The organism is Tropicibacter sp. Alg240-R139 (genome assembly GCF_900537075.1).
Lineage (GTDB): Bacteria > Pseudomonadota > Alphaproteobacteria > Rhodobacterales > Rhodobacteraceae > Falsiruegeria.
The window spans coordinates 1-56,998 of record NZ_UNRA01000001.1; the positions used below are offsets into that span (position 1 = coordinate 1).

Sequence of the window (56,998 nt, forward strand, 5' to 3'; positions counted from 1 at the left end):
GGCATCGACACCAAAGCTGTGACCACCGACCAGCCCTTCATCCATGCAGCGCTGCGAAACCGTCTCGAACAGATGCCGGAACAGGCCACTTTCACGGAAACGGCCGTGACGGTTCTTCGAGAAGGTAGCATGATCCGGCACTGGATCGACCAGGTCCAGCCTACAAAACCAGCGGTAGGCCAGATTGACATGCACCTCTTCGCAAAGCCGCCGCTCGAACCGGATGCCCATGCAATAGCCAAGCAACAACATCCGGATCATCAGCTCAGGATCAATCAAAGGGCGGCCATGCAAACTGTAAAACGGCGAAAGCAACGGACGCACATCTAATAGGTCAAGAAACCGATCAATCCCCCGCATCGGGTGGTCCCGCGGCACAAACGATTCAATTGAGAACTCATAAAACAGCGCGCCTTGAGCCATCTGCCTTGGTCCCATCATCGCCGAACCCTCCACTTTCAAAACAAGTGAATCAGAGCAACAACAACCAATCAACGGACTTTTTCAACAGGATCCGGACAAAGCGGAAATTGGCGGAAAACTGTTGACGGATCTAGTTTGGAGGCTCCCTATAGGGAAACCTGAGGGAAATTTGGACATGAAGAAATCGCTTTTCATCATTGCTTTAGCATGCGTCGCCTTTACGGCCAACGCACAGGACGGACCACGCCAAGTACTGTTTACCAACGTTAACATTTACAACGGAGTAGACAGCGTACTTGTCGAAAATGGATCGGTCCTCGTGGAAGGTAATTTGATAACGCAGGTTTCGGAAGGAACTCTCAGCGCGCCAGATGCCTTCTTGGTAGACGGTGAGGGCCGCACGATGATGCCCGGTCTCATAGACATGCATTCCCATCTTTGCTTCCGCAACGGGATGCTCGAGTTCAGAGACGACTATGACCAGATGGCCAATGGCGCATATACAGCGCGCGCCATGTTGGACTATCTGGATCAGGGCTTCACGACTGTTCGAGACGCAGGCTGCAATATTCTTGGTGTCGCGAAGGCAGTGAACAACGGTATTGTTCCCGGCCCAAGAATTTTCCCAAGCGGGGGCTTTCTCAGCCAGACCGGCGGACACGCAGACACGGGCAGCTTTAATGACCGCATCGGAGACCAAGACAAACTTGAGCAAGGTCGAGTTGGTTACATCGTCGATGGTGCCGATGAAGCTATCCGCGCGGCGAGACACAACCTGCGCGCAGGTGCCACTCAAATCAAGATAATGGCCGGAGGCGGTGTAGCCAGCGAGTTTGATCCGCTTCATATGACGCAGTTCACGGCCGAAGAGATGAAGGCCATTGTCGGGATTGCAGAAGACTACGGCACGTACGTTTTAGCACATGCTTATCACGATAGGTCGGTGAACCGGGCTATTGACGCGGGCGTCAAGGTAATTGAGCACAACTTTCTGGTTTCGGAAGAAACCATCGTTCGGATGAAGCAAGAAGGCGTCGCACTGTCCGTTCAAGCTGTTGTCGCGTTAGTTCAATTCGGCGATCCGGACAGCATCACATTTTTCTCAGAAGATCAGAAAAACAAGGCAAAGCAAGTCAATAGCGGTGCACTTCAGATGATGAAATGGGCGATCAAGCATGAGTTGCTGATGGTCACCGGTGGTGACATGTTTGGGCCTGATCTTCCAAATCAAGCCGACAACGTCATCAAGTTTCAGGAAGTCGCGGAAAACTCGCATCTTGTACTGAAAACTGCGACCAGCAACGCGGCGGAGGTACTAACTTGGAGCGGTGGAATGAACCCCTACAAAGAAGGAACACTGGGGACGATTGCCGAGGGCGGTTATGCAGACATTATACTGGTGGACGGCAATCCGCTCGAGGACATCACGGTAATCAAGCGCGACACAGTCGATTTCGTCATGAAGGACGGGCTGGTCTACAAAAACTGGCTGCCGAATGAAAAAGCTCCAGCTTTCCAACCCGCTGGACCAGAACGTGATGCATACTTTGGTCTCCACTAGCTGCGAAAGCGAGCAGCAAAGGAACCATTGACGATCGCCATGATGCTCGTTGAGTTTGACAAGACGTCACAATCAAAATGATCGGCAGCTTTGGGCTCATACCGGACATTCGGAGTTCCATCACAAACCTCTTATCCACGACGCTCGGGTCAGGCTTTGACGCAAAATTCAAGACCGTTCGACATTCGACCCCGGCGAGGGGTCGCAACGCGCGGGTTGACGGCTTTGGGATCAGTTCCCCTGATTGCGAAACAGTCGCGTGGACGAGAACATCGACTCCAGCTCTTCGATCCGCTCCTTGCTCTCTTCCCAACGCGCGCCCTGAACTTCGGCAATGAGCGCCTCGACAATCAGCAGGATCGCCATTGTGCTGTCCCAGCTTGACGGCGCCTCGACCAGCCCGTTGAACGTGTAGTCTGCACAGCGCCCGATGGGAGACCCCCATTGATCGGTGAACAGCACCACCGTCACCCCGCGCTCGCTGGCGATCTGGGCGAGTTTTTCCAGATGTGTCTCGTACCGGCGGATGTCAAAGATCACCAGGACCGAGTTTTCGTCCATATCCAGCAGGTACTGCGGCCAGACGTTGGCGGAATTGCCCAGCATCGTCACATTGGGGCGGATGATCTGCATATGGTTGAACAGGTAATCCGCATTGGACCGGGTGATGCGCCCGCCCACCACATAAAGCGGTCGGGATTTGTCTGCCAGCAGGCGCGCGACAGCGTCGAACATCTCGGTGTCGACCCGTTCCAATGTGTGACGCATGTTGGTCCAGACCACCTGTGCAAACCGCATCAGGGGATGTTCGGCGCTGTCATCCACCATCCAGGCGTCGCGTTTGGACAGCGGTTGCTTGATCTGGGCCGCGACCTCTTCGCGCAAGGCATCTTGCAGAGCGGGAAAACCATCAAACCCCAACTTGCGCGCCATACGGATCACTGTGGGGGTCGATACCCCGGCCGATGACGCCAGCTTGGTGATCGATTGCAACCCGCCCATCGGATAGTCCTGTAACAGGACCGAGGCCAGCTGCCGCTCCGATGGTGTCAGCTCGGCGGTATGGTCCTGTAGCAATTGCTTCACAAGCTTGGTGGTCGGGGTCACGGGATGCCCTCTTGTCTCGCATCGGCTATAGGCGACGCCTATGGGCACCGTCCAGTTAGCATTTACTACAGCCTAACCAGCTTTGTAGCGATGTCTACAGAAATAATATTGACAGACGATGGCCGCCTGTAACTAATGCTACACATGTCTGCCAACACCGAGTCATTTCTGCTGTCCGATCTGGAACGCCCTGCGGCGTGTGCCCTGAATGTGCGTGGCCAAGGTCAGGCCATTCTGGTCTGTGAGCACGCCAGCCGATTTGTCCCTGACAGCCTGAATGGCCTCGGCCTAAGTGATGAGGCCGCGCGCTCCCATGCCGCCTGGGACATCGGCGCGCTGGAGCTGTCGGTTGAGTTGATGCGCGCGCTGGATGCACCGCTCGTGCATTCGCGCGTTAGCCGTCTGGCCTATGACTGCAACCGCCCCCCAAGCGCCCCTGACGCCATACCGCCCAAAAGCGAACGCTTTGACGTACCCGGCAATAATGACCTGTCCAACGCCCAGCGCACTGCCCGCGTGATCGAAGTCTATGAGCCGTTCCGCGATCTGCTAAGCCAGACGCTGGACACCCGCCCCGCCCCACCGGTGTTGATCACCATTCACAGCTTCACACCGATCTACCGCGGCGAGCGACGTACCGTTGAACTGGGCATCCTTCACGACACAGATGACCGCGCTGCGCAGCTGCTGCTGAAGGCGGCTCAAAGCAGTGGCTTAAACACCGCACTAAACGAGCCCTACTCCGCAACCGACGGTGTCACACACACGTTACGTGAGCATGGCCTAAAACGCGGATTGCCCAACGTAATGATCGAAGTGCGCAATGATCTGATCGACACGCCCGCAGGTGTGAACCGCATCTCGGGCCTTTTGGCACCGATGCTGGCACAGATGGTCAAACAACTGACGACGGAGGCCGCGGAATGAACTTCGCACGGCGTTACATCGCCTGGATTGACGGGATGAACCGACTGATCGGCCGGGTGGTGATGTACGGCATCTTTGTGATGATGGGCATTCTGCTGTGGTCTTCGATTTCCAAAACTTTTTTCCTGCCATCGCTCTGGACGCTGGAAATGGCGCAGTTTGCCATGGTCTCCTACTACATCCTGGGCGGGCCTTATTCGATCCAGATGGGGTCGAACGTGCGGATGGACCTGCTCTATGGCGAATGGTCGGTCCGAAGACAGGCCTGGACCGACGCCTTTACGGTGTTTTTCCTGATCGTCTACCTCTGCGTCATGCTCTATGGCGGCTATGACTCCTTAAGCTACTCGCTGCAGTACGGCGAGCGCAGCCCCACCGCCTGGCGCCCCTACCTGTGGCCGATCAAGACCATCATGTGCGTTGGTCTGTTCCTGATGCTGCTGCAGGCGATTTCCGAGCTTTTAAAAGACATCCTGCGTATCCGCGGAGAAGACATTCCGAAGGAGACCATCTGATGTCATATGAGCTGATCGCAATCCTCATGTTCTCGACCATGATGCTGATGCTGATGACCGGCCAGCGTGTGTTCGGGGCCATCGGGTTTGTGGCGGTCATGGCCTCGCTCCTGCTCTGGGGGGATCGGGGCGGCTATGACCTGGGCTTTTCGGCCGCGATGAAGCTGATGAAGTGGTACCCGCTGCTGACGCTGCCGATGTTCATTTTCATGGGCTATGTGCTGTCCGAGAGCAAGATCGCCGACGACCTTTATAAGATGTTCCACGTCTGGATGGGTGGACTGAATGGCGGGTTGGCGATTGGCACCATCGGGTTGATGGTTCTGATCTCTGCCATGAACGGGCTTTCGGTTGCAGGCATGGCCATCGGATCGACGATCGCCCTGCCCGAGCTGCTCAAACGCGGCTACGACAAGAAAATGGTGACGGGGGTTATCCAGGCGGGATCGAGTCTGGGCATCCTTGTGCCGCCCTCAGTGGTTCTAGTGCTCTATGCGATGATCGCGCGCCAACCGGTGGGCCAGCTCTGGCTTGCTGGCGTCGTTCCCGGTTTAATGATGGCGTCGATGTTCATCCTGTATATCGTGATCCGCTGCCGGATGAACCCGGCGCTTGGCCCTGCCCTGCCAAAAGAAGAGCGCGACGTCCCGATGGATGAAAAGCTCCGGCTGTTGCGCTCTGGCCTGCTGCCACTTGGCATTTTTGCTGCGATGATGGTGCCCTTCGTGAACGGTTGGACGTCGCTGGTGGAAAGCTCGGCCATCGGCGCGCTGACCGCCTTTGCCGCTGCTGTGCTCAAGGGCCGGATGACGCGCGAGGTATTTGAGAAGTCTGTACGCTCCACCCTTGGAATTTCGTGCATGTTCATGTGGATCATCCTCGCCGCGCTCGCGTTCGGCGCCGTGTTCGACGGTCTGGGCGCGGTCAAAGCCATCGAGAATGTCTTCACTGAACGCCTTGGCTTAAGCCCTTGGATGATCCTGATCCTGATGCAGCTCAGCTTTATCCTGATGGGCACGTTCCTGGATGACACGGCCATGCTGGTCATCGTGGCCCCGCTTTATGTGCCACTGGTGGGTGAGTTGGGTTTTGATCTAATCTGGTACGGCGTGCTCTACACGATCACCACCCAGATCGCCTATATGACCCCGCCGTTTGGCTACAACCTGTTCCTGATGCGGGCCATGGCCCCGCCCGAGATCACATTGCGCGACATCTACGGCTCAATCCTGCCTTTTGTTCTGGTGATGGCGCTTGCGTTGGCAACGATCATGACCTTCCCGCAGATTGCGCTGTGGCTGCCGGACTACGTCTACAGCAAATGACCACAACAACTGATCCCGGGCACACCGGGGCATCCGAACCGACCAATAACAACCATGGGAGAGAACCAATGACGACAAGACGCAAGTTTATCACCACCGCCGCCCTCGGCACTGCCGCGGCCCCGCTGGCCACACCGGCACTGGCGCAGTCCACCATCAAATGGCGGATGCAGACTTATGCGGGCGCAGCCCTCGCCGAGCATGTGATTGATCCCGCAATCAAGATGTTCAACACCATCGCAGGCGACCGCATGCAGATCGAGCTGTTCTACGCCGATCAGCTGGTTCCAACGGGCGAGCTGTTCCGCGCCATGCAACGTGGCACCATTGATGCCGTGCAATCCGATGATGACTCGATGGCATCGCCCACCGAAGTCACGGTGTTCGGCGGCTACTTTCCCTTCGCCTCGCGCTATTCTCTGGACGTGCCGGTGCTATTCAACCAGTACGGGTTGAACGAGATCTGGGATGCGGAGTATTCCAAGGTTGGCGTAAAGCACATCAGCGCGGGCTCGTGGGATCCGTGCCACTTTGCCACCAAAGACCCAATCCGCTCGCTGGCTGACCTCAAGGGCAAACGTGTCTTCACCTTCCCAACGGCGGGCCGCTTCCTGGCACAGTTCGGCGTCGTGCCGGTCACCCTGCCATGGGAAGACATCGAAGTTGCAGTGCAAACTGGCGAGTTGGACGGCATCGCCTGGTCCGGCATCACCGAGGACTACACTGTTGGCTGGGCTGACGTGACCAATTACTTCCTGACCAACAACATCTCGGGCGCTTGGGCCGGGTCGTTCTTTGCCAACATGGACCGCTGGAACGAGCTGCCGGAAGATCTGCAAACCCTGTTCCGCGTCTGCTGTGACCAGTCGCACTACTACCGTCAGTGGTGGTACTGGGGGGGTGAGGCCAATCTGCGGGTCAACGGCCCCAAGATGGAGCTGACTTCGATCCCCGACGAAGAATGGGCCACGGTCGAAGCGGCTGCGCGCGTTTTCTGGGATGAAATCGCAGCCGAGTCCGAGACCAAGGCGAAGGTTGTCGAGATCTTCAAGCAGTATAATGCGGACATGGAAAAGGCCGGTCGCCCCTACCGCTACGGCTGATATGAACAGATTTGGCCCGCTGCTTGGCGGGTCAAATTTCTTACGTAAGAAATTTGGTCAGATTTTTTGGAAAAAATCTGACATCGCAGAAAAGGTGCGTCATGCTGACATTCGAAACCCTTAAGGAACAAGCCATCTCTGGCGAGGTGGATACGGTTCTGGTGTGTCTTGTGGATATGCAGGGCCGCCTGATGGGCAAACGCTTTCACGTACAGAACTTCCTCGACAGTGCTTACGAGGAAACCCATTGCTGCAACTACCTCCTGGCCACCGACCTCGAAATGGCAACGCCGGACGGCTACAAGGCCACCAGTTGGGAAGCGGGCTATGGCGACTATGTCATGAAACCCGACCTTTCCACCCTGCGCCCGATGCCATGGCTTGAAGGGACCGTGATGGTGCTCTGTGACGTGTTGGATCACCACACGCACGAACCTGTCCCGCATTCCCCGCGCCAGATCCTGCAGGCGCAGATTGCCCGCGCCGAAGCCATGGGCCTGACCCCGATGATGGCGACCGAGTTGGAATTTTTCCTGTTCGACCGCACCTTTGACGAAATCCGCGGAGGTGATTTTCGCGATCTGACACCGATTTCGGGCTACAACGAAGACTATCACATCCTGCAAACCAGCAAAGAAGAGCACGTGATGCGGCCGATCCGCAATCACCTCTATGCCGCTGGAATTCCTGTGGAAAACACCAAAGGCGAAGCCGAGGCAGGGCAAGAAGAGCTCAACATCCGCTACGCTGACGCTTTGGCTTGCGCCGACAACCACACCATCGCCAAACACGCCACCAAAGAGATCGCGCATTTCCACGGCCACGCCGCGTCTTTCCTGCCGAAATGGCACCACGACAGGGTTGGCTCGGCCAGTCACGTGCACCTGTCGCTGTGGCGCGACGGCAATCCCGAATTCTATGACGCCGACGCCCCCCATGGCCTAAGCACCTTGGGCCGTCACTTCTGCGCCGGCATGATCAAATACGCGCCCGATTACACCTTCTTCCTTGCGCCTTACGTGAACAGCTACAAACGCTTCATGAAAGGCACCTTTGCCCCCACCAAGACCGTCTGGTCAGTGGACAACCGCACCGCCGGTTTCCGCATGTGCGGCGAAGGCACCAAGGGCGTGCGCATGGAATGCCGCATCGGCGGGTCTGACCTTAACCCCTACTTGGCACAGGCCGCACTTCTGGCCGCTGGATTGAAAGGGATCGAGGACAAGTTAGAGCTTGCCCAGCCCACGGCTGGCGATCTCTACGAGGACAGTGATGCACGTGAAATCCCGCGCACGCTGCGCGACGCCGTAGAAACCCTGCGCGAGTCATCCATGTTGCGCGACGCCATGGGCGATTGGGCCATGGACCACTACACCCGTTGCGCTGAATGGGAGCAGGAAGAGTTTGACCGCGTGGTAACCGATTGGGAAATCGCGCGCGGGTTCGAAAAAGCTTGACATGTCGGACTGGGGCACTGCCCCAGACCCCGGAGTATTTTTGAAAAGATGAAGTCAGGGACGATGTTGTCCTTTAGTTGGAGTTCAGTGATGACTGGAACCGTTCAGTGTTTCTCGCCGATTGACGGATCGGTTTATCTGGAGCGGCCCTTGGCCAGCTCGAACGAAGCCAAGGCCGCCGCCGCACGAGCCAAGGCCGCGCAAAAGGCATGGGCCGCGCGTCCCTTGGCCGAGCGTATCGCTCTGGTGCAGGCCGCCGTGGCCGAGGTGGGCAAGACCACCGACCGCATGGCTGTGGAACTGGCTCATCAGATGGGCCGCCCGGTGCGCTACGGTGGAGAGTTCGGCGGCTTCAACGAACGCGCCAGCCATATGGCAGACATCGCACAAAGCGCGCTTGCGCCAATCGTGGTTGAAGACAGCCCAGCCTTCCTGCGCAAGATCGAACACGAAGCGCATGGTGTGGTGTTGGTCGTCGCGCCCTGGAACTACCCTTACATGACTGCGATCAACACCGTGGCCCCTGCCCTGATCGCGGGCAACACCGTGCTGCTGAAACACGCCGCCCAAACCTTGCAAGTGGGTGAGCGGATGGCCGAGGCGTTCCACGCTGTCGGCGTGCCCGAAGATGTATTCCAGAACCTGTTCCTGAGCCACGACACCGCGGCCGAGTTGATTTCGGGCCGTCACGTAAATTTCGTCAACTTCACCGGCTCGGTTCGCGGCGGTCAGGCGATGGAACGCGCGGCTGCGGGCACGTTCACCCCGGTCTCGACAGAACTGGGCGGCAAGGACCCCGGCTATGTCCGCGCCGACGCCGATCTGGAAGCCGCGGTTGATACGCTGATCGACGGGGCCTTGTTCAATTCCGGCCAATGCTGTTGCGGGATCGAGCGGATTTATGTGCATGAGAGCCTTTATGACGCTTTTGTCGAAAAAGCGGTGACGTTGGTCAACACCTACAAGCTAGGCAACCCGCTAGAGGCCGAAACCACCCTGGGCCCGATGGCGCATGTGCGGTTCGCGCAAGAGGTCCGCGCCCAGATCGCCGAGGCCGTGGACGCAGGCGCCGTGGCCCATATCGAGACGATGGAGGCCGACGATGGCGGCGCTTATCTGACGCCGCAGATTCTGACCAATGTCTCCCACGACATGCGCGTCATGCGCGACGAGAGCTTTGGCCCGGTTGTGGGCATCATGAGGGTCTCGAACGACGACGAAGCCATCGCGCTGATGAACGACAGTCCGTTTGGCCTTACCGCCTCGATCTGGACCGCCGACACAGACACGGCAAACGCGATCGGCGCACAGCTGGAAACCGGCACCGTCTTCATGAACCGCTGTGATTACCTGGATCCGGCCTTGTGTTGGACCGGCTGCAAAGACACCGGGCGCGGTGCAGGCTTGTCCGCCTTGGGCTTTCATGCTCTGACGCGGCCCAAATCCTACCACCTGAAAAAGGGCTGAACTGATGAAACTTGTTGGCAACTGGTCCTACCCCACCGCCATGCGCTTTGGCGCGGGCCGCATTTCTGAAATCGCCGACGCCTGCGGCGCGGCTGGCATCACCAAGCCGCTGCTGGTGACCGACAAAGGCCTGGCTGATCTGCCGATCACGCAAGCCACGCTGGACCTGCTCGAGGCGGCAGGCCTGGGCCGGGCGATTTTCTCGGACGTTGACCCGAATCCGAACGAGAAAAACGTCGAGGCCGGGCTGGCCGTCTACCGCGAAGGCGGCTTTGACGGGGTCATCGCTTTTGGCGGCGGCTCTGGCCTGGACCTGGGCAAGACGCTGGCCTTCATGGCCGGCCAGACGCGCCCCCTGTGGGATTTCGAGGATGTTGGCGATTGGTGGACCCGCGCCGACCCCGCAGGCATCCACCCCATCGTGGCCGTGCCCACCACTGCTGGCACTGGATCTGAGGTGGGGCGTGCTGGTGTCATCACCAACTCGCTCAGCCACGAGAAAAAGATCATCTTCCACCCGCTGATGTTGCCCAAGGTGGTGATCTGCGACCCGGAACTGACCGTGGGGATGCCGAAATTCATCACCGCGGGCACCGGTCTGGATGCGTTCGCGCATTGTGTCGAAGCCTTCTGCTCGCCGCATTATCACCCGATGAGCCAAGGCATGGCGCTGGAAGGTATGCGCCTGGTCAAAGACTATCTGCCGCGCGCTTATGCAGACGGCACCGACCTAAAGGCGCGCGCGCATATGATGTCAGCGGCGGCCATGGGCGCGACCGCGTTCCAAAAGGGTCTGGGCGCGATCCACGCCCTGTCGCACCCCATCGGCGCGCATCACCACACGCACCACGGCACCACAAATGCGGTCTGTATGCCCGCTGTTCTGCAGTTCAACCGCCCCGCAGCCGAAGGCGTGCTGACACAAGCCGCCGCCTATCTGGGTATTGAGGGCGGGTTTGAAGGGTTTGCAGCTTATGTCGACAACCTGAACGAGAGCCTTGGCATTCCCAAGACACTGACCGGGTTGGGCGTCACCAATCCCGACTTGGACATATTGGTGCGCGATGCGCTCAACGACCCGTCAACCGGCGGCAACCCGGTAGAAATGACGCCCGAGAACACCCGTGCCCTGTTCGAAGCGATCCTCTGACCAACGCTGAATTCACCTGTGTTAATTGAAGTTCCCGCTTGCGGCCCCAACCAGCACCGGTTGGGGCAGCATTTTCTATGCACGCCCACGCAACGGTCCCCCACGCCGGGTGGCTGTGTTCGCGCCGCAACAACATCACCATTTTCAACCCTGGGGTATTTCGCCCTTGGATCAATGTGATAGTTGGTAAGAAAACGCACTAAAGTGCTAATAAACAAAAGCATAATTGGAGCAGGTCCATGAGAAATTCGATCCTGGCAGCCCTCGGGCTGACCGTTGCGCTCGCGCAATCCACCGCAGCCGCAGAATTGGTTGGTGGCTATGTCGATCTTGGCTATTCCGCCTTCACAGACAACACACGCCTATCCAAACGCTCGCTGACCGGTTCGGGCGAGGTTGCCTTTACCCGCACCTTTGGCCTGCAAGCCGATCTGGGTCTGTATGACCTGAACGTGGTCAGCGAGGTCGGAACCAATGTGACCCTGCACGGCAATTTCCACGTGGGTGATTTCACCTCGCTTGGTGTTTTTGCTGGGCGCGACAACCTCAACAACCAGGGCGTGAACTTTTACGGCGTCGAGGCGGGCCACGAAACAGGCCGCGTTGAATTCGAAGGCTACGCATCCGTCGCCGACGCGGCAGGAAACAACGGCAGCAATGGTACCCTGGCTGGCCTGCAAATTCGGGGCAACATCAACGAATCCTGGCGCCTAAAAGCCAACGTCGACTACATCGACGCGCGCAATGGCGTTGACGCAACCCGTTACAGCATCGGCGCGGATTACGACTTTGGTCAGGGCGGTGCGTTCTACGCCGAAGCGGGCGGATTTGACGCCAACGCAGGCACCGCGGGCGCAAACGAGGCTTTTGTCGGCTTTGGCCTGCGCTACAATCTGGGCACCAAGCGCGGCACCACATTTGGCCGTCGCGGGTTCTTGGACAAGCTGCCCGGCCTCTGATCCATCTGTGGCGTCGGCGCCTCGGGTGGCGTCGACGATTCCCCCATAACCTTTAACACTTTACCTGATTCGCTCCGTGCATTAGATTGTGCCTATCAGAGCGCGCAAAGCGCCGTGCAGAGATGCACAACACAATCCCGTGCGGATATGCACGAGGCAAAGGAGCAGAACATATGAAACCCCATGCGGTGGCGGCGGTGCTTGCCATGGGGCTCGTCCCGATCAGCGCGAACGCTCAGGCAATCAGCGGCGCAAATGTTGACGTGTCCCACTATCAGTTCACCAACAACTCCAAAGGCACGCGCCAGGCGCTGCGCGGGTCCTTTGAACTTGGTCTCAGCGATACATTCTCGACCCAGATCGATTTGGGCTATTACCGGTTTGGCCAAAGCAACACATCTGGCCACAGCGCCACTTTGCACGGCGTCTATCAGTTTGACTACGGCGGTGCCGTGGGCGCCTTTTGGGGCACCGAGGACGAGAACACCATCGACCGAAATTTCTATGGGCTCGAAGCCATCTACGACTTCACCGGCATGACGGTCGAAGGGTATTTTTCGCGCGGGCGAGTGCAGGGCCAGAACGCCACTCTGCTGGGTGCTAAGATCAGCAGTGATGTGGGCACAAATCTGAACCTAAACGCGCAGGTCGACTATATGAACAACAAAACCGGCTCGGACCTGACCCGTCTGGCCATTGGCGCTGACTATGAACTGGGCAGCGGCGTGGCGCTCTATGGCGAGCTGGGCAACGGCAACGCCCGCGTCGCCAATTTCAGCTCCAGCGACGCCTTCATCGGATTTGGCATGAAGTTCAACCTGGGCGACCGCCCCGGCACCACTTTTGGCCGACGCGCTATTCTGGATCGCCTGCCAGGCATGTAAATCCGACGCACTGCCAATCAAACAATTTCAGGTCGCCGCGGCTCCCCGCAGCGGCCATTTTTGCCGTTCGGTTTTGACAATGCCAAGAAAATCTTCAATTCAAGTCGTCTAATTCGAAAAATGATGCCCCCATTTCACAAACGACAACCCCCATTTGGTTGATCAAAACAAGCCAGTCAAACGACCCGCATGGACTTGTATTTTCGCCACCAACCCTCCCCGGGTGTTGACATTTTGTTCTCTATCTCGCGATAGTCGGTGAAAATCAAAACAGGGGCATCTTATGCAGGGGAAACTGACATCACTGGAGCTGTGCGCGGGCGCCGGTGGTCAGGCCTTGGGCATCGAACGAGCCGGGTTTGGGCATGAAGCCATGGTCGAGGTCGACAAGTGGTGTCGCCAGACCCTGTCGCTGAACCGCCCCCAATGGAATGTTATCGAGGGCGAGCAGGCCGATCTGACCAATTTTGACGCGCGCCCCTTTGCCGGGGTTGATCTGGTGGCCGGTGGCGTACCCTGCCCCCCATTTTCCAAGGCAGGCAAACAACTGGGCGCTGCCGATGAACGAGACCTGTTCCCCGAAGCTTTGCGTGTCGTGGACGAGGTACGTCCCAAAGCTGTGATGCTGGAAAATGTACGTGGCTTCATGGATGCGGTGTTCCACGACTATCGGCAAAAGCTGAAGTCGCAGCTCAAAAAGATGGGATACAGCTTTGTTGACTGGCATCTCTACAACGCCAGTGATTTTGGCGTGTCGCAATTGCGCCCTCGGGTGGTGATCGTTGCAGTGCGGGATGAGTTTGCAGACAAGTTCGAATGGCCCAAAGGCGGTGATATGCAGCCGCCCAGCGTGGGCCACCTGCTGCATGACCTGATGGGCGCGCGGGGCTGGACCGGCGTGGACCGCTGGCGCGATGGCGCCGATGAAATTGCGCCGACCATCGTCGGTGGGTCAAAAAAGCATGGCGGCCCGGATCTGGGCCCAACCCGCGCCCGGCGCGCGTGGGAGGTTTTGGGCGTCAACGGCAAATCTATCGCCGAAGAAGCACCTGATCCCGATTTTGAGGGTCTGCCACGGCTGACCGTCCGTATGGTGGCTCGCATTCAGGGGTTCCCGGATGACTGGCAATTTGCCGGGCGCAAGACCAATGCCTATCGACAGGTGGGCAACGCCTTTCCGCCGCCCGTGGCCGAAGCTGTAGCGCGCAACGTCAAAGCGGCGATCACCGCGCGGCGCCTGTACGCGGTTGCCTGAACATGACCTGGCTGCGCGATGCGCGGGCGCGGTTTCATGCCAACTGCCTGTCCGGTCCGATCACTGAAACACGCGGTGTTCCGTCCGTGGCGGATGTCTCCAACGCGTCGAGCCGGGCAATCGCTACGGCCATGGTGGCCAAGATCGGCCCACTGATCAGCCACGCCGAGAAACCGGCCGGGCAAACCGCCGGCAGCCTGTTCGAGGCGGCATGTCAGGTTTTTTTGGCCGAATGCTTCGAGCAGTTCGCGCATCTGCGGCCCGGACGGTTTTCGGTCGAACGCGGGCAGCCGATCTCGCGCTACGCGCAGTATGCCCACCTGGACGAACTGCGCGCGTTGGCCGATGCGAGCCGGACGCTTAAGACGCATCTGGGCACAGATTACCTGATCAAACCGGATGTGGTCGTCGTGCGCGGCGCCGAAACGGATGCAGTAATCAACCAGTCTGAAACGCTGGTGGATGGAAGCATTGCCGAGAACACAGGCCTGCGTCAGACCAATGGGGCACGGGCGACGTTGCATGCCTCGGTCAGTTGCAAACTGACGATCCGATCGGATCGGGTACAGAACACGCGATCCGAGGCATTGAACCTGATCCGTAACCGCAAAGGTCGACTGCCGCATATCGTGGCGGTCACGGCCGAACCAGTGCCCTCGCGGATCGCGGCGATTGCCCTGGGAACCGGGGATATGGACTGCGTCTATCATTTTGCACTGCCTGAATTGGTGGCGACCCTGCGCGAGCAGGAGCGAAACACGCTGGAACTGGTCGAAACGATGATCGACGGGCAGCGCCTCAGGGACATTTCGGATCTGCCTCTGGACTTGGTGGTTTAGCGATCAGGGGGGCGCTCCCGCCCGTCGTCGATGTTTCTGACGAAACACCTCCTCCCGTTGGGCCGGGCACTGCGCTTTGCGCAGTGCCCGGCCCAAAGCCGCTAGCGGTGCCGACGCAGTCGAGATCGCTCGGGTGCGGGAGTTCCTCGACAATTGAATCCCGACGCTGCATTCAGTCGCGAAAGGGGTCTGCCAGTACTTCCTCGGGCTGTGGGACCACACGGCGTACGGCGCGTAAAAGACGCGGGCGTTGACGGTGCCCCGCCTCGATATGAGAGCGCACGGCGGCCTGGGCTGCGGCCAAATTTCGGTCGTGCAAGGCGCGCAAAAATGCCGCGTGCTCGCCAACGGAATCGGTGGCGCGGGTGCGGCGACGCGGGTGGGGTCGGATAGGATGATAGGGCCCAGGATCAGCAGCGTTTTCTGCAACCCTGCGATGGCCTTGATCAGAAGGCGGTTCTTGGCCGCATTCAACAGCGTCAGCTGTGAAATTGCCAGTTCATTTGAAAGGCTAACGTCTTATCCCCACATTCCGCTATATCGACGTTCAATGCCTCCAGTTCAGCCAGCTCGACGTCCGAGACCGTGCGCAGCCATTCGCGGCGCCGTGCCTTCGCGTACGGGCCTGCGGCTGTGCTCAAGCCGGGCGCCCAGTTCGGTTTCAGTCACCCGGCCCCCGGCTCGCAAGGTGCCGTTGCGGATGTCATCCGGCATCCCAGACTAAGCAATGGCGGCTGACGAGTTTTCTTTTCGCACCATGTTGCTCATAAAGTGCTGCTCAAACCGTGTTGCTCATGTGCGGTGACCTTGGATTGACACAATTGCATCCAATTGCATACGACTGAATACACAATTGCCAGAGTCTGAGACCCGCCCATGTCCCTGCCCCCACGATTGGCAACCATAGCAATCGCTGCCATAGGTGCGGCGGTGTTTTGGGCGCTAAAGCTGCCACTGCCATTTCTGTTTGGCCCGATGTGCACGTGCCTGATTGCCGCCCTGACCGGTGTACCGCTCAAGGGTATCAACGTCGTCTCGACTTCGGCCCGTACAGTTCTGGGGATCGCAGTGGGCAGCGCCATCACGGTGGATCTGATGATGAAGCTGCCGGATATGTCTGTCACCTTGGGCATCATGGTTGCCTACATCGTTTTAATCGCAATCATCGGCGTGCCGTTCTTTACGCGGGTCTGCGGTTTTGACCGGGTCACGGCCTATTTCAGCGCCATGCCGGGCGGGCTGCAGGACATGATCCTGTTCGGACAAGAGGCTGGTGGCAACGTGCGCGCCCTATCGCTGATCCATGTGACCCGTGTCCTGGTGATCGTCTCGATCGCACCCTTCGTCCTGACCGAGTTCTACGGCGTTTCGCTCACAGGAGCCGTGGGTGCGCCAGTGGGAGACATCCCGCCAGCACAGCTGGTGCTGATGGTGGTCATCGCAATAGCAGGCTGGCAAGGGGGCGAGCGGCTCGGCCTGTTTGGAGCGGCGATCTTAGGGCCCTTGATCCTTGGAGCAGTGGCTACGCTTTTGGGGATACTGACCTTTCGCCCCCCGGCCGAGGCGATCTTTGTGGCTCAATTTGTGATCGGCATGGGGCTGGGCGTATCGTACACCGGCATCACCGCGAGTGAACTGCGCCATATCGTGCTGTCCGGCATCGCATTTGTCATTGTGCTGGCGGTAATGGCGGCAGGGATCACCCAAGGTGTCGTTGCGATGGGGCTAGCGGACCCTGTCGAAGCTTTCCTGGCCTTTTCACCAGGCGGACAAGCCGAGATGACAGTTCTGGCGCTAGCCGTGGGCGCAGATCTGGGATTTGTGGTTTTACACCACCTCGTGCGGATGGTGGTCGTCATAGCAGGGGCTCCCGTCGCCGCGCGGATTTACCTGGACGAAAAAGAATGAAAAACTGTGCCTTTCCCTCTTGCGTCTACCTTTCAGCTTGGGTAAATCCGCGCCTACGGGTGATTAGCTCAGTTGGTAGAGCGCTTCGTTTACACCGAAGATGTCGGGAGTTCGAGCCTCTCATCACCCACCATTTTCCCTTAAGAATTCAAATTGTTTACAGGGAAATTTGGCTCAACTTAAATGAGTGGTTCCCAAAATCAGGCAGCAGAACAACCGAGTCTGCATTCATATGTTCCTGTTTTGCCCGACGCCCATAGTGAACTGACATAGCCTTGGAATGGTGCCCCAAGATGCTCTAAACGCGGTCGATCCCTCCGAACATTCTGGGCTTTGAGCGATCGCCGATGCGATGAATGTTGCGATCGTGGTTCGTATCCCATGATAGGTCAGTGTCAGCGCCTTTTGTTCGGTGCTGAAACCATGTGCGTTTTTGAGCTTCTGGAAGGCCATGTGTTCCGCTGTGGATTGTGAGTGTGGCAAAAATAATACACTCAAATTCACGGCGAGAGCAGAAATGTAACGTTGTCGCAGTACCCCGAAGTGAGCGCACAAAAAAAACCCCACAAAGTGAGGCCGTTCTGCTAGACATCGGATCACACGGCTTGCTACGCAGTACGCCGTGCGCGATTTACTAAGTTACTGTTATCAAAAGAAAACATGGTGGGTGATAAGAGATTTGAACTCCTGACATCTTCGATGTGAACGAAGCGCTCTACCACTGAGCTAATCACCCGATGGGCGGGGGTTTATCCTTACTCCGCCGCCTCTGCAAGAGGTTCTTTTTCGTCCGGACCAGTCGAATTGCTCTGACGCAGTTTGCACACAATAACGCGGCCATTTTCCTTGTCCTCGACACGGTTGATGCGCAGTTTTCCAAGCGGTTGCAGATTTAATTCTCGCCCCGAAGCAATCGCTTCGCCCAGGATCGCCAGAGCCGCTTCGATCGCGGGTTTTGCATCCTTTTTCTTGACGCCTGCACGATCCACTACCAGATCGATCAACTCACGCTTTTTCATCTCGGGCCCATCGTTCGATGGAACCACCACATCAGCTGCGGCAGCGGGTTTAACAACTTTGGGGAGTTCGGCCTTGGCCTCTTCTGCGACCATCGTCTTTTGGGCGGCAGGGGCTTTGGCCACGGCGGTCTTGGGAGCCGCGGATTTGGAGGTTGCGGTCTTGGTCGGGGTACGGCGCGCGGGCGTCTTGCGCGGCGTTGTTGTGGTGCTCTTAGCCATGGGATGCCTCATACCTGCTTTTTTATTGTCTGTTGCCATCATAGCGACAAAAACCCTTTAAAACCAGAAAACTTGCCTGAAAGTTTCCAATCCGTCACATATCGGCCCCAGAGTGCCTCGCAATGAGGCACCAATGAAAAGGGCGGAACCCCACTGGCCCCGCCCCTTTGTTTTCAATTGTCACAGAGATCAGTGCGCCGTTGCAGACGCCCCGTCCCCGCCGATGATCGACGCTTTGGCGGCGGCGGCCTCTTCGGCGGCCTCGTCCCATTCGATGGGCTCAGGCCTGGACACCAGCGCGTGTTTCAGCACCTCAGACACATGGCTGACCGGAATGATCTCCAGCCCTTCTTTGACGTTGTCCGGGATCTCGGGCAGATCCTTTTCGTTTTCTTGCGGGATCAGCACGGTCTTGACGCCACCGCGCAGGGCCGCCAGCAGCTTTTCTTTCAGCCCGCCAATGGCCGACGCATTGCCCCGCAGCGTGACCTCGCCCGTCATCGCGATGTCCTTGCGCACCGGGATGCCGGTCAACACCGAGACGATGGCCGTGACCATGGCCAGACCGGCGCTTGGGCCATCCTTGGGCGTCGCGCCATCGGGCACGTGAACATGGATGTCCAGCTTGTCGAACTTTGGTGGTTTAACGCCGATTTGCGGGCTGATCGAACGCACGTAACTTGACGCCGCCTCGATCGACTCTTTCATCACGTCGCCCAGCTTGCCGGTGGTCTTCATCCGACCCTTGCCCGGCAGGCGCAGCGCCTCGATGCTCAGCAGTTCGCCGCCCACGGATGTATAGGCCAGACCGGTGACAACACCCACCTGATCCTCTTTCTCGGCCAGACCATAGCGGAACTTTTTCACGCCCAGGAAATCATCAAGGTTATCGGCAGTTACAGTGACTTCTTCAGCCTCTTTCTTGACGATCTTGGTTAGCGATTTCCGCGCCACCTTGGCGATTTCCCGCTCCAGGTTCCGCACGCCCGCCTCGCGGGTATAGGTGCGGATGATCTCTGTCAGCGCCTCGTCAGTCAGTTCAAACTCCTTGGCCTTCAGACCATGGTTCTTGACCTGCTTTTCGATCAGATGCTGTTTGGCAATCTCGCGCTTTTCATCTTCGGTGTAGCCCGACAGCGGGATGATCTCCATCCGGTCAAGCAAAGGCCCAGGCATGTTGTAGCTGTTCGACGTGGTCAGGAACATCACGTTCGAAAGGTCATATTCGACCTCAAGATAGTGATCCATGAACGTGTTGTTCTGCTCCGGATCCAGCACTTCAAGCATGGCCGACGCCGGATCGCCCCGGAAATCCTGCCCCATTTTGTCGATTTCATCCAGCAGGATCAGCGGGTTCGTGGTCTTCGCCTTCTTCAGCGCCTGAATGATCTTGCCGGGCATCGAGCCGATATAAGTCCGACGGTGACCGCGGATCTCGCTCTCATCCCGTACCCCACCAAGCGAGATACGAATGAACTCACGCCCCGTCGCCCGCGCAACGGACTTACCAAGCGAGGTCTTACCAACACCCGGAGGCCCCACAAGGCACAGGATCGGCCCTTTGAGCTTCTTCGAGCGCTGTTGCACCGCCAGATACTCGACGATCCGCTCCTTGACCTTCTCCAGACCATAGTGATCGTCGTCCAGGATTTCCTGCGCCCGTCCCAAATCCTTTTTCACGCGAGATTTGGTGCCCCACGGGATCGAAAGCATCCAGTCCAGATAGTTGCGCACCACAGTGGCCTCGGCCGACATGGGCGACATGTTCTTGAGCTTCTTCAGCTCGGCATCGGCCTTTTCACGGGCCTCTTTGCTCAGCTTGGTCTCGGCGATCTTGGCTTCCAGCTCGGCAACCTCATTGCCGCCATCCTCGCCATCGCCCAGCTCCTTCTGAATGGCCTTCATCTGCTCATTCAGATAATACTCGCGCTGCGTCTTCTCCATCTGGGATTTGACGCGGGTCTTGATCTTCTTCTCGACCTGCAGAACACTCATCTCGCCCTGCATCAGGCCGTAAACTTTCTCCAGTCGCTCGCTGACGGACAAAGTCTCCAGCAATTCCTGCTTTTGCTCAACTTCCAAACCCAGATGCCCCGAAACCAGATCGGCCAGCTTGGCCGGTTCCGTGGCCTCGCCTACGGCCGCAAGCGCCTCCTCTGGGATGTTTTTGCGCACCTTTGCATAACGCTCAAATTCATCGCCAACCGAACGCAACAGCGCCTCGGTGGTGGTCACATCGCCGGGCATCTCGGTCAAATACTCGGCGCGTGCCTCAAAAAAGTTGTCGTTTTCCAGGAAATCGGTGATCCGCACCCGCGCCTGACCTTCGACCAGCACCTTCACGGTGCCATCGGGCAGCTTCAGCAGTTGCAAAACATTGGCCAGAACCCCGGCCTTGAAAATCCCGTCCTGATCCGGGTCGTCGACTGACGGGTCAATTTGGCTCGACAGCAGTATCTGCTTGTCGTCCTGCATCACCTCTTCCAGCGCGCGCACCGATTTCTCGCGACCCACAAACAGGGGCACGATCATATGCGGGAACACGACTATGTCGCGCAGCGGCAGTACGGGGTAAGAGGAGTTGAGAGGCTCTTGCATGCTCTTTCCTTATCGTTGGCAAGACGGCACCGGTCCCTGATGCAGGCAACGCTCGGCCATCTCCGGTCATGGATTGATTAGGTGGGGCAACCTGCCCTCCATTTCAACCTCACGGCTCAATTCGTGACCAAGACAATGACCCGCCACGAAACGGGCTGCAAGGCGCGAATGACCCAAAGGTGAATTTTCGATGACCAAGCCTCTCGCCAAGATAGAAACGGGACGGTGGGCGGGGCGACGTGCTTGCACGAGCGACGTCCCGCCGTTCGCAAATCACAAAGGCTCAATATCCCCCTGCGCCCGCTGCGCATGGAACTCCACCTGCCAGACCTCGAATGTCCCAGCAGCGATCGCGTCCCGCATTCCCGCCATGATCTCCTGGAAATAATGCAGGTTGTGCCAAGTCAGCAGCATGCCCGAGATCATCTCGTTCGAGCGGTACACATGATGCAGATAGGCGCGTGAAAAATTCGAACAAGCCGGACACGAACATGCCTCATCCAATGGGCGCGGATCATCCGCATGACGCGCATTCTTGATGTTCACAACGCCGTGCCGGGTGAATACCTGCCCTGTGCGCCCCGAACGCGACGGCAACACACAGTCCATCATATCGATGCCTCGCGCCACCGCACCCACGATGTCGTCGGGCTTGCCGACACCCATCAGATAGCGCGGCTTGTCCTGGGGCAGATGATCCGGTGCATGGTCAAGACAGCCAAACATCGCCTCCTGCCCCTCGCCCACAGCCAGACCGCCAACCGCATAGCCATCAAAGCCGATCTCCTTCAGCGCCTCAGCGCTTTCTTCGCGAAAATCAGGCTCTAACCCACCTTGCTGAATACCAAACAGAGCATGACCGGGTCGATCACCAAACGCCTCTTTCGACCGCTCGGCCCAGCGCATGGACAGACGCATGCTTTCGGCAATCCGATCCCGATCCGCGGGCAAAGCGGGGCATTCGTCGAAACACATCACGATGTCGCTGCCCAACAGCTTCTGGATCTCCATCGAGCGTTCCGGTGTCAATTCATGCTTGGACCCGTCGATGTGGCTCTTGAAGGTCACGCCCTTCTCGGTCAGTTTGCGCAGTCCCGCCAAAGACATCACCTGAAACCCGCCTGAATCCGTCAAAATAGGCCGATCCCAGTTCATGAACTTGTGCAAGCCGCCAAGGCGGTCAATGCGCTCGGCTGTGGGCCGCAGCATCAGATGATAGGTGTTGCCCAGCAGTATGTCTGCCCCCGTCGCGCGCACGCTTTCCGGCATCATCGCCTTGACCGTCGCTGCCGTCCCCACCGGCATGAAGGCCGGCGTGCGGATCTCGCCGCGCGGTGTGTTGATCACACCCGTGCGGGCCTTGCCATCAGTGGCTTTCAAATCGAATGAAAAACGCTCGGTCATCATCATATGTCCTTGGAGTTTTCAGTGCTGCGCAAAGCCCGCAGGGTTTGCCCCATCGCCCCAGCCAATGCAAGCGCTCAGGGCAAGCTCGCCACCTGCCCGGTAAACAGGTCCACAACAGCTTGACCGTCAATATCCCGGCACACCCGCACTTTGACGCCTGTATCCACAGCCCGTGTCGCGCCCAGAGCCTCGCCCGCCACATCGACCTTTACGGCCGTCTCAACCATCTGGAACAGATGCGGGTGGGTGCACGCAATCACAGCGGTGGAATCATGCAAGCCACAGCCGTCTTCCCCGGCAACGTTCTGATAGAACTCCAGATAAAACCGGGAAATGTCCTGCAAGAACCCGCCCGTGGCCTTGGACGCCTGCGCCAAATCCTCAAAATCGCACGCCCGATAGAGCGTCTGCAAGGTCACATCGAGCCCAACCAGAACCATGTTCCCCTCAGAACTCAGCACTTCGGCTGCGGCTTGCGCGTCGTGATAGATGTTCGCTTCGGCGTGTTTGGTGATATTGCCCGGGCAGAACACCGCCCCACCCATGATCACCAACTGCGCCAAGTTGCTCAGGAACCCAGGGTCCATCCGGATTGCATCGGCAATGTTCGTCAGAGGCCCTATGGCACAGACTGACAACTCGCCACGATGCACGCGCGCCATTTCGACCAGATACTCGGCAGCGGGCAAGGGATGATCCGAACCGATCTGCGGCACATCCGTGAAATGCCCGAACCCCTCGTCCCCATGCACATAGGCTGACGGCTGGTAGGTATCCGACCCATAGGGCAACGCCGCCCCGGTCGCCACGGGCAGGTCAGCTCCCAAAAGGTCCAACAGATAGCGCGCATTCCGGCTCGATTGCGCCACATGGGTGTTGCCAAATACCGTGGTCAGCCCCAGCAGATCGATGTCGGGGGACGCATGGGCATAGGCTATCGCCATCGCATCGTCGATGCCTGGGTCTGTGTCGATAATCAGTTTCATTCCAGCCTGATACGCCCATCTGCAACGCCGCGCCAGCCCCTCAGATGGCGCCACCCCAAGTCCAATTCCCCTTGCCAGACACGCCATTCTCCTCATACCTGACTTGAAAACGGGCGACTCAACCCCCAACTGTATACCATTGTACACCAATCACTTCAGGAGCAGCATATGACCGAAGATCAGATCCTAGGCCTAATTACCCAGAACATCGTATTTGTCCTGGCTGCCATTTTCATCGTGGTCATCATCCTCAAAGGGATCAAGATCGTGCCACAGTCCGAAAAATACGTGGTTGAACGCTTTGGCCGCCTGCACTCGGTGCTTGGCCCCGGCATCAACTTTATCGTGCCGTTTCTGGACGTCGCCCGCCACAAGATCTCTATCCTGGAACGCCAGCTGCCCAATGCCACACAGGACGCCATCACCAAGGACAACGTGCTGGTGCAGATCGACACCTCTGTGTTCTACCGCATTCTTGAACCGGAAAAGACCGTCTACCGCATCCGCGACGTCGATGGTGCCATCGCCACCACCGTGGCCGGCATCGTGCGCGCCGAGATCGGCAAGATGGACCTGGACGAGGTGCAATCCAACCGTGCCCAGCTGATCGGGCAGATCCAGCACTCGGTCGAGACCGCCGTTGACGACTGGGGCATAGAAGTGACCCGCGCCGAAATCCTGGATGTGAACCTGGATCAGGCCACCCGCGACGCCATGCTGCAACAGCTGAATGCCGAGCGCGCCCGCCGTGCCCAGGTTACCGAGGCCGAAGGCATGAAACGCTCGGTTGAGCTGCAGGCCGACGCCGAATTGTATGCCGCCGAGCAAACCGCCAAAGCCCGCCGTATCCAGGCCGAGGCCGAAGCCTATGCAACCGAGGTTGTCGCCAAGGCCATCGCCGAAAACGGCATCGAGGCGGCGCAGTATCAGGTCGCCCTGAAACAGGTGGAATCGCTCAACGCCCTTGGCAATGGGACCGGCAAACAGACCATCGTCCTGCCCGCCAACGCGATCGAAGCCTTTGGCGACGCCTTCAAGATGCTGAAAGGAGGCAAATGATGGCCGACCTCTGGTCCGTCTGGTGGGTCTGGATGGCCGCAGCGCTGGTGCTGGCGATCATCGAGGTGCTGGCGCCTGGCTTCATCTTCCTGGGCTTCGCCATCGGCGCGGCCCTCACGGGCCTGCTGCTGCTCTTGCCCATCACCTGGACGCTGCCCGTACTGGCCTTGATCTTCGCCGCGCTGTCGCTCGCCGCTTGGCTGATCCTGCGCCGCAGCTTTGCCCTGCGCACCGGCCAGGTGAAACACTTCGAGGATGACATCAACCACTGACACTGTCTCTTCAACTCGGTTCACAGATCGGGTTGAAGACGCCAACGCCTTGGCCGGGCACTCCCGCGCTTCCTCTCTGAGCAATAACTCATCCGTCACCGCTTCGGTAACGACGACACAAAGACGACGCGGACACCCGGCAAACGAAATGTGATGCTAAGCGTTGCGACCGCCCCCCCAATTGAGTGTCATCATCTGCCGGAACCCGGCGTCATGACCGCGTCGAGCTTGGTCTGAACAGCATAGTATCCGCGTATTTCCTCTGGGGTGAAACACGAAGCAAATTCACCGATCCGCGCCATCTCTGTCGCGCGGATCCCTTCAATCAGATCTCTGCTCTCTTTGGTCAAAACATAGAAATGCGAGGTCCGGTGCTTGGGGTTGGGAATGGTTTTCAAAAGCCCCCGCTCGATCAGCTCTTTGAGCAGACGTCCAACCAGCTGTCGTTTCACTTGCAGTATCTGCGTGATCTCAGGTCCGGTGGCCTGCGGGACCGAGATCAGAACCTCCAGAATAGCCCGTTCGCCGACACCAATACCAGTCCCGTTCAGATCCGCCTCCAGGCGCGACGTAATGTTGCGAAGCAATATGCGAGTCATTTGAATTCCCGCATACAGCATCTCAGCAGGCGACATATCCTCTTTGTCGTCGGACATTCGAATGCCTCTCCGATTATTTCGTCAACTCAGTTGACATATCTTTATCTGCATCATAATTACCCCATGCAAGATCATGTTTCCAGACGCGGAGTGGCCCCATGGCTGACGACACCCGGATACCTTTACCAAACCCAAGAACGCGGAATCCTTTGGTTTTCCCTGATGGGTCACATGATCCGGCCACTGTCTTTCTGTCTGAAACCATCGACCATCCGAACATCGAAGTGGGGGATTGGACTTACTACAACGATCGCAATTTGCCTGACGACTATGCCGGCACCTTGGCCCCCTACCTGTATCCCGGCGCCCCCGAGCAGTTGCGCATCGGCAGATTCTGCCAGATCGCGCAGGGGGTGCAATTCATAACCGCCACCGCCAACCATCCCATGGACGGAATTTCGACCTACCCCTTCAGCGTCTTTAACCCCGAGCGGATGGGCACCTATCGCACATCCCTCCCCCGCGGGCGGGACACGGTTGTGGGGCATGATTGCTGGATCGGACGAGAAGCCGTCTTGATGCCCGGGGCCGAGCTTGGCTGCGGTGTCATTGTCGCCGCAAGGGCCGTCGTACGTGGTAAAATTCCAGATTATGCCGTGGTGTCCGGAAACCCCGCAACACTGATCCGAATGCGGTTCAACCCTGATGAAATCACCCAGTTGCTAGACCTCGCCTGGTGGGCCTGGCCCCCGGAAAAGATTGCCCAAAACCTCCAACTAATCGAGCAAGGCAATATTCTTGCACTAGCGGACCGAAACGATGCTGACGCAATAACCGAACCTCACGTCTAGCTGCGGCCAAACCCAACACTTCGATACAGCCTCTCAATGCGCGATTTTGCGCAGCCAATAGGCGTGTCCCTTGCCGAGCTGATCAAACACCCGCCCACCGGCGTTCTCTGATGAACACATGTTTCGTCGGCCGATCATCTGTGCGCCAACCAAACCTTGCCGATGGCAGGGCAACCAACCGCCTGGACAGGACGCCCAGGCGAGCAACCTAGAAAGAAAAGACTATGAAATTCACAACAATGACGACACTCGTGGCCCTGTTCAGCGCCCCGACCCTCGCCATCGCTGGCGAAGATTGGAACGGCTTTTACGCTGGTCTCCATTTTGGCGCGTCAGATGCTGACCTTACCAGCGGGACCGCAGGCCTCAGCGACCATTCTCCCGTCTATGGCGTTCAATTGGGGTACAACCACTCCTTGTTCAACAACTGGGTCATCGGGGGCGAGCTGAGCTATGGCACTGCCGAATACAAGGGACTGGGCGCGTCCAAAGACATGGACACAACCCGGTTGAAAATAAGGGTGGGTTACGATCTTGGCCCGACCCTGGTGTATGGTGTTCTCGGCTACGCCAATGTTGACTTGGGATCTGCCAACGAAAGCGGCGCAACCTACGGAATTGGAATCGGATACAAGGCAGCTGACAGAATAATCGTCAGCGGAGAACTTACCCGGGACAGCTTTGATATCAGATCCACTGGCGTTGACGTCGACACAACTCAGCTCGCGCTCGGAATTTCCTACCAATTCTGATTGCCACTAAAGACAGCTGATCTGGCAACGATCATCGACAAAGCGGTTGCGGATTGCAAAATCGCAGTCCCATCCGCAAAGTCATCCAAAAACTCGCCCGAACGAGGGCAGAAATCACATAAGGAGACCGCTCATGGAGACGGGTTCAATCATACTATTTGTCGGAATTGTCGTCGGTGCCTGCATCCTGGGAGGCGCGATCCATTCGGGACTTAACAAAATAGCTCTGGCCATCGAAAAGCCGAAAACCTAACCCGTATTCCCGTGGCGAATAATCCATACCGAACGATCACCTCGCGCGCCATTGTCCCAAGCCGCAAGAGCGTCAAAAAAGCCTTTTCCGTACCACGCATCAGAAGGTCGATTTGCTGTGCCGCAGCGGTGCACGCTTGGTGCACGCATAGTGCACGCATGTCACAGGCACGCTGTACCGTATCCTTTCGCAGTTGCGGCATTAACACGCGACCTCTGGACGGCCCATGGTGCTTTCCCTATATAATCACTCAGGAAGCAGATCGAGGCCCTGATGACTCATTCGACCGAACCCATGGAAGGCGCACCGCTGATTGCGCCGTCCTCTGTCAATCACCCGCTTTATGACGCCGTGGTGGATGCCTGCCGGAGCGTGTATGACCCCGAAATCCCGGTCAACATTTACGAGCTGGGGCTGATCTATACCATTGAGATCAACGAGGAAAATGCGGTTCGGGTAATCATGTCCCTGACCGCGCCCGGCTGCCCTGTCGCAGGTGAAATGCCCGGCTGGGTCGCCGATGCCGTCGACCCACTGCCCGGCGTCAAACAAGTCGACGTTGAACTGACCTGGGAGCCTCCCTGGGGCATGGAGATGATGTCGGATGAGGCGCGTCTCGAACTGGGCTTTATGTAGGACACCCACGAAATCACCCAAATTTATCCACAGAAATCAATGGGATGTCACAAAACCTTTGTGTGCCCGTTACTATTCCGACGGATCACTGTCATACTTGGTCGGTAAGGTTTCGGCCAACAACGACCGTCGGAGATGACCCCCATGCGCCACACCCTGGCCTGCGCTGCATTGCTGCTGTGCCCTACCTTCGCCCCAACCCTTGTTCATGCCGTTGGCGGCACTCAGCCACAGGTGAACGAACCCGCCCTCAGTTACGGCGACCGCCCCGCCTACCTGATCGACAAGCTGCCCGAAGGACCGCTCAAAACCAAACTGCAGTCCTGCGAAGGCCAGCCCCCCAAACGCAGCCTGTTTTCGATCGGCCACCGAGGTGCGCCGCTGCTTTACCCCGAACACACTGTAGAATCAAACGTTGCTGCTGCCCGCATGGGGGCCGGTATTCTGGAATGCGACGTGACCTTTACCAAGGATCATGAGTTGGTCTGCCGCCACGCCCAGAACGATCTGCACACCACCACCAACATCCTGGTCAGTGACCTGGTCGACACCTGTATCGTGCCCTTCTCGCCTGCGACGAGTGGCGCTCCGGCGACGGCTGAATGCCGGACTTCGGACCTCACGCTGGAACAATTCCGCACGCTGAAACCCAAGATGGACAGTGCTGACAAGACAGCTGCTACGGCCGAGGCCTATCAAGGCGGAGTCGCCCGGTGGCGGACAACGCTCTATGTCGATGGTGCGCGCAGCATGACGCACGCGGAATCCATCGCGCTGTTCCGCGAATTAGGGGCCAAGTTTACCCCCGAACTGAAATCCCCCTCGGTTGAGATGCCCCACAACGGGTTCAGTCAAGCGGACTATGCGCAGAAGATGATCGACGAATACAAAGCGGCCGGAGTGCCTCCCGGGGACGTTTGGGCGCAATCCTTCAATCTTGAAGACGTACTGTACTGGATTGAAAACGAACCAGACTTTGGAAAACAGGCTGTGTTCCTAGATGCCTCGTACCGGGTCGAAGGTTTCGACCACACTGACCCGGCGACCTTCCCACATGACTTTGCCGAATTGAAGTCAAAAGGCGTCAATTACATCGCTCCGCCGATGTGGATGCTGGTGAGCGTCGAGGGCGGCAAGATGGTGCCCTCGGCCTGGGCCAAGGCCGCCAAAGAGGCAGATCTGAAGATCATCACCTGGACCCTGGAACGGTCGGGACCGCTGGCAAATGGCGGTGGCTGGTATTTCCAGTCGGTCAATGAGCTGACCAACAACGATTCCATGTATTTCCAGGTGCTGGACGTGCTGGCGCAGGACGTAGGCGTCGAAGGTGTGTTCTCGGATTGGCCTGCAACTGTGACCTATTACGCAAACTGCATGGGCCTCTGATCCCCCCAAACCTATCAGGCCCATCACCGGAACCGTTCCTGTCGCATAGGGAACGGTTCCTTTTTTGTTGAACCGCAGCCCCTTGAGCCTTAGGCGGCAGCGTCCTAGATTAAGGGCAACGCGCAAACGGAGATCAACATGTTCGGCATTCCCGGCAAACAGGCTGTCACGATGACACCCAAGGCGGCGGCCCAGATCGCAAAGCTCATGGCCAAGGACGGCCACACGGGCCTGCGAATTGGCGTCAAGAAGGGTGGGTGCGCAGGCATGGAATACACCATGGAGTACGTAACCGACAACGATCCGCTCGACGAAGTTGTCGAGCAAGACGGTGCCCGCGTGATGATTGCGCCGATGGCGCAAATGTTCCTCTTCGGCACGCAGATCGATTATGAGGTTTCTTTGCTTGAGGCGGGATTCAAATTCAGCAATCCCAATGTGGTTGATGCCTGCGGGTGTGGTGAATCGATCAAGTTCAAGGGCGTCGACGAACTGCAGCAAGACGCCTAACGTCGTGCTCTTTCTCTAGAAAAACAAGGCGCTCCCGCCCGTCATCAATGCCCCTGGCGGGACATCTCCTGCCGTTGGGCCAGGCTCATGCGGGCCTTGCCCGGATGAGCCTGGCCCCTCGCCGTCCACAAAACGCAAGGCCGACAGGCCGAGCAGCTTGGTAACACGTCACGCGTACTGGTTTTGCAAGTGCACGTAAGTCTCATCATAACGCCGTGTCAGGTGCTCACCGGCAGTAATCACATCACTCGACCCCGGCGGAGCGACATTGGTGTCATACGCGGGGTTGAAGAACAGCGGTACGGACAGGCGCTCGTCGGCGCTCCCCACGACCCTATGTTCAGTTGCCTTGACCTGACCGGCGGTCCAAAACTCCAACATCTCGCCAAAGTTGATCACGAACTCGCCGGGCTGCGTGTTCACCGCCTCCCACGCGCCGTCCGGCATTTTGACTTCAAGTCCGGGCACATCGTCGGTGGCTAGTAGCGTCAAACAGCCATAATCGGTATGCGCCGCGATCCCAAAATCCCGCGCGCCGGCCCAAGCCGGTCGTTTCGGATAGTAATTCCCCCGGAGCAGCGCCATCGGCGGATCGAATGCCGCATCAAACGCCGCCTCATCCTGTCCGACGACATGCGCAATCGCGCGCAGCACGTCCATCGCCACGCCCGAGGCCTCGTGAAAATAGAGCTGAATTCCCTCGCGAAACCCCTCTAAGCTTTCGGGCCAAAGGTTCGGCGCATAAACACTCAGCTTTCGTTCGTGAATTAGGTTGTCGGGATCTAGCTCAAACCCGCAATCGAACACCTGTTTATAATCCGGGTTCGCATTTGGATCGACCTGTTCGGACTGACCACCACCCCACCCCCGGTTGGAGCCAGTGCGCGCCATGTCCACAGCGCTCTTGCTTGACTCGGGCAGCAAAAAGAACCCGCGGTAAGTCTCGATCACCTCCACCACACGCGTGGCGCTGATCCCTGTGTTGGTGATCTTGAGAAAACCGACCTCGCGCACTGCCAGCTCCAGCCGTCGCATTTCCACGCTGTTGCGCGCTTTGAGCAACTGCAAATCCAGGTTTTCGAGCATTGAGCGCCTCCCGCCGCTGACGATTGCGTGACGCGGCCTCTACCGGGTGGCCGTCTCGGGAGCAACCGGAATTGTCACCCCGCCCCGGCGATGCTATCGGGGTTGAGATAACACTACAGAACATTAGACGAGGGCAACACATGCGGCGCAAACTGGCGGCAGGCAATTGGAAAATGAACGGAACCAGCGCAGGTCTGGCCGAGTTGGAGAGCCTTGCCGGTTCCCACGCAGACACTGATGTCGACATCCTGATCTGCCCTCCTGCGACCTTGCTGCATCGTGCCGCTGAAAACGCCAAAGACACCCCTATTCGCATCGGTGGACAAGATTGCCACGCCAATGCATCGGGCGCGCATACCGGTGATATCAGCGCGCCGATGTTGGTTGATGCGGGCACTACCGCGGTGATCGTTGGCCATTCGGAACGGCGCGAAGATCATGACGAGCGCAATGAAGACGTGCGCGCCAAGGCCAAGGCCGCCATCGACGCTGGCCTGACGGCCGTGATTTGCCTGGGCGAGAGCCTGGCGCAGCGCGAGGCCGCCAACACGCTCGACATCATCGCGGGGCAAATGTCCGGCTCGATCCCGGATATGGCGACGGGCGAAAACGTGGTGATCGCCTATGAACCGATATGGGCTATCGGCACCGGCAAAGTGCCAACACTGGAGCAGATTGGCGAAGTGCATGATTTCATCCGCTCGCATCTGGAGCGCCGTTTTGGCGAAGGTGTTGGCCGCTCGATCCGCCTGCTCTATGGCGGATCGGTCAAACCCACCAACGCCGCCGAAATTTTTGCGGTCCCGAATGTCGACGGGGCCTTGGTTGGCGGTGCCAGCCTCAAGGCAGCGGATTTCTCGCCGATCATCACGGCCCTCGAACAGGCCTGACCCCCAGCTTCATCTTTTCAAAAATACTCCGGGGGAGTCGCGCAGCGACGGGGGCAGCGCCCCCTCCTTCCTCTCAACAAATAAAGCCGGGCTTGTTTCCAAGCCCGGCTTTTTCTTTGCCCGAAACACGCGCTAGTTTGTTATGATCTCCGGCCCCATCACCGCGTTGGGAATAGCAGTGCTGAGCCATGGGATGTAGGTCACCATGATCAGGAAAACGAAGAGAACTGCCAGGAACGGCAGGGCAGCGCGCACGACGCCCATCATAGGCATCCCCGCCACCCCAGAGGTCACAAACAAATTGAGCCCCACAGGTGGCGTAATCATCCCGATTTCCATGTTCACTACCATGATGATGCCCAGATGGATCGGATCGATGCCCAGTTCGATGGCAATCGGGAACACCAGCGGCGCGACAATGACCAACAGGCCCGAGGGTTCCATGAACTGACCGCCGATCAGCAGGATCACGTTCACGACGATCAGGAACATGATCGGACCAAAACCGGCCGACAGCATCGCGCTGGCGATATTTTGCGGCACCTGCTCTTCGGTCAGAACATGTTTCAGGATCAGCGCGTTGGCGATCACGAACATCAGCGTCACGGTCAACTTGCCTGCCTCAAACAGCGCCTGCTTGGTATCGGGGTGTACCCAGACCGACAGCACCGCCAACGGGTTCTGTATCACAGAACGACGCGCGCGCCCCGCCCGTTCGGCCAGCGGCCCCATATCGCGATAGACAAAAGTCGCCACGAAGAACGCATAGACCGAGGCCACTGCAGCCGCTTCGGTCGGGGTAAAAATTGCCCCTTCTTTGTACAGACCCAGCTCGGACGAATACCACGGATAGCCATAGATGCCGACCATGATAATCACGATCAGGAACAGCCCCCAGAATGCATCGCGGAACGCGGCACCAATTTCGCGCCAGCCCGCCCATTTGCCCTTGGGCATGTTCTTAAACCGGGCGATCACATAGATGGTCACCATCAGCATCAAACCAGCCAGAAGACCTGGAATGATCCCCGCCAGGAACATCCGCCCCACCGACACATCCACCGAGGCCGCATAGACCACCATCACGATCGACGGCGGGATCAAGATACCAAGCGTACCCGCGTTGCAAATCACGCCAGCGGCAAACTCCTTGGTATAACCCGCCTGACGCATGGCTGCGATCACAATGGACCCAATCGCCACAACCGTCGCGGGGGACGAGCCGGACAGGGCTGCAAACATCATGCAGGCAAAGACGCCCGCAATCGCCAGACCACCCTGGAAATGCCCCACGCAGGCAATCGCAAACCGGATGATCCGCTGCGCCACGCCACCCGTGGACATGAATGTCGAAGCCAGAATGAAGAACGGGATCGCCAACAGGGTGAAATGCCCTTCAAAGGCTTCGAACAATGTGCCAGCGACCGACGCCAGTGAACTGTCGGAATAGACCAGCAGGAACAAGGTCGAGCTGAGACCAAGGGACACCGCAATGGGCACCCCGATCAGCATCAGGCCAACGACCATGCCAAACAGAAGAATGACGTCCATTATTTCTCTCCCCCGTTCTCGCCCTCTGTGGCACGGGCCCGGGCCTCGTCCAGCTCATCTTCAACTTCGTGGCTGGCGACCATGCGGTCTGCCTCGCCGGACCAGATCTGAACACCGGCCTGCGCGAAGCGCAGCACCAACAGCAGCATCGAAATCGGCAAGACCAGATAGGGCACCACCTTGGGTAGTTTCTCGTATTGGTCGCCGTAGTTGATCAGATCTTCGAGAAACGAGAACAGACCGATCATCGGCACATCCTGCACCTCGTAAAACGACTGGCTGCGCGCCTTCATGTCAAACCCGGTGGGAAACCAGCGGCCGCTGGTCGGCGGCAGATCGGCAAAGACAGCCCAGTAATCATAGGCCCCCTTGAGCATCAGCAACGAAAACATCAGGCAAGCGGCAACGGTGATCAACCCCAGAACCCGGCGTCCGGCAGACGGCAACAAGTTCACGATGGCATCAACACCCAAGTGCGCGTGCTTTTTGACCGCGTATGACGCGCCCAGCAGAACCAGCCAGGCAAACAGAAACACCGTCGCCTCCAGCGCCCACAGAATGTTTGAGTTGAATGCAAAGCGCGCAACGACGTTTGCGAAGGTGATTATCGTCATCAGCCCCAAAAGCACCGCAATCACGGTCTCCTCGAACCGGTCGACGAACCCGGATGACCCGGTGTTCTGACCAGACATATCACTGTCCTCGTTTTGTTTTGGAATTTTGAGTTTATGGCGGGCCGATCAACCGGCCCGCCCGCGCGCGCATCCAACACTCCCCAGCTTCGGACGCGGCGCTATTTGATTGGCGTGTTCTCTACGCCGTTATTTAGAAACCGGCGTTGATCGCCTGAGCTGCGTCGATCTTGTCCTGACCCACGTCGCCTGCGAACTTGTCCCAGACCGGCTTCATGGTGTCGACCCAAGCCTGGCGCTGCGTGGCGTCCAGCTGACGGATGGTGCCGCCAGCATCAATGATCGACTGCTTGGCCGCCTCGTTGACTGCAAAGGCCTCGCCATTGCGGGTCTCAGTGACTTCGCTCAGGATGGTGGTGAATTGATCACGCACGGCCGGGTCCAGGCTGTCCAGCCAGTCGACCGAGGTCACGACCAGATAGTCGATGATGCCGTGGTTGGTTTCGGTTACACCGTCCTGAACCTCAAAGAACTTCTTACCGTAGATGTTCGACCAAGTGTTCTCCTGCCCGTCGACAACGCCCTGCTGCAGCGCGCCATAGACTTCGGAAAACGCCATTTTCTGGGGTGAACCGCCGATGGCTTCCATCTGCGCCACCAGCACGTCCGAAGACTGCACGCGGAATTTCAAACCGTTCGCGTCGGTAGGCTCAACCAGCGGCTTGCTAGCCGACATCTGCTTCATGCCGTTGTGCCAGAACGCCAGACCCTGCAGGCCACGGCGCTGCATGCTGTCCAGCATCGCCTGGCCGTCGTCGGACGATTGGAAGGCATCCACAGCTTCGATGTTCTTGAACATGAACGGCAAGTCGAACAGGCGGAACTGCTTGGTGAACTTTTCGAACTTCGAGAGCGACGGCGCGGCAAGCTGCACGTCTCCCTGCAACATGGCCTCAAGCACCTTGTTGTCGTTATACAGCGTGGAGTTCGGATAGACTTCCATGCACATGGTGCCGTTCATCTCGTCGTTGACACGTTGTTCCAGCAACGAGGCGGCGATCCCTTTGGGGTGCTTGTCGGTGTTTGTGACGTGCGCAAATTTGACGACGATCTCGCCATCATCACAGGCCGCAAAGCCTGCGCTTGCGGTGACGCTTAGCGCCAGTGCGGTTGCAGCGGTTGTTAGAAATTTCATCTGCTCTCTCCCTACAGATTATCTGAACCAGATTGGCCAACGCCGGAATTCGGCGAACTGAGGACAGTGAACCGACTCAGTGCGAGCAGCTCAACGCTTTGTAAGAAACCAGCACCGATTCCGGTTTTTTTGTTTATTTGCTTATCATTACCTGGAAATCTCGCAATCTTAGGAAACACCCAGCCTCCTCGATGTGCGAATTTCCGCACACCCTGCCAGCCACTTGTGCGAAAAACCGCACACCTGAACGAATCACCTCTCCGAATCACGGTGTCGCAGGCCGGGCCAGTCAGGGGCCGGACTGCCAAGCCCAAGTCTGTTCGGACACATCTTTGATGTGATCCGCAGACGCGGGAGCCCCCCTCTCTACCGACGGTAATCTTCGGGCCGGATATCATAACGGGCCAGTTTATCGTAAAACGTCTTGCGCGGCAGCTTCAACACCTTGGCCGCCTCGGACGCCTTGCCGTTGTTGCGCCCCAGAGCAGAGACCAACAAAGCGCGCTCCACCCGCGCCAATTGCTCGGCCAAACCAAGCTCCGCCGCCCGCACCACATCCTCGGGCATGCCCAGAACAAATCGCATTGCCGCCGACATCAACGAACGCGCATTGCCCGGCCAATCCTGTGCCATCAGCGAGACGAGGTGATCTGGCGTGATCTCAGGCGCGTCGATGCCAGCTTGCTCGGCGGCCTGGGCCACGTAGTGCCGAAAGAGCACCGGAATATCCTCGGGTCTTTCGGCCAGCGACGGGATACGCACGCGCATCACATCCAGACGATAGAACAGGTCCGCGTTGAACGCGCCCTGCGCCGCCTGCGCCCCAAGGTCCGACGTGGTTCCCACCAGAATGCGCGTCCCGGCACCCTGTTCGATCAACTCTAGCGCTGCGTATTGCGTGGCCTCGGGCATGGCCGAAACCTCATCGAGAAACAGCGCACCTCCTGCAGCCTCGTCGCAAAGTCGCGTGAACTCTTCTGCGCTTAAACCGGCTGCAGGGCGTTTGACAAAGGCGCCCTGACTGTCCAGCGACATCAGATGTATCACCTCAGCCACCTTGGAAATCCCGCTGCCCACCGGCCCGGTAACCAGCACCTCGGCCCCGGTTCGCGCGACCGAGCGGACGCGAGCGCGCAATTCCTCTACCTGTGACGAGGTGCCAAACAACATCCGCGCCGCCGGATCGCCAGTCTCTAGCTGCAGCTTCAGAGCACGGTTTTCCAACACCAACCCCCGTGTGCGCACAGCCCGCTCCAGCACCGCTAGCAAATCCGCACTGGCGCAGGGCTTTTCCAGGAACCCAAACGCCCCTTGCCTCATGGCTTCGACCGCCATTTGGATGTCGCCCTCTCCGGTCAACAGGATCACCGGTAACTCGGCGTCCACTTCTTGAGTATAGTCCAGCAGGTGAAACCCGTCCCGCCCCGGCATACGAATGTCCGACAGGATCACCCCATTGAAATCTGAACGGATGTGATCTTTGGCCGCCACAAACGATCCCGCTGTCAGCGCGTCATAATCGGCCAGCTCCAGCGTCTGCGAAAGCGCCTCGCGCACGGCCGCGTCGTCATCGACCAATAAAACCTTGCGCGTCATGCCGCTTGTTCCTTGCCATAAGGTTCCAATTCGACTGTGAGCATCGCCCCTCGCACTGTGTTTGCGCCCCGGATGTTGCCACCAAAACTCTGTACCAGCCCGTATGAGATCGACAGACCCAGACCCATCCCCTCGGAACTGCCAATCACCTTGGTGGAATAGAACGGATCAAAGATCTTCTCCGGTTCCTCGATCCCCGGTCCCGTGTCGGTCACAATGACTTGCAAACGCTCGTGCGCACGAATAGCAACTTCGATCCGCTTATCTTCAGCGTCTGTCATTGCATCCACCGCATTGTTGATCAGATTGACAAACACCTGCACCAGCCGCACCTCGCCGCCCCATGCGTAGACTGACTTCGCAGGCGGGGACCAGAGCAAACTCACACCTTCGGCCTTTAGATGCGTTGCCGTCAGTTCGACCGCCGTGTCGATCACCTGCACCAGATCGACCTTGCCCATGGGTTCGCTTTCATTGCGGGCAAAAGCGCGCAGGTTCTTGATGATCCGCGCCATCCGCGCCGCCATATCCGAGATCCGGCCCAAATTCTCGCCAGCCCTCTCAGCCTTTCCCCGATCCAGAAACGCCGCACCGTTGTCGGCAAACTGCTGGATCGCCATCAGCGGCTGGTTCAGCTCATGGCTTATGCCTGCCGACATCTGTCCAAGCGCGCTCAGCTTGCCCGCCTGCACCAGATCCGCCTGCGCGCGTTTCAGCGCCGCCTCGGCTTCTTCGCGCTCGGTCACTTCGCGGCGCAGCTGCACGTTGGTGTCTTGCAGAACTCGGGTTCGATCTTCCACACGGCTTTCCAGATCTGCATTGGCCAGTGCCAACGCCCGACGCCGTTCCGACGCCAGAAACAGCAACGCACCAAAAGCCAAACACAACGCCACCAAAACCGCCGCCTGCAACCCGGCAATGCGCGCCGCCGGAGCTACGTCCACAATGATTTCGCCGGTCATCCCGATCTGAGGCAGACTAACAGTGGTGTGCAGCCCTGCACGCGGAACATGCGGCCCCCAGTCAAGCTGCCAGATCTCATGCGCACCGACATCAATCGTCGCAAAAGCGGGCGCGTCACCTGCTGCCGGGGCCAAGCCAATCTGCCCCGCCTCTCGCTGCCAGAACAGCAGTTCGGGCCGGTTGGAGATATAGATTTCTCCGGCTTCATCGCTAAAAAATACCGGTGGCAAAGAGCCTCGCCATGTCTGTTCCACATCCTCAAGATCGGCCACCACGATCAGTACACCGCGCACGGGGCCATCAGGTTCAAACGCCGGTGCTGCATATAAATAGGCCCGCCGCCCGGTCTCGGGCATGACCTCGTGATGGGTGCCTAGTGCGCCTTGCATCGCACGCTCAAAATAGGGTGTCTTGGACAAATCCCGCCCTGCAAGACCCTGAGCAGCCGCCAGAACCCGCCCGTGTCGATCAGCAAACGCCACGTCCAATGCACCGGTTTTGTCGGCAATCGCCACCATTAACGTGTTGGCCTGCGCCTGCATTTCGGGGCTGTTGTCGAGCCCCCGCAATCCAGGGTGCGTTGCTGTCAGCACCGCGAGTTCCTGATAAATCTGTAACTGCGTGCTCAACCGGTCGCTGGCTAACGCCAGATCGGCCTCGGCCCTAAGCGCCAGTTGATCCAACGCCTGACGATAGCCATAGGTCCAGACGCCCGCGGCGAGGGTCGCCACCACGCCGAAGAACCCAACGATGATCCAGCTGCGCTGACGCCAATATCCCTTCATGTCGCCAACCTTAGCAAAGCCGCTCTTGCATTGACCAGAGCGGCGCGGCACATCTCGGCACATGAAGACACTGCATCAAACCCCGACAGACGCCCAATTTGTCCAGAACCCCTATGCCTTTTATCGCGCGGCGCGCGCCGACGGGGATCTGCACTTCTGGGCCGACTTCAGGATGCCTGCCGCCTTTACCCATGACGCCGTGCAAAATATCCTACGGGACCGCCGCTTTGGCCGCGAGGTTCCACCCGAGCAAGCGAAACCCGGCCCGGCGCATCTGGCTCCCTGGCTGGCGATCGAGGCAACCTCGCTGCTCGAAGCGGAAACTCCCCGCCATACCCGGCTGCGTTCCCTGGTGCTACGCGCCTTTACCTCACGCGCGATCAGCGCGCTGGCGCCGGACATCGAGACGCTGTGTCACCACCTGATCGATCAATTTCCTGAAGGCCCGTTCGACCTGCTTGATGCCTATTGCACCCAAGTCCCGGTGATCACTATCTGCCGTCTTTTGGGCGTACCCGAAGAGATGGCGCCTGACCTGCTCAACTGGTCCCACGCCATGGTCGCTATGTATCAGGCCAACCGCACCCGCAAGACAGAAGACGCCGCTGCCCAGGCCTCGAGCGAATTTACGGATTTCCTGCGTGGCTACATCGATGAACGCCGCACCGACCCAGGCGACGACCTGATCACCCGGTTGATCGCGGCGGAAGAGGAAGGCCAAAAGCTGAATACCGACGAATTGATCGGTACCTGCATCCTACTGCTGAACGCGGGCCACGAGGCGACGGTGCATGCTCTTTCCAACGGTGTAAAAACGCTGCTGGAAACCGGCTCGGTCGAGGCTCTGTTCGGCAACGCACTGGACGAGACCGTCGAGGAAGTCCTGCGCTACGATCCGCCTTTGCATATGTTCACGCGCTATGCCTATGAAGATGTCCACCTCTACGGGCACACTTTCAAACGCGGTGATCAGGTGGCGTTGCTGCTGGGGGCCGCAAACCGCGACCCGGCGATTTGGGACGAGCCAGACAAGTTTGTCCCGACCCGGCACACCCAGACCAACACCAGCTTCGGCGGCGGGCTGCATTTCTGCGTTGGCGCACCATTGGCCCGGCTGGAAATGCGGATCGCATTGCCGATCCTGTTTCGACGCTGCCCCGATCTGTCGCTGCCCCAACCACCGGAATACTCCAACAGCTACCATTTTCACGGGCTCACCCGGCTCATGGCCAAGCTCTAGACCCTTGAACCAATCACACGCGCCGTGCGATGCCTCCTGCAAGGATATTTTTAGCCAGATGAAACAGGGGATCCGCACCCCGAATCCGGCCGGGGCGCTTCACCTGGCGCGGTCATCGGCGTCCCCGCCTGAACAGCAGGATTGACGATAACTTCCATGAGTTAAGGATCCGCTACTTCATCTGGCCCAAAATACCCCGAGGGAGTCGCCAAAGGCGGCTGGGGGCAGAGCCCCCTCCCCACCTACAAGGGCAGCATCGTCGTCGATTTGATCTCTTCCATCGACAAGAGCGCAGTAACGTTGTGAACCCGCACCTCGGAAATCAGCGCCTGATAAAACGCATCGTAGGCGCGCGCGTTCTGCACCCGGACTTTCAGAATATAATCGATGTCACCTGCCAGCCTGTGTGCCTCTTGCACTTCAGGGCGATCACGCAGCGCTTTGAGGAAAGATTTTTGCCAATCCGCCTCGTGCTCAGAGGTGCGGATCAGGACAAAGAAACAGGCTTCGAACCCAAGCGCCTCGGCGTCCAATTGCACAGTCTGCTGACCGATCACTCCGGCCCCGCGCAGTTTGCGGATGCGATTCCAGACCGGCGTCTTGGAAGACCCCACCCGACCGGCGATTTCGTCCAGCGACTGGCTGGCGTCGCGTTGCAGCTCAGCCAGAATTTTCCGATCTGTGTCGTCTATTCGTACCGACATTCCTGTTTTCCCTCTCATTCGAAACCGGCGTTCCATTTCGCCAGAACTCGAAAACGTTTGTCCTTATTTGATCGCCCGTATGGCGCATTGTCGGGAATATTTCCTATATTGAGAGCCAAGTCAAACACACTACAGGGACCAGCAATGTCCACGACCGCACAACACAAGCCACAAGGCCACGTCGACTTTGTCGGCGCAGGTCCGGGTGATCCTGAACTGCTGACGCTGAAAGCCTTGCGCGCGTTTGAGATGGCGGATGTGGTGATGCACGATCGTCTGATCAGCGAAGAGATTCTGGCACTGGCGGGTAAAACCGCCCGCCTGGTCGATGTGGGCAAGGCAGGCTTTGGCCCCTCTTGGAAGCAATCCGACATCGACGCGCTGCTGGTTGAGACTGCGCTGACTGGTGCCCGTGTGGTGCGGCTCAAGTCCGGCGACCCAACCGTGTTCGGTCGCCTGGATGAAGAAATCGAAGCGGTTGAAGCTTCTGGCGTCACCTGGCGTATCGTCCCTGGCCTGACCGCCGCCTCGGCTGCTGTGGCGGGCATCGGGCAAAGCCTGACGCGCCGTGGCCGCAACTCATCCGTGCGCTTCCTTACTGGTCACGACATGCAAGGCTTTGCCGATCACGACTGGGCCGCCTTAGCGCGCTCGGGCGAGGTTGCCGCAATTTACATGGGCAAGAAATCGGCCCGTTTCGTTCAGGGCCGCCTGATCATGCACGGTGCCGACCGCGCGACGCCTGTGACGCTGGTTGAATACGCCTCACGCCCCGATCAGCGCGTTCTGGCCACCACGCTGGACAAGCTGCCCACCGACCTGGCTGCCGCCGAAATGAACGGCCCCGCCCTGACCCTTTATGGCCTCGCGCCCCGCGACGCGGCACAGGCCCTGCCCCAATTACACAAGGAATTTGCCTGATGGCCCGTGCCTTTTCCCCCAAGATCGTCACTGCCAACCACCTGCTGGAAGGTGACGTGATTTATCAAACCGCCGATGATCGCTGGTCGCGCCATATTTCCGAGGCCGAGTTGATCACCGACGAGGCGCATGCGCAGCTGCGGCTGCTGGATGCCTCGCGGCAGGCAAACGTGATCGTGGGGGCCTATCTGGCCGATGCGGTGGCCGGCGAAAACGGCCCCGAACCCACTCACTTTAGAGAGGCTTTCCGCCGTACCGGGCCGTCAAACTACGTGCACGGCAAGCAGGAAGCCTCTCCGCAGCCCCGGGCCTGATCGGGCCCCTTCTCTCTCCCCTCAAAAGGCCCCATGTCCGGGGCTGCAACAAGGACAGCAAACCATGTATCGCTACTCCGAGTTTGACACCGCCTTTCTTGCTGAACGCAACGCTCAGTTCCGCGCCCAGGTCGAGCGCCGCATCGACGGCTCGCTGACCGAAGATGAATTCAAGCCGCTCCGCCTGATGAACGGCCTGTATCTGCAGCTGCACGCCTATATGCTGCGGGTGGCCATTCCTTATGGTACGGTCAACAGCGCGCAGATGCGCCAACTGGCCCTGCTGGCTGAAAAGTGGGACAAGGGTTACGGCCATTTCACCACGCGTCAGAACATCCAGTACAACTGGCCCAAGCTGAATGACGTGCCGGACATGTTGGACGCCCTGGCCGAGGTTGGCATGCACGCCATCCAGACCAGCGGCAACACCATCCGCAACGTGACCGCCGACCACTTCGCCGGCGCCGCCGCCGATGAAGTCGCCGATCCGCGCCCCTATGCCGAACTGCTGCGCCAGTGGTCCACCGACCACCCGGAATTCCAGTTCATGCCGCGCAAGTTCAAGATCGCCATCACCGGTTCGGAAAACGACCGCGCGGTGATCAAGGCCCATGACATCGGCCTGCAACTGATCGAGCGTGACAGCGTGTTGGGTGCCAAGGTCATCGTCGGTGGTGGCCTGGGCCGGACGCCGATGATCGGCAAGACCTTGAACGAATTCATCGCCTTCGACGATCTGCTGGCCTATCTTGAGGCCACCGTTTCCGTGTGGAACCAGATCGGACGCCGCGACAACAAATACAAGGCCCGCATCAAGATCACTGTGCACGAACATGGCATCGACGACATCCGCGCCCGCGTGGAAGAGCGTTACGCCCAGGTGCGCCCGCAGTTCAAAGGCGTCGACATGGCGCTGCTGGAAGAGATCAAGACGCATTTTGCTTTGCCCGCCTTCCGCGAAGGTTCGGTTGCTGCGTTCGAAGGTGCTTACACCAACGATCCGGTCTTCCGCTCGTGGGTCGACACCAACATCGCGCCGCATAAGAACGCGGACCACGCGATTGTCACGATCTCGATCAAAAAGCACGGCAACACGCCCGGCGATGCAACCGCCGAGCAGATGCGCGTGATGGCGGATCTTGCGCAAGAGTTCGGCTATGACGAGCTGCGCATCAGCCATGAACAGAACGTGATCCTACCGCATGTCCACAAATCGGACCTGCCCGCGATCCATGCACGCCTGAAAGAGCACGAATTGGCCACCGCCAACATCGGCCTGATCAGCGACATCATCGCCTGCCCCGGCATGGACTATTGCGCGCTGGCTACGGCCCGCTCGATCCCGGTTGCCGAAACCATCGCGACCCGCTTTGACGAACTGAAGCTGGAGCATGACATCGGCCACCTGAAGATCAAGATCTCGGGCTGCATCAACGCCTGTGGCCACCACCATGTGGGTCACATCGGTATTCTGGGTCTGGACCGTGCTGGCGTCGAAAACTACCAGATCACCCTGGGCGGCGACGGATCGGAAAACGCCTCTATCGGTGAACGCGCCGGTCCCGGCTTCTCGTATGACGAAATCGTACCTGCCGTCGAACGTCTGGTTTATGCCTACCTCGACCTGCGCGACAGCAAGGACGAGACGTTCCTGCAGACCTACCGTCGCCTTGGTCTGGCGCCGTTCAAAGCGGCCCTTTACCCCGAGGCACAGGCCGATGCCGCTTGACGAGATCCAAACGGAACTGGGAGCAGATCGTCAGGCCTTGACCGACAAGGTCGAGGCTCTGAACGACCGCTATCGCCACCACAGCGCCACCGATGTCATGCACGGGGCGCTGACGCAGGCGGGTGACATCGCTCTGGTGTCCAGCTTTGGCGCGGAATCGGTGGTTCTGCTGCACATGGCGGCGGTGATCGACCAAACAGTGCCGGTGCTGTTTGTGGACACCCAGATGCTCTTTGCCGAAACGCTGGTCTATCAGGCCGAAGTGGCAGAGCGGCTGGGACTCAAGAATGTGCGTATCATCCGTGCGGATGACGAGGATGTGGCAAAACAGGACCCTTATGGCGCCCTGCACCTGAGCGACACCGACGCCTGCTGCACGCTGCGCAAGACGATCCCGCTGCAGCGTGCCCTGGGTGGCTTTGACGGCTGGATCACCGGTCGCAAACGATTTCAAGCGGGCACCCGCGCCACGCTCGATTTCTTCGAGGTCGAAGATGGAACCGGCCGGATCAAGGTCAACCCTTTGGCCCACTGGGCGCCCGAAGATGTACGCGCCTACATGGAAGAAAACAGATTGCCCCGGCATCCGCTGGTGGCCCAAGGGTATCCATCAATCGGCTGTGCGCCATGCACGTCGAAGGTGAAACCGGGCGAAGATCCCCGCGCCGGACGCTGGCGCGATCAGAACAAAGAAGAATGCGGTATCCATTTTGTCAACGGCAAGATGGTGCGCGTAGGAGAAAAGACATGAACGTGATCGTAAGCGACGAGGGCTTTCAGCCCGACGACTGGACCGACGGCTTTGTCACCCTGGACGATGCCGCCAATGATGTGGTGGCGTTGGACGTGGCGTCCGACACCAACCCCGACGAATTGATTGGCCGCCTGGGGTCAGCCAAGATGGTGCGGGTGGATTTCCCGTCCTTTTCGGATGGTCGCGGCTTTACCATCGCGCGCACCCTGCGCCTTAAAGGCTTCACCGGTCGTCTGCGTGCCAAAGGTCACGTGTTGGCCGACCAGTACGCCATGGCAAGGCGCTCAGGGTTTGACGAAGTCGAGATTGATCAAGATCTGGCCAAGCGCCAGCCGGAGGATCAATGGCTGGCCCGCGCCAACTGGAAAGACCACGACTATCAGGCCCGCCTGCGCGGATAATCCTGCGTCATAGCCAGCTTGTGAACCAAAGGGGGCCGATTGCCCCCTTTTCCTGACTTGGATCAACGCTTAAACGGAGTTGTCGGTTTACAGCACCGGCAGATATAACGATGACAGAGATGAAATCCGTGACCGACGCCCCCACAACCAAGGCCCCCGTTCTCCCCGACGCTCAGATCGTCACCGAGGTAAAACACTGGACCGACAGCCTGTTCTCCTTCAAGGTGTCGCGCCCTGCGTCCCTGCGGTTCCGTTCCGGCGAGTTCGTGATGATCGGCCTGTTGGGCGACAACGGCAAGCCTTTGCTGCGCGCCTACTCCATCGCCTCGCCGTCCTGGGACGAAGAGCTGGAGTTCTATTCGATTAAGGTGCAGGACGGCCCGCTGACCTCGAAGCTGCAACACATCAAGGCTGGCGATCAGATTATCCTGCGGCCCAAGCCCGTCGGTACCCTTGTGCATGACGCCCTGCTGCCCGGCAAGCGTTTGTGGTTCTTTGCCACCGGCACTGGTTTTGCGCCCTTTGCCTCGCTGCTGCGTGAACCGCAGACGTACGAGGATTACGACGAGGTGGTCATCACCCACACTTGCCGCGAAGTGGGCGAGCTGGAATATGGCCGTCAGCTGATCGAAAGCATCAAACATGACGAGATGCTGGCCGAGCTGATGGGCGAAGGGTTCGCCGACAAGATCCGCTACTACCCGACCACCACCCGCGAAGAGAGCCCCAAGATGGGCCGGATTACCGATCTGCTGAGCGATGGCAGCGTGTTCAAAGATCTGGGCATCGACCCGATCAACCCGGACACCGATCGCGGCATGGTCTGCGGCAGCCTGGCGTTCAACAAGGACATCAAAGAGATCCTCGAAGGGTTTGGCCTGGAGGAAGGCGCAAATTCAGACCCCAAACAGTTCGTGATCGAAAAAGCTTTTGTAGGGTAAATTCGCTACATTTTGAATTTGAAACGCCCCCGAAACGAAAGCTTCGTTCGGGGGTGTTTTGCATGTAAACTGCCCGCATTCGTCTTTGACATTGCAGGGCCAATCACATTCAACGTCGCCTCACCACCATCCTGATGGCCGACATGGCCGGGTACAGCCGCCTGATCGAGGCGGATGAGGATGGTATACTGGAAAGGCAGCGCGGCTATCGCAAAACCCTGATCGACCCCACGATTGCCGAGGCGCAGGGCCGCATCGTCAAGACCACTGGCGATGGGATGATGGTTGAATTCTCCAGTCCCCGCGCCGCTGTCACTTGTGCGCTCGCAATCCAATCGGGCATGGCCAAACATGAAAAAGATGAACCACCTGACACCCGAATTCAGTATCGCATCGGTATCAACATTGGTGACGTTGTGGACGAAGAAGGCGACCTGTTTGGCGATGACATCAACGTGGCTGCGCGCCTAGAACAGATGGCTGAACCGGGCGGGGTCTGCCTCTCGGATGCACTGCATCAACTTGTGCACAGCCATCTTGATACATCCTTTGCTGATCTGGGTTCACAGAGCGTCAAGAACATCTCGCGCCTGATCCGGGTCTGGCAATGGACTCCTCAGGCACGTGTTCGGTTCGCTGACCAAACTGACTTGTCCCGCACACAGCAGATCGAATTTTGCATTGCCCCTGACGATGTGCAGCTCGCCTATGCCTCGGTCGGCTCTGGTCCCGCGGTGTTCAAGATGCCCAACTGGCTCAACCACCTGGAACACGACTGGCTCAGCCCGATCTGGGGTCCGTTGTTGCAGGACATGGCCCGCGGTCACCAATTCGTGCGGTTCGACCAACGCGGCAACGGCCTGTCGGATTGGGAGGTAGACGAAATCTCGGACGATGCCATGGCAATGGACGTCAAAGCCGTGGTCGAATCTTCGGGCCTGGACCGGTTCGCCGTCTTTGCCGCCTCGCAGGGCTGTGCAATCGCCGTACGCTATGCTGTGGCCCATCCTGAACGGGTACGCTGCATCGTGATGTATGGCGGTTACGCGCGCGGCAGTTTGCGACGCGGCAAGGCAGATCAAGAAGACTTGCACAAAGCCACGACACAGGTCATTCGCGCCGGATGGGGCTCGGTCACGCCAGCCTTTCGGCACATGTTCACCGAAATGATGATGCCCGGTGCCAGCCCGGTGCAAAAAGACAGCTTCGACGAGTTACAGCGGGTTGCCTCCCCTGCAGAAAATGCCGCCCGGATCAACGAGATGAACGCCCGGTGCGACGTCAGCGAACTGGCCAAACAGCTACGGGTTCCGGTCCTGGTTCTGCATGCAGAAGGCGACAAGCGTGTGCCCATCGAAGAGGGGCGGCGCCTGGCGGCCTTAATCCCCGGCGCGCGGTTTCAAACGCTGCCCGGAGACAACCATATGCTTCTGCCCGGAACGCCCGCATACGACAGTTTCTGTCGCAGTTTTCGCCAATTCTTGAACGAGCACCCCGAATGACGGTAAATCATACATGATTTCGGCGGTTTTCCGCGATGATGACGCTTGCAGTGCCGCGCGCCGCAGTCTAAATTCCGACATCGAAAATCTGCCATTACCAAAGGAATGATCCCATAGCCCGCAGACCGCACAACGCGCCGCCGCAACGCGACACAGGCCCACGCGTCAACGACAAGATCCGCGCCACCGAAATCCGCCTGATCGGCGCCGATGGCGATAACGTCGGTGTGGTTCAACCCGCCAGAGCCATGCAAATGGCTGCTGAAGCAGGTCTGGACCTTGTTGAAATTTCGCCCAATGCCAACCCCCCGGTCTGCAAGATCATGGACTTTGGCAAGTTCAAGTACGAAACCCAGAAACGCGAAAGCGAAGCGCGCAAAAAACAGAAGATCATCGAGGTGAAAGAGGTCAAATTCCGGCCCAACACCGACACGCATGATTACGACGTTAAGATGCGCAACGTGTTCAAGTTCCTTGAAAACGGCGACAAGGTCAAAGTGACACTGCGTTTCCGTGGTCGCGAAATGGCACACCAGAATCTTGGTCGCGAGCTGCTCGAACGGGTTGCTGTGGACACCAAGGAAATCGGCAAGGTTGAAAACATGCCGAAGATGGAAGGCCGTCAGATGATCATGATGATCGGCCCGCTGCCGCAGAAATAATCGCATTCTACATTTCAAATTCAAGCGCCCCGTTGCATCCGCAACGGGGCGCTTTTTGTTTCGCCTTTGAAAACCATTTGGTTTCAAAGGGTATTTCCCCTAGGCTTACCTTATTCATAGCCGGAGGGGAGACCGGATGTCCTACCGCATTATTTCAGCCGCGGTATTGTGCGCCATGCTTGGCCCGCAACCGTTGATCGCCCAAGACACGACCGACACGGCCCAGGCCGAAGCGGCAACTGATCAGGATGCGCAGAACCTTTTGACGCCCGAAGAGCTCCAGGAATTGGTTGGCCCTGTGGCGCTCTATCCCGACACCCTGCTCATTCAGGTATTGGTCGCTGCCACCTTTCCGCTAGAGGTCGTCAAGGCCGACCGCTTTGTGCAGGACAACAAGGATGCCGACGATTTGGAAACCCAGATCGAGGCGCAAGGCTGGGACGAAAGCGTCGCGGTGCTGGCCACCGCCTTTCCTGACGTGCTGGCCGACATGGCAGTCCACGTAGAATGGACCGAAACCATCGGAACCGCGATGCTGGCCCAGGACGATGACGTGATGGCCGCTGTGCAGGACATGCGCAAGATCGCCGAAGAGGCCGGCACGCTTACCAGCGGCGACGAACAGAAGGTCGAAGTCACTCAAGACGCAGGCGAGGAAACGATTATCATCCAACCCGCCGACCCCGAAGTCGTCTATGTCCCGCAGTATGAGCCTGAAACCGTCTATGTCGACGACGGCTCGGACGTAGGCGATGCTGTGGCCGCCGGGGTGATCACATTTGCTACAGTCGCCCTTATTTCAGAGATTTTCGACGATAACGATGATTGGAATGACTACTGGGGTTGCCGAAATTGTGGTGGCTGGAACGGCAACCCGATCATCCGAAACCCAGACATCGACATTGATATCGACGGTGATGTGAACATCGGTGACCGCGACAACATCGGCTGGAAACCCAGCGATGACCGCCGCGACAAAGCCCGCGACGAGATCGGCAAGCGTCGCGGCGATGGCGCAACGACGTTGCCGGTCAAAAGACCCGATCGCGGCGATGAGATGCGCCAACGCCTGTCAAAAGAAACCGGAGCCGCCGACATCTCTCGCCCTGGCACCGACCGCAATGTCCAACGCCCGGATGGCCGCCCAACCGAGGCCCGCCGCGACGCGGTGGACCGGACAAGGGCCAAGGTTCCGGAAGGATCAAAACAAAAGGCCAAGGCAAAAGTCCAATCGCGTCCCAAGCAGCAAACGGCACGCCCCGCTCAGAGAGCGCAGGGAGGTGGCAACCGTGGGGCCGCAATGCAAAAGCGTGCATCCGGCTCTCGGGCAAACGCAGGTGCTGCGCGGGGCCATGCCTCCCGCGGTGGCGGACGGGCAAGGAGATAAGCCATGAAATATCAAACGCTTTCCACCGCCATCAGCGCAGCTGCCTTGATCGCTGCCCTGCCCCTGCACGCGGCCGACTCACCCGCAGATTACGCCACTCCGCAGGGCGCGCTTGATGCGATGATGACGGCAGTGTCGGCTCAGGACACGCAGGCGTTGCTGTCTGTATTCGGTAACGCCGCCGAAGAACTTTTATCTTCGGGCAACCCCGAGCGCGACCGGCGAAACCGTCAAGAGATCTTGAACATGTATGGTGAAGGCTACCGCTTCCGCCCCTCAGAAGACGGTCAGGTCACGCTCTTGCTGGGCGATGACGGCTGGCCATTCCCAATCCCGATTGCGCGGACGGACGCGGGATGGGCTTTTGACATCGTTGCAGGCGAGGACGAAATACACGCCCGTCGGATCGGTTTGAACGAGCTGGAAACCATTGAGATGCTGATGGCTTATGTGGACATCCAGGCCGAATACCGGCTGACCGATCACGACGGCGACGGCGTGATGGAATTTGCCAGTTCGCTGCTGTCGTCGCCCCAAGGTCGGGATGGGCTGTTCTGGGCCGATGCCGATAGCCCGCTAGGGGAACGCATCGCGATCGCTGCGCTCGATGGTTACAATGACGGGCAGGACGATCAGGCCCCTGAACCCTTTGGTGGCTATTTCTACCGAATTCTGACCGGGCAGTCCGACAATGCGGCGGGCGGTGCGATGGACTATCAGGTCAACGGACACATGGTGGCCGGTCATGCGATGCTGGCGGTTCCGGCAGACTATGGAAACAGCGGCATCACCAGCTTTATGGTGGCCGAAAATGGCGTCATCTACGAGGCCGATCTGGGTGAAAACACGCTCGAAGTTGCGCAATCGTTGACTCTGTTCGATCCGACCGCCGATTGGGAAACGTTCGAGTGACACAGATACTCTGTGTTGGTGCTGCAAGAGAGGCTCGATCAGATCTTGATCGGGCCAGGTTGACGACGGCGGCCCTAGGCGATGTCGCGATCCCCACGCCACCACTTGATGGCATCAACGGTGTCAAACAAAAGCGAAATCACATCAACCGCCAGCAGAACCAGCAACAACGCGACATAGCTATCCCGGGCCCCTTCCAGCCCCTGCAAGTGTACGGCTATCACACCTACAAGCGGCACCCAAAGCAGCAGATGGGGAAAAGCCATCGCCTTGGAAAATCCCTGATACCGCAGCAAAATTGGCAAGTTCAGGGCCATGCCCCCAATGGCCAGAAACGCAATCAAACCAGCGCCCAATTGGCCCAAAAAAGCCAACGGCAGCAAGTTCACCGGCATTAAGATCGCCCCGACCCAGATCTGCACCCACAAGGGGAGCCTGCGGAAACTGGCCCAGATGTTTGCGATCATGGTACGCTCCTCATAACAAAAGCCGCGCAGTTCCCCGCACGGCTTTCTCTGTTTTTGCAAGGTTTACCCGCAGGCGGCAACAGCTCGTTTGGTCAAAACACCTATCAAATGCGCACGATATTCTTTCGAGCCGTGCAGGTCCCCGATCATATTCGCAGGGTTGATGCTCAGACCCATCAGCGCGTCGCCATGGAACTCCTTGTTCAAGGCTTGCTCGGCCTCGGACCAGCGGAACACCCCTTCCTCGGACGCGCCCGTCACAGCCACCCTCACACCATCGGCGTATTTGGCGACGTAAACACCCACTAGCGCAAAGCGCGATGCGGGTTGGACGAATTTCTGATAGTTCGCCGCCTCCGGGATCGGAAAGCGGACCGAGGTCACAATCTCTCCCTCATCCAATGCGGTGGTGAACATGCCCTGGAAATAGTCGTCCGCCGCAATCTCACGCGCGTTTGTCACGATCGTCGCGCCTGACCCAAGTGCTACCGCCGGGTAGCAGGCCGACGGATCATTGTTGGCCAGTGAACCACCGATAGTGCCCCGATTGCGCACTGCCGGATCACCGATATGGCTCGCCAGATCGGCCAGCGCCGGGTAATGCGCCACCGCCTCTGCCGCCACAGTCGCGTGGGTGGTCCCGCCACCAATGCTCACGGCGCCATCTTCTGCACAGACACCCTTCATCTCGGGAATGGCCGCCAGCGACACCAGTTTATTAGGCGACGCCAAACGCTGCTTCATTGTTGGGATCAAAGTCTGACCGCCCCCCAAAGCCTGCGCATCTTCAGCCCCCAGTGCCGCAACCGCATCTGCGATTGTGCCGGGCTGTTCATAGTCAAAGTTATACATCTTCTCTTCCCTTTCCGAAAAACGGGGTTCCGTTCTTCATCTGGCAAAAAATATCCCGGGGAGCGCGAGGGGCTGGCCCCTCGCTCCCGCCCTCTCATCTTACCCGTTCATCGCGGCCCAGACACGGGACGGCGATACGGGCATGTCGATGTGGCCAATGTCCTTGCCACCCGACTGCATCGCATCGATCACCGCGTTCACCACCGCTGGTGGTGAGCCAATTGCTCCAGCCTCGCCGCAGCCCTTGACCCCCAGCGGGTTGTGGGTGCACGGCGTCTGGCTGGAATGATCAACGGTGTAGAACGGCACGTCATCGGCACGCGGCATCGCATAATCCATGTAGGACGCGCTCAGCAGCTGGCCGTTGTCATCATAAACGCAATTTTCCAGCAGCGCCTGACCAATGCCCTGACCAATGCCACCATGCACCTGACCGTCCACGATCATCGGGTTGACGATATTGCCAAAGTCATCCGCTGCCGCAAACCGTTCGATGGTGACCTTGCCGGTCTCCGGGTCCAACTCAACCTCACAGGCATAAGCGCCAGCGGGATAGGTAAAGTTCGCCGGGTCATAAAACGCGGTTTCCTCCAGCCCCGGTTCGATGTCTTCAAGCGGGAAGTTGTGCGGCACATAAGCCGTCAGCGTGACATCACCCCAAGCCACCGATTTGTCGGTGCCGGCAACGGTGAATTGACCGTCCTTCAGCTCGATATCAGCATCTGATGCTTCCAGCAGGTGGGCCGCAATCTTCTTGGCCTTGTTGATGATCTTTTCGGTCGCACGAACCATCGCAGACCCACAAACCGCAAGCGAACGCGAGCCATAGGTGCCCATGCCAAACGGGATCTTGGATGTGTCACCATGCACGATCTCGACCTGACTTTCGTCAATGCCAATCATCTCGGCCACGACCTGCGGAAACGCAGTCTCGTGTCCTTGACCGTGGCTGTGTGCGCCCACCATGACGCTGATTGAGCCGGTGGCGTTCACCCGCACGGTGGCCGCATCATACAGCCCCGCACGCGCGCCCAACATGCCAACGATGTTCGACGGCGCGATGCCGCAAGCCTCGATATAGCAGTTGACGCCCAAGCCTCGCAGCTTGCCGTTGGCCTCGCTTTCCGCGCGACGCGCAGCAAAGCCCGCGATATCCGCAGCTGCTTCCAGCTTGTCCATGGTGCCGTTGTAATCGCCGGTGTCATAGGTCAGCGCAACAGGCGTGTCATATGGAAACTCGGTGACAAAGTTCTGACGCCTCAGCGCAATCGGATCAGCACCCAATTCACGTGCAGCCTTATCGATCACCCGCTCCAGCTGATATGTCGCTTCGGGGCGGCCCGCGCCGCGATAGGCATCAACCGGCACCGTGTTGGTGAACATCGCCTTCACATTCACCTGAATCATCGGGGTCTTGTAGTTCCCCGCCATCAACGTGCCATGCAGCCAGGTCGGAACCGAGCTGGAGAAGGTCGACAGATAGGCCCCCATGTTGGCGTGTGTGTTGGTGCGCAGACCGATGAAGTTGTTGTCGCCGTCCAACGCCAATTCGATGGTGGTGACGTGGTCACGACCATGGGCATCGGACATGAACGCCTCGGACCGGCTGGCCGTCCATTTCACGGGGCGATTGCAGGCTTTGGCCGCAAAAGTGCAGAATGCCTCTTCCGCATAGTGGAAGATCTTGGTGCCGAAACCGCCACCTACATCCGGGGCCACAACACGAACCTTGTGCTCGGGCAGGCCCAGAACAAAGGCGCACATCAACAGGCGGATCACATGGGGGTTCTGCGAGGTGGTATAGAGCGTATAGTCACCAGTGCCCCGGCTGTATTCACCCACCGCCACGCGCGGCTCCATCGGATTGGCAACCAGACGGTTGTTCACCAGATCAAGTGTTGTCACATGCGCCGCATTGGCGAATGTATCGGACACGACTTGTTCGTCGGTCTCACCCAGCACCCAGTCGTAACAGATGTTCGAGGTCAGATCGTCGTGAACCTTGGTCGAGCCATCAACTGCGGCTGCCTTCATGTTCACAACGGCTGGCAGTTCGGCGATATCCAGCTCGATGGCCTCTGCTGCGTCACGCGCCTGTTCCAGCGTGTCGGCCACAACGGCCGCAATCGGATCGCCCACGTGGCGGACCTTGCCCTGCGCCAGGATCGGATGCGCCGGTTCCTGCATCGGCTCGCCGTTGCGGTCGGTGACTTGCCAGCCGCAGGGGATGCCGCCCACGCCCTCGAAATCGGCGCCGGTAAAGATGCGCACCACGCCGGGCATGCCAGCGGCGGCCTCGGTTCCGATGCTGTTGATGGTTCCATGCGCCACGTCAGAGCGCAGGAAATACACATGGGCCTGACCATGTACGTTGATGTCGTCGGTATAATTACCCTCGCCGGTCAAAAAGCGCACGTCTTCGCGGCGCTTTGAACTGGCTCCGATGCCACTGTCTTTGGGCATAGCTTGTTCTCCTCCCTGGATACCGGGTCGGGCACCATAGCCCACCGGTCATAGCTCCGGGCGCATCTCCTCAAACTCGCCCGTGCCGGAAATTCGCTTGTGTCTTATTCGGCGGCGATTGCGCCCACGTCCTGACCGGATGCTGCCATGATCGCCTTGACGATGTTGTGGTAGCCCGTGCAGCGACAAATGTTGCCCTCAAGATGCGCGCGCACTTCGGCCTCAGTCGGCTTGGGATTGTCTTTCAGCAGGGCTGCTGCTGACATCACCATACCGGGCGTGCAGAACCCGCACTGAAGCCCGTGGTGATCCTGAAACGCCTGCTGGATCGTGTTCAGCGTTCCATCTGGGGCCGCCTGCCCCTCGATTGTGGCAATCTCGGCGCCGTTCGCCTCCAATGCCAGCATATTGCAGGACTTCACCGCCTCACCGTTCACATGCACCATGCAGGCACCGCATTGGGCGGTGTCGCAGCCGACATGTGTCCCGGTCAGTGACAGGTGATCCCGCAGAAAGCTCGACAGCAGCGTGCGGCCTTCAACCTCACCGCTGGCAGCCCGGCCATTCACGGTCATCGTGACCTGTGTCATTCGTCTCTCCCCTTTTTGGCTTATTCAGCTGGGGAAGAGTTAAACACGGGTCCAACCATTTGAGAACAAAAATTTTTGACCGTTTGGTTTAGGGCGGAATGGAAGTTTTTTATACCTAGAGCAGAGTTATCCCGGGGCAAGCCTGCCTGTTTTTCAACCATGCGTCACTTGCGTTTCCCGGCTCGTGGCTGCGGTCTGGTCGGAATTTCCTTGAGCAATCCGCCCACCCCCATCGCAGCAATGTCATCACCCGTGACGGCGATTCCGCAGGCCACACGGCTAAGAACCCAATCCGCGCCGTTGAGCGCAGGGGACCGCGCGCACCCCGGCAAGCCAATCACCGGCCGCGCGCCGATCCGGCCAGAAAACAACAGGTTGCCGGGGTCCACCGGCATACCGAACCGGTCCACCTGACCACCCGCAGCCCGCACTGCACTGGGAGCCACATCATTGACATCCGAGGTGGCCGAGCCGGTCAGGATCATCGCAATGTCCCCCTCGACTCGCGCCACAGCTTGGGCCAGTTCATCCGAGTTATGGCGCACGATCCGCACATCTATGAGGTCCATCCCCAAAGCTTCGACACGGCCCCGGATCGCCTGAATACCCTTTTCGTTGGGCGGCCCGCCGGGGATGTCGGTGACCACCAGACCAGCGGTTTTGTAGGTCGGAGAGATCAGCCGCACCGCATCGCGCGCCGCGTTGCAGGCGGCGGTCACATCCTTCTCCGGCACCGCGTATGAGATCACCTTGACGGTCGCCACCATGCCGCCGTCGGTCATCTGCTGCCTTTGCGGAACCGTGGCGACTGTGATCATCGGGTGTACCCGGTTGAACGCCTCGATCGCGGCCACATCCAGTTCAACAACGCCCGGCCCGTCGGCCAGTAGATTGACCCGCCCCGTGAAAGGGTCCGTTACGCGCAGACCGACGGCCTCTGGATCGCTGGCCAAAGCCGAGGCCAAACGGCCTGCTGCTTCATCCTCGTGCAAATCGCTGTCTTCCAGCCGGGCAACCGTGACCTCTTGGATTCCCGCCGCAAACAGCTGCGCCAAATGATCCGCATCCAGCCAGATCCCCTTGCGGAGCTTCTTGGTCGGCGTGGTTACCGAATGCGCCAGAATGGCCCCTTGTGCCTGATCAAGCGGGACAGACCCGAATTTCATGCCTTGCCCCGCAGTACAGCGGTCATCTGTGCCAGAATCGCCACCGCAATCTCGGACGGCCCTGCCGCGCCGATGTCGAGCCCAACGGGCCCGTGAATGCGATTGATCTGCGCCGCAGTAAAGCCCGCCGCCTGCATTCGCTCGACACGCTTTGCATGGGTCCGGTTAGACCCCAAAGCCCCGATGTAGAACACATCCGCCGTCAATGCTGCCTGCAATGCAGGGTCATCCAGTTTCGGATCATGGGTCAACAGCACCAGCGCCGTGCGCGGATCAAGACCCAGCTTTGCCACCGCCTCGTCCGGCCAATCGTGCAAGATCTGCTCGCCCGGAAACCGCTGGTCCGAGGCAAACGCCTCGCGCGGGTCAACCAAGACCGGGTCATACCCAGCAATCCGTGCCATCGGCACCAAGGCCTGTGTGATATGCACCGCACCGATCACGATCAGTCGCAAGGGCGGGTTGTGAACGGCCACAAACGTCTCGCCATCCTCTTCGAACCCAGACCGATCCATACGCATCCGGTCTGCGTACCCGTCCCGGACCAACCGCCGCTTGCCCGTGGTGATATTGACCTCATATGCCACCGCATCTCGCCCAGCCCGGATCTGCACCAGCTGTGCCAGCATCTCTTCGCTCAAAACTTTGCCGACCGGCTCGACCAGCACACGGATGGTTCCGCCGCAGGCCAGCCCCACGGCAAAAGCATCGTCGTCGCTGACACCAAATTCCAATAACCGCGCTTCGCCTTCTTCGATAGCCTCGATTGCCTCGACTATCACTGCACCCTCGACACAGCCGCCCGACACGGACCCTTCGATCCGGCCATCCCCGCCAATTGCCAGCTGCGAACCGACCCGACGCGGCGCGCTGCCCCAGGTCTGCACCACCGTGGCCAAGGCCGCGCCAATCCCCTTGCGATGCCAGACAAGGGCGGTCTCGGGGCTGCTGTCAAATCTGTCCATTACGGGGTTCCTCGCGGCGTCATGCCTGCACAACATAAGGACAAATTTCACAAAGAAAAGCGGCCCGGCGGGGAACGCTTGGTCCGCCGGGCCGCGACTGCGGGACAATGATAGCGCGGGACGTCCCGCAGGCAGAAGACCCATCGGTGTGAGCCCGCTGTTTCGATGTTACTCGGCAGGCTGCGCATGTGCCGGGGCACCATTCAGACGCTCGGGCAATGCAAAGGCCAGTGCGACGAAACCCAAGCCCAGAAAAAGCCCCAGGATGTCACCAGGCAAGGCAGTCAGCCCGTCGTATTTGGCCCCCGGCACCGCGCCAAGCGTGACTTTGCCGCCCGCCACCGCATCCAACAGACCCGAGGATTTCCACGCCGGGTAAGTCACCATGTAAGCAGCCGCACCCAGCAAGCCGCCCGCAATGAAAAACAGCGCATCCCTGCGCCCCGAGGCCGCCGCGACAACGCCGGTGCCGGGGCAAAACCCGGACAGCGCCCAACCCGCGCCCAGCAACAGACCGCCCAGGAAAACACCCGCGTAAGCGGCTTTGACCGACATATGGCCCACATCAACAAGGCCCAGCATCTGGCCGCCAAACATCAGGACCGAGCCGACCCCGATAGCCAAGAGGATCGATTTGGCCAGGTTCAGATTGGTCAGGTTCAGCATGGCCCCGATGAAAGACGGGTTCGACGCGCCAACGCGGTCCAGCACCGCACCAAAAGCCGCGCCAATCACAAGAGCAAGTAGAATGGTGGTCATGGCTCATGCCTCCTTTTTGAAAAGAATCAGAGATACGGGAACCGCCGCCGCAAAGGCACCAGCGGCAAAAATGTAACCAGACACAGCCGTCTGCATCATGCCCGACATCATGTGGCCCGAGGTGCAGCCCCCCGCGAGCCGCGC

Annotated in this window: 55 protein-coding genes and 2 tRNA genes (1 of these 57 cut by a window edge); 33 read left to right on the top strand and 24 right to left on the bottom strand. The window is 58.9% G+C overall.

The window, feature by feature from the left end; translation table 11 throughout:
* Positions 1-441: transposase (locus G6R15_RS00005; protein ID WP_164659196.1), on the bottom strand; the 441-nt coding region annotated here is incomplete at its 3' end.
* A gap of 157 nt (positions 442-598) precedes the next feature.
* Here G6R15_RS00005 and G6R15_RS00010 point away from each other — a divergent pair.
* A complete protein-coding gene (locus G6R15_RS00010) occupies positions 599-1,984 on the top strand; it encodes an amidohydrolase family protein (protein WP_164657743.1) in 1,386 nt (461 codons plus the stop codon).
* 231 nt (positions 1,985-2,215) lie between these two features.
* On the opposite strand, the gene G6R15_RS00015 is transcribed toward G6R15_RS00010, so the two are convergent.
* Positions 2,216-3,091, bottom strand: a complete 876-nt coding sequence (locus G6R15_RS00015; RefSeq protein WP_164657744.1) for a MurR/RpiR family transcriptional regulator — start codon at positions 3,089-3,091, stop codon at positions 2,216-2,218.
* 144 nt (positions 3,092-3,235) lie between these two features.
* Here G6R15_RS00015 and G6R15_RS00020 point away from each other — a divergent pair, with 144 nt between their 5' ends.
* The 11 genes from G6R15_RS00020 to G6R15_RS00070 all read left to right on the top strand — a co-directional run bounded on the left by G6R15_RS00020 (position 3,236) and on the right by G6R15_RS00070 (position 14,972).
* The gene (locus tag G6R15_RS00020; protein WP_205520444.1) at positions 3,236-4,018 is read left to right on the top strand and encodes an N-formylglutamate amidohydrolase; all 783 of its coding nucleotides are present in this window, start codon (positions 3,236-3,238) and stop codon (positions 4,016-4,018) included.
* Positions 4,015-4,533 carry a TRAP transporter small permease subunit gene (locus G6R15_RS00025; protein WP_164657746.1) on the top strand — a complete coding sequence of 173 codons (519 nt, stop codon included), beginning with the start codon at positions 4,015-4,017 and terminating at the stop codon, positions 4,531-4,533. Before G6R15_RS00020 ends, G6R15_RS00025 begins: the two co-directional genes overlap by 4 nt.
* Positions 4,533-5,858 (top strand): TRAP transporter large permease subunit, encoded by a 1,326-nt coding sequence (locus G6R15_RS00030; RefSeq protein ID WP_164657747.1) that lies wholly within the window; start codon positions 4,533-4,535, stop codon positions 5,856-5,858. Before G6R15_RS00025 ends, G6R15_RS00030 begins: the two co-directional genes overlap by 1 nt.
* Positions 5,859-5,926: 68 nt before the next feature.
* On the top strand, positions 5,927-6,961 hold the full coding sequence (locus G6R15_RS00035; protein ID WP_164657748.1) for a TRAP transporter substrate-binding protein: 1,035 nt from the start codon (positions 5,927-5,929) through the stop codon (positions 6,959-6,961).
* A 101-nt stretch (positions 6,962-7,062) separates the two neighbouring features.
* Positions 7,063-8,418 (top strand): glutamine synthetase family protein, encoded by a 1,356-nt coding sequence (locus G6R15_RS00040; protein ID WP_164657749.1) that lies wholly within the window; start codon positions 7,063-7,065, stop codon positions 8,416-8,418.
* Positions 8,419-8,508: 90 nt separating this feature from the next.
* Positions 8,509-9,885 (top strand): aldehyde dehydrogenase family protein, encoded by a 1,377-nt coding sequence (locus tag G6R15_RS00045; RefSeq protein ID WP_164657750.1) that lies wholly within the window; start codon positions 8,509-8,511, stop codon positions 9,883-9,885.
* A gap of 4 nt (positions 9,886-9,889) precedes the next feature.
* Positions 9,890-11,035, top strand: a complete 1,146-nt coding sequence (locus tag G6R15_RS00050) for an iron-containing alcohol dehydrogenase (protein ID WP_164657751.1) — start codon at positions 9,890-9,892, stop codon at positions 11,033-11,035.
* 239 nt (positions 11,036-11,274) lie between these two features.
* Positions 11,275-11,994, top strand: a complete 720-nt coding sequence (locus G6R15_RS00055) for a hypothetical protein (protein ID WP_164657752.1) — start codon at positions 11,275-11,277, stop codon at positions 11,992-11,994.
* Between the two features lie 173 nt (positions 11,995-12,167).
* Positions 12,168-12,878: a porin gene (locus G6R15_RS00060; RefSeq protein WP_164657753.1), complete on the top strand. Its 711-nt coding sequence runs from the start codon at positions 12,168-12,170 to the stop codon at positions 12,876-12,878.
* Positions 12,879-13,161: 283 nt separating this feature from the next.
* Positions 13,162-14,133, top strand: a complete 972-nt coding sequence (locus G6R15_RS00065) for a DNA cytosine methyltransferase (RefSeq protein ID WP_164657754.1) — start codon at positions 13,162-13,164, stop codon at positions 14,131-14,133.
* A 2-nt stretch (positions 14,134-14,135) separates the two neighbouring features.
* Positions 14,136-14,972 carry an NgoMIV family type II restriction endonuclease gene (locus G6R15_RS00070; protein WP_164657755.1) on the top strand — a complete coding sequence of 279 codons (837 nt, stop codon included), beginning with the start codon at positions 14,136-14,138 and terminating at the stop codon, positions 14,970-14,972.
* Between the two features lie 172 nt (positions 14,973-15,144).
* On the opposite strand, the gene G6R15_RS22640 is transcribed toward G6R15_RS00070, so the two are convergent.
* Positions 15,145-15,291, bottom strand: coding sequence for a hypothetical protein (locus G6R15_RS22640; RefSeq protein ID WP_205520445.1), 147 nt, complete (start codon positions 15,289-15,291; stop codon positions 15,145-15,147).
* A 557-nt stretch (positions 15,292-15,848) separates the two neighbouring features.
* Here G6R15_RS22640 and G6R15_RS00080 point away from each other — a divergent pair.
* Both G6R15_RS00080 and G6R15_RS00085 read left to right on the top strand, forming a co-directional pair.
* Entirely contained in the window at positions 15,849-16,880 is a 1,032-nt protein-coding gene (locus tag G6R15_RS00080) for an AbrB family transcriptional regulator (protein WP_164657757.1), read from the top strand.
* A gap of 57 nt (positions 16,881-16,937) precedes the next feature.
* A tRNA-Val gene (locus G6R15_RS00085) sits at positions 16,938-17,013 on the top strand.
* Between the two features lie 528 nt (positions 17,014-17,541).
* On the opposite strand, the gene G6R15_RS00090 is transcribed toward G6R15_RS00085, so the two are convergent.
* The 5 genes from G6R15_RS00090 to G6R15_RS00110 form a co-directional block, all read right to left on the bottom strand.
* Positions 17,542-17,616, bottom strand: a tRNA-Val gene (locus G6R15_RS00090).
* Between the two features lie 19 nt (positions 17,617-17,635).
* A complete protein-coding gene (locus tag G6R15_RS22780) occupies positions 17,636-18,118 on the bottom strand; it encodes an HU family DNA-binding protein (protein WP_240336625.1) in 483 nt (160 codons plus the stop codon).
* Between the two features lie 189 nt (positions 18,119-18,307).
* Complete coding sequence (lon, locus tag G6R15_RS00100; RefSeq protein WP_164657758.1) at positions 18,308-20,716, bottom strand: endopeptidase La; 2,409 nt, start codon at positions 20,714-20,716, stop codon at positions 18,308-18,310.
* 273 nt (positions 20,717-20,989) lie between these two features.
* Complete coding sequence (tgt, locus tag G6R15_RS00105; RefSeq protein ID WP_164657759.1) at positions 20,990-22,120, bottom strand: tRNA guanosine(34) transglycosylase Tgt; 1,131 nt, start codon at positions 22,118-22,120, stop codon at positions 20,990-20,992.
* Positions 22,121-22,197: 77 nt separating this feature from the next.
* Entirely contained in the window at positions 22,198-23,109 is a 912-nt protein-coding gene (locus tag G6R15_RS00110; RefSeq protein WP_164657760.1) for a nucleoside hydrolase, read from the bottom strand.
* Between the two features lie 168 nt (positions 23,110-23,277).
* On the opposite strand from G6R15_RS00110, the gene G6R15_RS00115 reads away from it, so the two are divergent.
* Complete coding sequence (locus G6R15_RS00115; protein WP_164657761.1) at positions 23,278-24,168, top strand: SPFH domain-containing protein; 891 nt, start codon at positions 23,278-23,280, stop codon at positions 24,166-24,168.
* The gene (locus tag G6R15_RS00120) at positions 24,168-24,440 is read left to right on the top strand and encodes an NfeD family protein (protein ID WP_164657762.1); all 273 of its coding nucleotides are present in this window, start codon (positions 24,168-24,170) and stop codon (positions 24,438-24,440) included. The genes G6R15_RS00115 and G6R15_RS00120 overlap by 1 nt, the downstream gene beginning before the upstream one ends.
* A gap of 191 nt (positions 24,441-24,631) precedes the next feature.
* Here G6R15_RS00120 and G6R15_RS00125 read toward each other — a convergent pair whose 3' ends face one another.
* Positions 24,632-25,096 (bottom strand): MarR family winged helix-turn-helix transcriptional regulator, encoded by a 465-nt coding sequence (locus G6R15_RS00125; RefSeq protein ID WP_164657763.1) that lies wholly within the window; start codon positions 25,094-25,096, stop codon positions 24,632-24,634.
* A gap of 101 nt (positions 25,097-25,197) precedes the next feature.
* Here G6R15_RS00125 and G6R15_RS00130 point away from each other — a divergent pair, with 101 nt between their 5' ends.
* The 5 genes from G6R15_RS00130 to G6R15_RS00150 all read left to right on the top strand — a co-directional run bounded on the left by G6R15_RS00130 (position 25,198) and on the right by G6R15_RS00150 (position 29,427).
* Entirely contained in the window at positions 25,198-25,890 is a 693-nt protein-coding gene (locus tag G6R15_RS00130) for a CatB-related O-acetyltransferase (protein WP_164657764.1), read from the top strand.
* A 224-nt stretch (positions 25,891-26,114) separates the two neighbouring features.
* Positions 26,115-26,642, top strand: a complete 528-nt coding sequence (locus G6R15_RS00135) for a porin family protein (RefSeq protein ID WP_164657765.1) — start codon at positions 26,115-26,117, stop codon at positions 26,640-26,642.
* A gap of 526 nt (positions 26,643-27,168) precedes the next feature.
* The gene (locus G6R15_RS00140) at positions 27,169-27,531 is read left to right on the top strand and encodes an SUF system Fe-S cluster assembly protein (RefSeq protein ID WP_164657766.1); all 363 of its coding nucleotides are present in this window, start codon (positions 27,169-27,171) and stop codon (positions 27,529-27,531) included.
* A 144-nt stretch (positions 27,532-27,675) separates the two neighbouring features.
* Positions 27,676-28,917 carry a glycerophosphodiester phosphodiesterase family protein gene (locus tag G6R15_RS00145; protein ID WP_164657767.1) on the top strand — a complete coding sequence of 414 codons (1,242 nt, stop codon included), beginning with the start codon at positions 27,676-27,678 and terminating at the stop codon, positions 28,915-28,917.
* Positions 28,918-29,055: 138 nt separating this feature from the next.
* On the top strand, positions 29,056-29,427 hold the full coding sequence (locus tag G6R15_RS00150) for an iron-sulfur cluster assembly accessory protein (RefSeq protein WP_164657768.1): 372 nt from the start codon (positions 29,056-29,058) through the stop codon (positions 29,425-29,427).
* Positions 29,428-29,595: 168 nt separating this feature from the next.
* Here G6R15_RS00150 and G6R15_RS00155 read toward each other — a convergent pair whose 3' ends face one another.
* A complete protein-coding gene (locus tag G6R15_RS00155) occupies positions 29,596-30,513 on the bottom strand; it encodes an isopenicillin N synthase family oxygenase (protein WP_164657769.1) in 918 nt (305 codons plus the stop codon).
* 140 nt (positions 30,514-30,653) lie between these two features.
* Here G6R15_RS00155 and tpiA point away from each other — a divergent pair, with 140 nt between their 5' ends.
* A complete protein-coding gene (tpiA, locus tag G6R15_RS00160; RefSeq protein ID WP_164657770.1) occupies positions 30,654-31,403 on the top strand; it encodes a triose-phosphate isomerase in 750 nt (249 codons plus the stop codon).
* Positions 31,404-31,535: 132 nt separating this feature from the next.
* Here tpiA and G6R15_RS00165 read toward each other — a convergent pair whose 3' ends face one another.
* The 5 genes from G6R15_RS00165 to G6R15_RS00185 all read right to left on the bottom strand — a co-directional run bounded on the left by G6R15_RS00165 (position 31,536) and on the right by G6R15_RS00185 (position 38,125).
* The gene (locus tag G6R15_RS00165; protein WP_164657771.1) at positions 31,536-32,954 is read right to left on the bottom strand and encodes a TRAP transporter large permease; all 1,419 of its coding nucleotides are present in this window, start codon (positions 32,952-32,954) and stop codon (positions 31,536-31,538) included.
* Complete coding sequence (locus G6R15_RS00170; protein ID WP_164657772.1) at positions 32,954-33,646, bottom strand: TRAP transporter small permease; 693 nt, start codon at positions 33,644-33,646, stop codon at positions 32,954-32,956. The genes G6R15_RS00165 and G6R15_RS00170 overlap by 1 nt, the downstream gene beginning before the upstream one ends.
* 133 nt (positions 33,647-33,779) lie before the next feature.
* Complete coding sequence (locus G6R15_RS00175; protein WP_164657773.1) at positions 33,780-34,781, bottom strand: DctP family TRAP transporter solute-binding subunit; 1,002 nt, start codon at positions 34,779-34,781, stop codon at positions 33,780-33,782.
* A 366-nt stretch (positions 34,782-35,147) separates the two neighbouring features.
* Entirely contained in the window at positions 35,148-36,377 is a 1,230-nt protein-coding gene (locus G6R15_RS00180; protein WP_164657774.1) for a sigma-54 dependent transcriptional regulator, read from the bottom strand.
* Positions 36,374-38,125 carry an ATP-binding protein gene (locus G6R15_RS00185; protein WP_240336626.1) on the bottom strand — a complete coding sequence of 584 codons (1,752 nt, stop codon included), beginning with the start codon at positions 38,123-38,125 and terminating at the stop codon, positions 36,374-36,376. The genes G6R15_RS00180 and G6R15_RS00185 overlap by 4 nt, the downstream gene beginning before the upstream one ends.
* Before the next feature lie 61 nt (positions 38,126-38,186).
* Here G6R15_RS00185 and G6R15_RS00190 point away from each other — a divergent pair, with 61 nt between their 5' ends.
* Positions 38,187-39,365, top strand: coding sequence for a cytochrome P450 (locus G6R15_RS00190; RefSeq protein WP_164657776.1), 1,179 nt, complete (start codon positions 38,187-38,189; stop codon positions 39,363-39,365).
* Positions 39,366-39,607: 242 nt separating this feature from the next.
* On the opposite strand, the gene G6R15_RS00195 is transcribed toward G6R15_RS00190, so the two are convergent.
* Positions 39,608-40,069: an Lrp/AsnC family transcriptional regulator gene (locus tag G6R15_RS00195; protein ID WP_164657777.1), complete on the bottom strand. Its 462-nt coding sequence runs from the start codon at positions 40,067-40,069 to the stop codon at positions 39,608-39,610.
* 144 nt (positions 40,070-40,213) lie between these two features.
* On the opposite strand from G6R15_RS00195, the gene cobA reads away from it, so the two are divergent.
* The 10 genes from cobA (at position 40,214) to G6R15_RS00245 (ending at position 49,592) form a co-directional block, all read left to right on the top strand.
* Positions 40,214-40,990, top strand: coding sequence for a uroporphyrinogen-III C-methyltransferase (gene cobA / locus G6R15_RS00200; protein ID WP_164657778.1), 777 nt, complete (start codon positions 40,214-40,216; stop codon positions 40,988-40,990).
* Entirely contained in the window at positions 40,990-41,304 is a 315-nt protein-coding gene (locus tag G6R15_RS00205; protein WP_164657779.1) for a DUF2849 domain-containing protein, read from the top strand. The genes cobA and G6R15_RS00205 overlap by 1 nt, the downstream gene beginning before the upstream one ends.
* Positions 41,305-41,368: 64 nt before the next feature.
* The gene (locus G6R15_RS00210) at positions 41,369-43,033 is read left to right on the top strand and encodes a nitrite/sulfite reductase (protein ID WP_164657780.1); all 1,665 of its coding nucleotides are present in this window, start codon (positions 41,369-41,371) and stop codon (positions 43,031-43,033) included.
* On the top strand, positions 43,023-43,784 hold the full coding sequence (locus G6R15_RS00215) for a phosphoadenylyl-sulfate reductase (protein WP_164657781.1): 762 nt from the start codon (positions 43,023-43,025) through the stop codon (positions 43,782-43,784). The genes G6R15_RS00210 and G6R15_RS00215 overlap by 11 nt, the downstream gene beginning before the upstream one ends.
* Complete coding sequence (locus G6R15_RS00220; RefSeq protein ID WP_164657782.1) at positions 43,781-44,188, top strand: DUF934 domain-containing protein; 408 nt, start codon at positions 43,781-43,783, stop codon at positions 44,186-44,188. Before G6R15_RS00215 ends, G6R15_RS00220 begins: the two co-directional genes overlap by 4 nt.
* A gap of 110 nt (positions 44,189-44,298) precedes the next feature.
* Positions 44,299-45,129, top strand: coding sequence for a ferredoxin--NADP reductase (locus tag G6R15_RS00225; protein WP_164657783.1), 831 nt, complete (start codon positions 44,299-44,301; stop codon positions 45,127-45,129).
* A 134-nt stretch (positions 45,130-45,263) separates the two neighbouring features.
* Positions 45,264-46,631, top strand: a complete 1,368-nt coding sequence (locus G6R15_RS00230) for an alpha/beta fold hydrolase (protein WP_255456087.1) — start codon at positions 45,264-45,266, stop codon at positions 46,629-46,631.
* Between the two features lie 113 nt (positions 46,632-46,744).
* Positions 46,745-47,293, top strand: coding sequence for a translation initiation factor IF-3 (infC, locus tag G6R15_RS00235; RefSeq protein ID WP_164659200.1), 549 nt, complete (start codon positions 46,745-46,747; stop codon positions 47,291-47,293).
* Positions 47,294-47,429: 136 nt separating this feature from the next.
* Positions 47,430-48,680, top strand: coding sequence for a DUF3300 domain-containing protein (locus G6R15_RS00240; RefSeq protein WP_164657784.1), 1,251 nt, complete (start codon positions 47,430-47,432; stop codon positions 48,678-48,680).
* 3 nt (positions 48,681-48,683) lie between these two features.
* Positions 48,684-49,592: a DUF2950 domain-containing protein gene (locus tag G6R15_RS00245; protein WP_164657785.1), complete on the top strand. Its 909-nt coding sequence runs from the start codon at positions 48,684-48,686 to the stop codon at positions 49,590-49,592.
* A gap of 74 nt (positions 49,593-49,666) precedes the next feature.
* On the opposite strand, the gene G6R15_RS00250 is transcribed toward G6R15_RS00245, so the two are convergent.
* The 8 genes from G6R15_RS00250 to G6R15_RS00285 all read right to left on the bottom strand — a co-directional run.
* On the bottom strand, positions 49,667-50,059 hold the full coding sequence (locus tag G6R15_RS00250) for a hypothetical protein (protein ID WP_164657786.1): 393 nt from the start codon (positions 50,057-50,059) through the stop codon (positions 49,667-49,669).
* A 63-nt stretch (positions 50,060-50,122) separates the two neighbouring features.
* Positions 50,123-50,911 carry a xanthine dehydrogenase family protein subunit M gene (locus tag G6R15_RS00255; RefSeq protein ID WP_164657787.1) on the bottom strand — a complete coding sequence of 263 codons (789 nt, stop codon included), beginning with the start codon at positions 50,909-50,911 and terminating at the stop codon, positions 50,123-50,125.
* A 99-nt stretch (positions 50,912-51,010) separates the two neighbouring features.
* Positions 51,011-53,374 carry a xanthine dehydrogenase family protein molybdopterin-binding subunit gene (locus G6R15_RS00260; RefSeq protein WP_164657788.1) on the bottom strand — a complete coding sequence of 788 codons (2,364 nt, stop codon included), beginning with the start codon at positions 53,372-53,374 and terminating at the stop codon, positions 51,011-51,013.
* Between the two features lie 104 nt (positions 53,375-53,478).
* A complete protein-coding gene (locus tag G6R15_RS00265) occupies positions 53,479-53,964 on the bottom strand; it encodes a (2Fe-2S)-binding protein (RefSeq protein WP_164657789.1) in 486 nt (161 codons plus the stop codon).
* Positions 53,965-54,128: 164 nt separating this feature from the next.
* Positions 54,129-55,130, bottom strand: a complete 1,002-nt coding sequence (locus G6R15_RS00270; protein WP_164657790.1) for a molybdopterin-binding protein — start codon at positions 55,128-55,130, stop codon at positions 54,129-54,131.
* Positions 55,127-56,095: an XdhC family protein gene (locus G6R15_RS00275; protein WP_164657791.1), complete on the bottom strand. Its 969-nt coding sequence runs from the start codon at positions 56,093-56,095 to the stop codon at positions 55,127-55,129. Before G6R15_RS00275 ends, G6R15_RS00270 begins: the two co-directional genes overlap by 4 nt.
* Before the next feature lie 168 nt (positions 56,096-56,263).
* Positions 56,264-56,854, bottom strand: coding sequence for a DUF6691 family protein (locus G6R15_RS00280; RefSeq protein ID WP_164657792.1), 591 nt, complete (start codon positions 56,852-56,854; stop codon positions 56,264-56,266).
* A gap of 3 nt (positions 56,855-56,857) precedes the next feature.
* Positions 56,858-56,998 carry the 3' end of a YeeE/YedE thiosulfate transporter family protein gene (locus tag G6R15_RS00285; protein WP_373455996.1) on the bottom strand. The gene runs 459 nt beyond the window's last position, so 141 of the gene's 600 nt are visible here — the last part of the coding sequence; the start codon falls outside the window, past its right edge; it ends in the stop codon at positions 56,858-56,860.

Coding starts and splice junctions, on each gene's coding strand:
- G6R15_RS00010 (WP_164657743.1), top strand. CDS start 599: ATGAAGAAATCGCTTTTCATCATTGCTTTAGCATGCGTCGCCTTTACG.
- G6R15_RS00020 (WP_205520444.1), top strand. CDS start 3,236: ATGTCTGCCAACACCGAGTCATTTCTGCTGTCCGATCTGGAACGCCCT.
- G6R15_RS00025 (WP_164657746.1), top strand. CDS start 4,015: ATGAACTTCGCACGGCGTTACATCGCCTGGATTGACGGGATGAACCGA.
- G6R15_RS00030 (WP_164657747.1), top strand. CDS start 4,533: ATGTCATATGAGCTGATCGCAATCCTCATGTTCTCGACCATGATGCTG.
- G6R15_RS00035 (WP_164657748.1), top strand. CDS start 5,927: ATGACGACAAGACGCAAGTTTATCACCACCGCCGCCCTCGGCACTGCC.
- G6R15_RS00040 (WP_164657749.1), top strand. CDS start 7,063: ATGCTGACATTCGAAACCCTTAAGGAACAAGCCATCTCTGGCGAGGTG.
- G6R15_RS00045 (WP_164657750.1), top strand. CDS start 8,509: ATGACTGGAACCGTTCAGTGTTTCTCGCCGATTGACGGATCGGTTTAT.
- G6R15_RS00050 (WP_164657751.1), top strand. CDS start 9,890: ATGAAACTTGTTGGCAACTGGTCCTACCCCACCGCCATGCGCTTTGGC.
- G6R15_RS00055 (WP_164657752.1), top strand. CDS start 11,275: ATGAGAAATTCGATCCTGGCAGCCCTCGGGCTGACCGTTGCGCTCGCG.
- G6R15_RS00060 (WP_164657753.1), top strand. CDS start 12,168: ATGAAACCCCATGCGGTGGCGGCGGTGCTTGCCATGGGGCTCGTCCCG.
- G6R15_RS00065 (WP_164657754.1), top strand. CDS start 13,162: ATGCAGGGGAAACTGACATCACTGGAGCTGTGCGCGGGCGCCGGTGGT.
- G6R15_RS00070 (WP_164657755.1), top strand. CDS start 14,136: ATGACCTGGCTGCGCGATGCGCGGGCGCGGTTTCATGCCAACTGCCTG.
- G6R15_RS00080 (WP_164657757.1), top strand. CDS start 15,849: ATGTCCCTGCCCCCACGATTGGCAACCATAGCAATCGCTGCCATAGGT.
- G6R15_RS22780 (WP_240336625.1), bottom strand. CDS start 18,118: ATGGCTAAGAGCACCACAACAACGCCGCGCAAGACGCCCGCGCGCCGT.
- lon (WP_164657758.1), bottom strand. CDS start 20,716: ATGCAAGAGCCTCTCAACTCCTCTTACCCCGTACTGCCGCTGCGCGAC.
- tgt (WP_164657759.1), bottom strand. CDS start 22,120: ATGACCGAGCGTTTTTCATTCGATTTGAAAGCCACTGATGGCAAGGCC.
- G6R15_RS00110 (WP_164657760.1), bottom strand. CDS start 23,109: ATGAAACTGATTATCGACACAGACCCAGGCATCGACGATGCGATGGCG.
- G6R15_RS00115 (WP_164657761.1), top strand. CDS start 23,278: ATGACCGAAGATCAGATCCTAGGCCTAATTACCCAGAACATCGTATTT.
- G6R15_RS00120 (WP_164657762.1), top strand. CDS start 24,168: ATGGCCGACCTCTGGTCCGTCTGGTGGGTCTGGATGGCCGCAGCGCTG.
- G6R15_RS00125 (WP_164657763.1), bottom strand. CDS start 25,096: ATGTCCGACGACAAAGAGGATATGTCGCCTGCTGAGATGCTGTATGCG.
- G6R15_RS00130 (WP_164657764.1), top strand. CDS start 25,198: ATGGCTGACGACACCCGGATACCTTTACCAAACCCAAGAACGCGGAAT.
- G6R15_RS00135 (WP_164657765.1), top strand. CDS start 26,115: ATGAAATTCACAACAATGACGACACTCGTGGCCCTGTTCAGCGCCCCG.
- G6R15_RS00140 (WP_164657766.1), top strand. CDS start 27,169: ATGACTCATTCGACCGAACCCATGGAAGGCGCACCGCTGATTGCGCCG.
- G6R15_RS00145 (WP_164657767.1), top strand. CDS start 27,676: ATGCGCCACACCCTGGCCTGCGCTGCATTGCTGCTGTGCCCTACCTTC.
- G6R15_RS00150 (WP_164657768.1), top strand. CDS start 29,056: ATGTTCGGCATTCCCGGCAAACAGGCTGTCACGATGACACCCAAGGCG.
- G6R15_RS00155 (WP_164657769.1), bottom strand. CDS start 30,513: ATGCTCGAAAACCTGGATTTGCAGTTGCTCAAAGCGCGCAACAGCGTG.
- tpiA (WP_164657770.1), top strand. CDS start 30,654: ATGCGGCGCAAACTGGCGGCAGGCAATTGGAAAATGAACGGAACCAGC.
- G6R15_RS00165 (WP_164657771.1), bottom strand. CDS start 32,954: ATGGACGTCATTCTTCTGTTTGGCATGGTCGTTGGCCTGATGCTGATC.
- G6R15_RS00170 (WP_164657772.1), bottom strand. CDS start 33,646: ATGTCTGGTCAGAACACCGGGTCATCCGGGTTCGTCGACCGGTTCGAG.
- G6R15_RS00175 (WP_164657773.1), bottom strand. CDS start 34,781: ATGAAATTTCTAACAACCGCTGCAACCGCACTGGCGCTAAGCGTCACC.
- G6R15_RS00180 (WP_164657774.1), bottom strand. CDS start 36,377: ATGACGCGCAAGGTTTTATTGGTCGATGACGACGCGGCCGTGCGCGAG.
- G6R15_RS00185 (WP_240336626.1), bottom strand. CDS start 38,125: ATGAAGGGATATTGGCGTCAGCGCAGCTGGATCATCGTTGGGTTCTTC.
- G6R15_RS00190 (WP_164657776.1), top strand. CDS start 38,187: ATGAAGACACTGCATCAAACCCCGACAGACGCCCAATTTGTCCAGAAC.
- G6R15_RS00195 (WP_164657777.1), bottom strand. CDS start 40,069: ATGTCGGTACGAATAGACGACACAGATCGGAAAATTCTGGCTGAGCTG.
- cobA (WP_164657778.1), top strand. CDS start 40,214: ATGTCCACGACCGCACAACACAAGCCACAAGGCCACGTCGACTTTGTC.
- G6R15_RS00205 (WP_164657779.1), top strand. CDS start 40,990: ATGGCCCGTGCCTTTTCCCCCAAGATCGTCACTGCCAACCACCTGCTG.
- G6R15_RS00210 (WP_164657780.1), top strand. CDS start 41,369: ATGTATCGCTACTCCGAGTTTGACACCGCCTTTCTTGCTGAACGCAAC.
- G6R15_RS00215 (WP_164657781.1), top strand. CDS start 43,023: ATGCCGCTTGACGAGATCCAAACGGAACTGGGAGCAGATCGTCAGGCC.
- G6R15_RS00220 (WP_164657782.1), top strand. CDS start 43,781: ATGAACGTGATCGTAAGCGACGAGGGCTTTCAGCCCGACGACTGGACC.
- G6R15_RS00225 (WP_164657783.1), top strand. CDS start 44,299: ATGACAGAGATGAAATCCGTGACCGACGCCCCCACAACCAAGGCCCCC.
- G6R15_RS00230 (WP_255456087.1), top strand. CDS start 45,264: ATGGCCGACATGGCCGGGTACAGCCGCCTGATCGAGGCGGATGAGGAT.
- G6R15_RS00240 (WP_164657784.1), top strand. CDS start 47,430: ATGTCCTACCGCATTATTTCAGCCGCGGTATTGTGCGCCATGCTTGGC.
- G6R15_RS00245 (WP_164657785.1), top strand. CDS start 48,684: ATGAAATATCAAACGCTTTCCACCGCCATCAGCGCAGCTGCCTTGATC.
- G6R15_RS00250 (WP_164657786.1), bottom strand. CDS start 50,059: ATGATCGCAAACATCTGGGCCAGTTTCCGCAGGCTCCCCTTGTGGGTG.
- G6R15_RS00255 (WP_164657787.1), bottom strand. CDS start 50,911: ATGTATAACTTTGACTATGAACAGCCCGGCACAATCGCAGATGCGGTT.
- G6R15_RS00260 (WP_164657788.1), bottom strand. CDS start 53,374: ATGCCCAAAGACAGTGGCATCGGAGCCAGTTCAAAGCGCCGCGAAGAC.
- G6R15_RS00265 (WP_164657789.1), bottom strand. CDS start 53,964: ATGACACAGGTCACGATGACCGTGAATGGCCGGGCTGCCAGCGGTGAG.
- G6R15_RS00270 (WP_164657790.1), bottom strand. CDS start 55,130: ATGAAATTCGGGTCTGTCCCGCTTGATCAGGCACAAGGGGCCATTCTG.
- G6R15_RS00275 (WP_164657791.1), bottom strand. CDS start 56,095: ATGGACAGATTTGACAGCAGCCCCGAGACCGCCCTTGTCTGGCATCGC.
- G6R15_RS00280 (WP_164657792.1), bottom strand. CDS start 56,854: ATGACCACCATTCTACTTGCTCTTGTGATTGGCGCGGCTTTTGGTGCG.